The sequence below is a fragment of the Bacillus cereus group sp. Bce019 genome, from assembly GCF_051781745.1.
GTDB lineage: Bacteria > Bacillota > Bacilli > Bacillales > Bacillaceae_G > Bacillus_A > Bacillus_A cereus.
In genome coordinates this window covers 57,672-115,342 of the sequence record NZ_JBPWJX010000014.1, presented here as the reverse complement: position 1 = coordinate 115,342, position 57,671 = coordinate 57,672, and the positions used below count along the sequence as shown (strand labels likewise).

The window sequence follows — 57,671 nt, the reverse complement described above, 5'->3', positions numbered from 1 at the left end:
ACACATTGCAAAAAAACACAATCATAATTTCGATATTATGATTGAAAGTAAACAAAAAGACTTAGCACTATTCCAATTAATAGACGAACTTTCTGCTATAAGAGGAATTAAAAGAATAAGTGGTGCAATGTTACAGTGGTAAATTGTAACTTTGCACCATTTTTTCAAAAAAGTAATTTTTATAGTAAAAAACATCCTATTTTATATGCTATTATTTAAATTAGCATTTTCTCCCCTAGATTCAACTTTATTGAAACGGAGTCATAATATGATTAATCAAAAAAATTATATACAATCTGGAATAATATACATATTTATATTTGCTCTTTGGATATTCCTTATACCAAATGAGTTGAATATAAAAGAAATCGGGATTCTTTTCTTATTCTGTTTCGCTTCACTTTTTTCTTGCTATTGCTTATGTAAAGCGATTAGAAAAATGACGCATGGTGATAAGTTATTTTGGATTTTATTACTATGTACTTGTCTATGCGGGTTAGCTATGGAGATAACTTTATTCCTTCATTCACTTTCCATTCATGAGCAAGTTATATTCTCATATAAAGCATTACCTTTTTTTATCATACAATATGTTTTACTCTTTGTTGGATTTGCTATAAAGTTTATAAAAATTTACTCTATTAAGGGTCTTGCTCAATTTTCATTCGATAGCATCTTTATTGTTATTATGAACATTTATTTCAATTTAACTTTTATATTGGACCTTTCAAGCTTCCGTATGTTAACAAAGGAAACTTGGATTTTAATTGGCTATTTCATTGCACAATCATTAGTAATTTACGCCGTTATTAGCCTTTATAGAAGAGAACAATATTCTTCTAGTAGAATTGCATTAATTATCGGTTTCACTATTATACTCGTATACGGTTACATTCATCTGTTTCAATTGAATTTTGGGATGAAAACTTCTCCTGAATTTAATTATTTAATACACACTGCTTCTATTTTATTAATTGGACTTTCTTCCATACTGTATATTTTAGACAAACCAATGCAGCATGAAACGAAAGCAAAATATTACCGATTCGATTATGTACGTTTTATACTACCTTATTTTAGTATAATTATTACTTTTGCCTTTATTATCATTCAACCTTGGGATGATAAATTCATGTTAATCGGTCTCGTATTATCACTTATTTTGTTATTCTTGCGGCAACTTTACATGTGGAAAGATAATCAAGCACTAATTCATACATATGAACAGTTGACTACACAACTAGAGGACGAAGTTGAAGAAGGTGCATTTGCATTATCAAAAAGTGAACAACGCTATAAGTCTTTATTCGAAGATCACCCCGATGCCGTTTTCTCTTTAAATATGAATGGCATTTTTCAACAATCTAATAAGGCGTGCGAAAGCTTATTTACTGCCTATTATTGCGAAGTGGCAAGCTATTCTCTGGTACACTTCATTGATTCAAAAGACCACGAACTACTAAAGAAGGCTTTACAAATTACAAAGGAAGGTAGGCCACAAACGTTAGAAGTGCGTACAAAAGAACAAGAAGGCTATTATTATTATCTCCATATTACACTTATCCCTACTTTTATAAACAAAGAAGTGGTCGGAATGTTTGGGATAGCGCGTGATATTACCACTTTATATGAAAAACAAAAACAAGTAGAACATTTAGCCTTTCACGATGCACTTACTGGATTACCAAATCGTCGAAAGTTCGAAAAAGATTTAAAAGCCATTTTAAATACAGCTCAAACTAACGCAAATGATGTCGCCGTCATGTTCCTTGATTTAGATCGATTTAAAAAAATTAACGATAGACTTGGTCATGACGTCGGAGATTTATTATTAATTGAAGTAGCAAAAAGATTACGCGGTTGCTTGCGTTCAAAAGATATCGTCGCTCGCCAAGGTGGAGATGAGTTTACAATTCTATTACCAGAAATGTACTCAGAAAAAAGTGCAATTTTTATAGCTGAACAGATTTTAACTATTTTAAACAAACCATTCTTCATTCAAGGCGAAGAACTCTCTATTACACCAAGTATCGGAATTGCGATGTACCCTGATTATGGAACTGATGTAAATGAGTTAATGAAAAATGCTGATATGGCTATGTATCGTGCTAAAGGAAATGGAAAAAACAGATTTGTTTTCTTCTCAAAAGAAATGAGTATCGCTCAAAATGAAATTCAATTCTTAGAAGGTGAACTTTCAAAGGCATTACAACAAAATGAATTTTTCCTTGAATACCAGCCACAAGTAAGCACAAAAACAAAACAAATTATCGGTTTTGAAGCATTAATACGTTGGAAGCATCCAAAACTCGGTATCGTATCTCCTGCCCAATTTATCCCTCTAGCAGAGGAAACTGGTTTTATTATTGAACTTGGCAATTGGATTTTACGTACTGCCTGTTTAGAAGCAAAAAGATGGCATAATCAAGGTTTCTCTCACTTAAAAGTTGGTGTAAATTTATCTGTTGTTCAATTTAACCATACAGATTTAATCCCAACTATTTCAAAGGTGTTGAAAGAAACAGAACTGAAACCAGAAGCACTAGATATTGAAATTACGGAAAGCATCGCAATTAATCAAAATCAATCTGTAGTTGCAAAACTAGAACAACTTCAAAACCTCGGTATTCAAATTTCAATCGACGACTTTGGAACTGGTTATAGTTCTTTAGCTTATTTAACAAAATATCCAATCAACACATTAAAAATCGCTCGAGAGTTTATTTGTGGAATTACAACTAGCCCTTTAGAAGAAGCAATTGTCTCTTCCATTATTACACTATCAAAACAACTAAATTTAAAAGTGATTGCAGAAGGTGTAGAAACGGAAGAAGAATGGGAATTTTTACATAAACAAAATTGTGATCACATTCAAGGATTCTTTATTAGCAAACCTGTTTCTAGTAAAGACGTTTGGATGTTACTCCATAAAAAAACAACCGCCTAAGTAAGACGGTTGTTTTTTAATATTCAAAAGGTAAATCTTTAGCTAATTGTACCTCTTGATCGTTATGAGTAATTATATGGCTTTTCTCTAATGCCGTATCGCCTAATGAAATACCCCATGCCATCGCTAACGTTAATAAACTACCAATAAGTAATTTCTTCATATTCCATCACCCACATTTTTTATTTTAATATATCATGAAAATTTATCTCTATTATATGCAATTATGCATACCCATTTTTTAGGATATTTATCTACTGATTTTATTTACGAGAGCTTCTTTATATGCATGCATTTCTAATATATCAAAAAAGAAACTTGCCTTTTTATATGCATCTTCAACCTCTGCCCCATCGTACTCCAACTTCCCTAGGCATTCACCTTTTTGATAATATAGCTGTCCAATTAATGCCATACTATTAATTCGGCATGATATTTCAATCGCTTTATTTACTTGATAAAGTGACTCTTCATATTGATTATCTAAATATAATGCTTTTGCATGATTATATCTTACCTTCACTTCAAATTCTTCATTATCATGCAACACCTCTAATTGTTTTAATATATCTTCAAATAACTCAATACTCTTCTTAAAATAGCTATTTTCAGCATAAATATTTGCAATCGCATTTTCTATATAAAGATTTTGGTATACGTCTATTCCAGCTAACTGTTGATTTAACAATTTTTTTAATTCTAAAATACAATATTCGTAATCAATTTTCTTTAATATGTAAGCTGCTACATGATATTGCCATTGAAGAAATTGCTGGAATTCAGGATGATATTCTTCCTTTTTCAGCTCATTCCATACTTTATTATAAATTTCTTTATATTTCTTTTGCTTACAAAGCATAATGATTTGATCTTTAAACTGTTTTTTTCTTTCAATATCGGAATAAATGAGTACCTCATAAAAATGAATAATAGGAACTTGTAATTTTGCTGCGATACCTTGCAATATATCCATACTTGGGTATACCGCACCCGATTCAATTCTACTCACTTCCGATTGATGACATATATTATCGGATAACTGTTTCTGTGTTAATCCTCTCATCACCCTAATTTTCTTAATTTCACTTCCTAATTTTTCTGCGTGCATACTTACTCACCATCCCATTAGAACAATCTAATTTTTTGAGTTGTCATACCACTACAATAATGTGAATTCGACAATTTTTGATATGAAATAATGCATAATATATATAAAATTCGGCAAATTTTTCATACAATTCATCTCACATACAATAATAGATTAGGAGTGTTATAGATGAATTATAGAAAACTTGCTAGTGCTTTCGTTACATTCGGTCTTCTTTGCCCTTTATCAACAGAAGCTATTCATGCTCAAGAATTAAACAAAAGTGCAGTCAAAGTTGAAATTGCTCAGCCTGGTTTAACAATCGGGAAATTAACACAACCTCAAAATGATACGAAAGAAAATATTGCTAAAAAGTATTTAAAAGGTGAGGTAAATGGGGCAAAAGCTCAACAAGAACAAGTTACTACTGAAAAAAATGTAGATTTCCAACCTACAAATAAAGAAACCAAAGAAAATCAAACCGAAGTTCGCCTTGCACAAACATATAAAAACTATAAAGTATATGGCCAAGATCTCATTGTAAAAGTAGATAAAAATGGAGTAATCACAACTGTTAGTGGTAAAGTTGTTCAAAATTTAAATCAACAACCTAATCTTACTATAACAAATTTTTTGTCGAAAAATGAAGTAAAATCTAAATTACGCGATATAGTTCAAATTCCAAGCGATGCAGTTGAGACAGAATTCTCTAGCGAAACCGTTGTTTATAAGAAAAAAGATGGCTATTATACATTCGCAACTGTTATTACATTTACTTATGAAAACAATGAACAAATTATAAACGGCAATGCTATCGTTGATTTAAAAACTGGAGAAGTACTTTTCCAAGAAAAGTTCATTAAAAACAAAGAGAATAAGACTATAAATCAAGTAACATCACCTAGATTATCCCCTGCAAGTGAGCAAGGAACTGGGAAAAATGCACTTCAAGAAAACATCTCTTTCAATATTGCCAAAGGAACTGATGGAAAATTTTATTTAGCGGATTTATCACGCGGAAATGGTATTTATATTTATAATGCAAACTACGCCGATTCCCTTGGAGGATATAGTCAAGCTGGTTATCCAGGGACACTAATTTCAAGTAGTACTCCTAATTTTGCAGATAAAGAAGCCGCGGGCGCTATGAAGAACATGAGTGATATTTACGATTACTTTAAGAAAGAACATAATCTAAAAAGTTACGACAATAAAGATTCAAAAGTTGTTGCTAGTGTACACGGTTTTGATTCTACTGAAGTTAGTGATGGTGTAAAAGAAGACTATGTAAATGCATTTTGGCATCCCGCTTGGAACCAAATGGTATTTGGTGATGGTTTAGACGGAAAACTAACATCCGCTCTTGATGTAACAGCTCATGAATTTGGACATGCTGTATTCAGCGGCACGACGAAAAATAAAGTCGTGAGATATCCAAGCGCTGAAACATCTGCACTAAACGAGGGATTAGCGGATTTCTGGGGTACACAAATCGAATATTACGTAAAGAAAGATAAAGGAAACTGGATTATGGGCGATACATTAGGTGGCCTAACAATTCGTGATATCCCAAGGGAAATTGGTGACGGCGGTCATAAACTATATACAAATTTACAAGATTTCTATAACGATGGTAATAATCAAGAATCACACGTGAATTCTGGTATTATCAGTCACGTATTATATCAATTAGCTGAAGGTAAAACATATAACGGTGTCGCTGTTCAAAAACAAGGAAATGAAAAAGTAAGTAAAGTTGTTATGCGTGCATTGCAAAATTATGCAACTTCCGCTGAAGACTTTGAATCACTTCAATCTCATATCGTACAAGCTGCAAAAGATTTATATGACACTTCCGTATCAAATGAATTTGCAAAGGCATTTGAAGCACATGGTTACAAACCATTACAAAAAGTAAATCAAGTAATAGAAGTACAATAATTATAAAAAGAAGGTTACCTCTCATAGGCAGCCTTCTTTTTATATCCAACCCTTTTCTTCCGCAATTGTAATTGCCTCAATTCTATTTTTCGCATCGAGCTTCGTTAATACTTCAGAAATATAATTACGTACTGTACCCGGCGAAAGATAAAGTGCCTTCGCAATTTCGTTTGCCGTCTTTCCTTCTTTCGCAAGCAACAATACTTCCTTTTCGCGATCTGACAACGGATTTTGCTCCTGCCATAGGCCGAACATTAAATCTTGGGAGACCTCTCGTTTTCCCTTCATTACATTACGAATTGCTGCTGCTAAATCTTCACTTGGGCTATCCTTTAATAAATATCCGTGCACACCAGCTTTCATTGCTCGTTCAAAATAACCAGGTCTTGCAAATGTTGTTAAAATCATTACTTTGCATGATGATTTTTCTTTCTTTAAAGTCTCAGCGACATCCAATCCACTTTGAATCGGCATTTCAATATCCATAATACTTACATCTGGCTTTAACGATTCAATTAATTTTAACGCCTCTTCCCCGTTCGCAGCTTGCCCAATTACTTCGATATCATCTTCTAGATCAAGCAGGGCTCCTAATGCACCACGAAGCATCCGCTGGTCTTCTGCAATAATAATTCGAATCATGCCCTCACCTCATCTTTTCCTGTTCTAATAACAACTGGAACTTTTACCGTTAATAACGTCCCTGGATTAATTGTACCTAATTCAACAAATCCATCAATAAGAGCAATTCGTTCTTTCATGCCGCGAATACCATTTCCATCATGATTTTGATCTGTTAAACCGATTCCGTTATCTTCTACTTTCAAAATCAGTTCACCTTGTGATTCTAATACAGAAACTGCGCACCGCGTTGCCTTACTATGTTTTACAACATTTGTAACGGCCTCACGTAAACACATCCCGACAATATTTTGTTCAATTGGTGATAACGAGCTCGATCTTGCTTCTTGCCTCACTTCTAATTCAATATTAGCTGCTTGTAAGATCGCTTTTATTTGCTCTAGCTCTTCTTCTACCGTAATCATACGCATATCAGAAATTAATTCTCTCAGCTGTTTTAAGGCTGTACGAGACGTTTGTGTAATTTCCTTCGCTTCCGCACTTGCACGCTCTGGATTTTTCACAATTAACTTCTCTACAAGCTGGCTTTTCAAAGTAATAAGAGATAACGTATGCCCTAATGTGTCATGAAGATCTCTTGCAATCCGCTGCCGTTCTTCACGTTTTACTAAGTCTTTAATTTGCTCGTTCGCCTGATCCAATTGATTTCTTAACATCTTTTTCTGATTAAAATTGCGCATACCAAATGGCGTAAGAAGCATTAAAATAAACATTGGAACGATATTTACTAAACTTGTAGTTGTTAGTTGATTCATATTTACAAATAAAAATGCTCCAAGCATGATAACTAACGAACATAACAGCACTCGAAATACTTTCTTATTTGGCGCAAATCCCATCGCACTTGCTGTGAAAAAGCCAAAAAATATCATAAAAGGATTATAAAATAAAGCAAATAAAAAGATGAGTACCATTTGAATACACGCCCAAAAAACAAACGTCCTCTGAACAAAATAAAGCTGACGGTATGTGACGATAAAAATTATCAACATACCGCTTCCTATTACAAGCTTCCATCCTGATGCCTGCGCTAAGTGATAAATTGGAAATAATAGATAAACAAACCACATATACGGGAAGAATCCCATATGTTTCGGAAAAATCTCAATCCTCTTCTTCTCTATCATTTATACCGCTTCCTGTCTTTTTCTTATATATATTGATACTACAACAAATATAAGGAAATAACCTCCTAATACCGCGATATTTTCCCATCCAATTGATTTTCCAGCTACAATATCCCACGCACCACTTCCGAAATGGTATGTCGGTGTCCATTCACCAATCGTTCTTAATATTTTTGGGAATACTTCAATCGGCATCCATAACCCGCCAACTATAGCTAAACTCATATTTAAAATATTTGCTAAGCCAGCAGCTGCGTCCGCCTTCTTAATGGAACCTATTACTGTTCCTAACGCTAAAAATGGTGTTACCCCTAACAATAACCATAATCCCGCACCAATCCATTGCCCTACCGTTAACTCAACATGATTAATTAGTATCCCTGCAATAAAGATAACTAATATTGAAAAAGCATTTACTACTGTTTGAGCGATAATTTTTGCTGTTAAATATGCTCCCTCTGGAAGCGGTGTAATTTTTAGAAGATGTGTCCATCCTTGCCCTCTTTCCTGAGAAAGTCTCACACCGAAACTAAAGAGTGCAGTCCCTACAATACTGAAAGTTGCCATCGAAATTAAATAATGTGCTTTCCACGCATCTCCGTTTTGTGGTACTTGAACAACATTTGTGAAAATGTAGTAAAACATAACAGGCATTAATAATGAGAAAAAGATAAATAATTTATTGCGGAATGTACGTAAAATTTCTATTTTGCATTGCATCCATAATGCTCTCATGCGATTTCCTCCTTCTGATTTGCGACAAACTGTTCGAATGCTTCATCAAGACTTCCACGTTCAACTGAAACATCTGTTACAGGTAAACTCTTTTGATAAATGGCTTTTAAAGTTGCATCCGTATCCTCCGTTGTTAAAATGAAGCGTCCTTCGCTTGACTTTACTTCTGTTACATTTGGTAATTCCTTTAGTAATTTTGTAGGAATGCTTTCCTTCGAGTAAAATGTGATTGTTTTTCGCGAAATCGTCGCTTTCATTTCGTCTGGTGTACCATCTGCGATAATCTTTCCGTTCGCAAATAATAAGATACGATTTGCTAAAGCATCTGCTTCTTCTAAATAATGCGTCGTTAAAATAATTGTTTTCCCTTCACTTGCTAACTTTCGAATCGTTTCCCAAAACATTCTTCGAGACGTAATATCCATTCCGACTGTCGGCTCATCTAAAAATAACAAATCTGGATTTCCCGCAAGTGCAAGCGCAAAATTCAACCTTCTTTTTTGCCCACCTGATAACTTCTCACATCTTTGCTTTCGCTCTGATTCTAAATTTGATAACTGCAGTAACGTTTCTTTCGCTATAGGATTCGTATAATAACTACGGAATAACTCGATTGCCTCTTCCACCGTAATACTATCAATGACACTTACTTCTTGCAGCATCGCACCGAGGCTATTACGAACATCTCTATGCTTTGGACTCTTTCCAAATATAAAGACCTTACCTTCTGTCGGGTCCTTTAATCCAAGCATCATCGACATCGTCGTTGTTTTCCCCGCACCATTCGGACCAAGTAACGCTACTATTTCCCCTTTATTTACATGAAATGAAACATTATTTACTGCGTTTTTATGTTTAAATGTTTTAGAAACACCATTTACTTCAATAATCTTTTCCATCTCTCCACCCCCGCTGTTTCTTATATTTACATTGTATTACTTGGAAAACTTAGGAAACAGTATGATGCGTCATGACATCGATATGACAATTGTCATGTATTCTTTATGAGAGGAATCAACCCGCATATCGCAAGCGAGTAGCAGGACGAAAATAAACATGATACAATCGGATAAGATATATATTCGAGGAAGGACAGTGGTTTTCATGATTATTCGTAATGAACAAGATTTAGAAGGCTTACGAAAAATCGGCCGCATCGTTGCGCTTGCACGTGAAGAAATGAAAAAAGAAGCGAAGCCAGGTATGACAACGAAAGAGCTTGATTTGATCGGTAAAAAAGTATTAGATGAGCATGGTGCTATTTCTGCACCTGAAAAAGAATATGATTTCCCAGGTGTAACTTGCATTAGTGTAAATGAGGAAGTTGCTCATGGTATTCCAGGAGATCGCGTATTAAAAGAAGGCGACTTAGTAAACGTCGATGTATCTGCTGCACTTGATGGCTATTATGCAGATACAGGTATCTCATTTGTTCTTGGAGAAGACGAAGCAAAAGAAAAGCTTTGCCAAGCAGCAGTTGATGCATTTTGGGCAGCAATGAAAAAGGTTAGAGCTGGCTCAAAACAAAATCAAATTGGTCGTGCTGTTTCAAACTTCGCACATAAAAGTGGATACAATGTTATTCAAAACTTAACTGGTCACGGCATTGGTCTTAGCTTACATGAAGCACCAAATCACATTTTAAGTTACTATGATCCAATGGATAATGCGCTTCTAAAAGACGGTCTTGTTATCGCTGTAGAACCGTTCATCTCTATGAAAGCTGATCATATTATTGAACGTGGTGACGACGGCTGGACATTCGTTACACCTGATAAAAGTCTTGTTGCACAATGTGAACATACCGTTGTCGTAACGCGCGGCGAACCAATAATTTTAACAGAAATCTAATACCAAAAACGGCTGTTTTGTAGATTTATTCCACATAAAACAGCCGTTTTTATTTTTGGGAAAATATGTGAACTACTGTTGAACTCTTTATCATTTAAGTATATAATCTTTAGCGGAGGTTACTTAAGCTTATCTTTACTAAAAAGATATTGTAACTAAAAACACCTTCTTTCTTATTGTTTAAACAGTCTCAAAAATGACCGTAGTAACGTGTTAGTCGAATATTCTGTAATTCTTATATCCCTCTAACAATGTAAGAAACTATCATCTTTCAACTTCGGTCCACTAATCGCACAACTCTCTTTAGACAAAATAAATGACTATTTTCAAAGTACATATTGTCTTCATTCTGACCAAAACCAACCCTATCTAGCTTTTTATCTCCACATAACTTTAAGGCAAAAATAAGCCTTCACAAAGGGATACACTACATTGGTTAGTATGTATCGTAAAACTTACCTTTATAACCATTCTTTTTTACTAGATATACATGAAAACTATCTCACATATAAAGGTCTGATATCATTCTTTATATCAGTATTTTTTTCGACATTTTTTGTCGAATTGTGTATATTTCCATAGAACTGTGTAAATATACATTTTGTTTTACGTTAAACAATTTTACTTTGAACATAATCCTGTTTGTCTGAGAACGCGTATAGAAACGGAGGGATAGCAAAAATAAATAGCTTATAACAAATACTTTTAATATTCCATTTGTTCATGTGGAATAAGTCCCCAATGGACAAATGAATGTTCAGAGGAGGAAAAATGAAAAAAATTTTCAATGTATGTTTAATTGTATTCGTACTATTTTCGCAACTTGCTAGTTTTCCATACAATCAAGTAAAAGCGGAAACCTTAACAGGAGATTCCTTATTTGACACTGTTGAAATGAAAGATGCAACGAATCATATTATTGACGAAGCAAAAAATCCTAACAATTTAATAAAGATAGGATCAATCATTCAAGTAGAATACGCTTGGTCAATAAAGGATCAACAAGCTGCACACGCAAATGATACAGCAGTAGTTCAAATACCACTTGCATTAAAAGTATCTAAAGATTTGCAAGGAGATTTAGTAACAGATCAAAAAAATATTGGTCAATATTTTATAACAGCTAAAGATAATAAATTAAAATTAATATTTAATAATCAAGTAGAAAATTTGAAAGACGCTAAAGGAAAAATTAAAGTTGATACCGTGTTTAACTCAACTTTAAAAACTGGAGAAAAATCAGTTCAAATCGCTTTTCCTTTAGGAACAATGGTTCAGCCTATATCAGTTCCTGTTCAAGTAGAAAACTCTAAAGAAGATAGCACCAAACAGGATACTAATAAACAAGCGCAAGATCCAGTAGCTAAACCTGTTACTGACAATCCGGAGCAAGATCCAGCAACTAAACCTGTTACTGATAATCCGGAACAAAACCCAACAACTAAAACTGTTACCAATAATCCGGAACAAAACCCAACAACTAAAACTGTTACCAATAATCCGGAACAAAACCCAGCAGCTAAAACTGCCACTGATAATCCGGAACAAAACCCAGCAGCTAAAATTGCCACTGACAATCCAGAACAAAAGCTAGCAAGCGACCCTGCTGAGAATACAAATTCAGGTCCAAAGCAAATAACAACAAACATTTTAACCAGTGTAAAGTTGACGGATAAAGACGGAAAACCATTTACAGAGGATAACCGTCCAAGTACAGATTCCCCTGCCAATATTGAGTTTACATGGGAACTTTTAAAATCAATGAATGTGAAAAATGGAGATTACTATATTTTTGATCTTCCTAAACATTTTAAGATTTACAATACAATTAACAGTCCTTTATATGATAGTGAAAACCATCAAATTGGTAATTTTACTGTTACAAAAGATGGAAAAGTCACGATGACATTCAACGATTATGTTGAAGAGCATCCAGATGTTGCTGGTAACCTACAATTAAAGACAGAATTTAATAAAGCTGAAATTAAAGGTACAACAACACAAGAAATTCCTTTCCCGATTAAAGATAAGGATGTTTCTATTACAGTTGACTTTAAGCCTAATGTACAAACAGCTACGAATAAAAAGGGTTTACCTGATAGACCAATTAATACAAATGAAATTAATTGGAAAGTAGAGATGAACAAAACGAAAGACCCCCTTAAAAACGCTGTTTTTAAAGATAACATTCCACAAGGTACAAGCTTAAATAAAGATTCTATTAAAGTTTATTATTTAGAAGTTGATGTTAATGGGAATGTAACGCGTGGTGCAGAAGCTGAGCCAACAGATTACAATATTATTTCATCAGATGGCTCAAAATTGGAGATTGCTTTCAAAGATTCTATCAATAAAGCATATCAAATCGAATATGCCACAAAAATTACTGATGAAAATATTAAAAGTTTCCGAAATAACGTTACGATAACGAGTGATAATCAAAAGCAACAAAACGCAAGTTCTACTGTAACGGTTTCTCGTGGTACACACTTAAATAAAACAAGTAAATATGATCCAAAGACGCAAACAATTGAGTGGACAATTACTTACAATGGTGATCAAAGAGAGATCAAAAAAGCTGATGCGATTTTAAAAGATATTTTTGACGATACACACGAACTAGATGCAAATTCTATTGTTGTAAAAAACGCTTCATATAATGAAAAAGGAACGCTTGTAACAGGAGACGCTGTTAATAATTACACTGTAAATAACAAGAAGAATGGATTCGATTTACAGTTTAATGATGATATTAATAGTGCTTATGTGATTACCTATAAAACCAAGCCAACTAATAAAGTTATAGAAGATGGAAAAGTAAAAAATAAAGTTACAGCTGATAATGATTCAAGTAAAGAAAATGAAGCTAGCTTCAAGCAGCAAAATATTATTAAATCTAATAATAAAGCTGAAACAAATTATAAAGACAAAACAACAACTTGGACAATTATAGTAAATAATAACAACTATCCATTAAGCAACGCGATTATTACGGACACCTTTGATCATGGTGGATTACAATTAAAAGATAAGAAACTAGAAATTAAAGACGGAAATTATACCCTTCAAGCTGGGACTGACTATGTTTTAGATGTAACAGATAAAGGCTTCAAAATTACTCTTATAGGTACGTATCAGTCTAATATGACAAAGACATTAGTCGTAAAATATACGACAGACTTTGATTATACAAAGCTAGAAAGTGGTAAAACTTCATTTAAAAATACAGGTAACCTTTCTTGGATAGATACGGATTCTAATCCACAATCAAATAAAGTTGAAGCTAATTTCGATCCTGATACTTTCACAAAGGCAAATGGTTATAAATACGGTTCTTATAACGCCCAAACGAAGGAAATTACTTGGATAATAGGCTTTAACTATAATAATGTTGAGATTAAAGATCCTTATGTTATAGACGTAATACAAGATAAACAAAAATTAGTGCCTGGATCCATTGAAGTGCGCGATATGATTCTAAATGGAAATCCTGATAATGCACAACCTGGTAATGCTGTACCAACTGAGAAATATGAACTTGAAGAACCTACAGAGAAAAATAAAAACACCCTAAAGGTTCATTTCAAACAATCAATTAATTCACCTTACTATATTATCTTTAAAACAAGCCTTGATGGTGAACTTATCCAAGGCACCTACAAAAACGAGGCAGATTTAAAAGATGGCTCTAAAATCGTAAACACCCTTACAGGTGACACTCAAGTAAATAAAGGTGGCAGCTTCGTTACTAAAAAAGCTGTGCAAGACGACAACTATATTAATTGGAGTATCGCAATTAACGAAAGCCAATCAACCATTGCAGATGCCGTTGTAACAGATGATCCAACCGAAAATCAGGTAATTGTGGAAGATTCATTCCACTTATATCCTACAACTGTTGATCCATATGGAAATTTAACAAAAGATACAGTAAACGAATTAAAAGAAGGAACAGACTATAAACTCAAAATAACAACAGACAATAATACCGGAAAGCAACATTTCGAAATTGCCTTCTTGAAAAAAATTGATCGAGCTTATATTTTAGAATATCGCTCACTTATTAATGCAGACGATAAAGAAAAAGTAAGTAATAAAGCGAAAATCACAGGCAATAAGTTGACAGTTAAAAACACAGAAACTACTGAAACGATTGAAGTGAGAATGTCTTCTGGTTCAGGCGGAGGATCTGCTACTAAAGGCCGTGGAAACCTTGAAATTATAAAGGTAGATAACGACAATAAGAACGCACTATTAGCTGGGGCAGAATTTACTTTATACGATCGTACAGGTAAAACTGTTATCCGTAAAATTACAACAGACAAAGACGGTATCGCTAAATTTAATAATTTAAAACGCGATAAATATTTATTAAAAGAAACAAAGGCTCCTGAAGGCTATGTAATTAGCTGGGATTTAAAACAAGGGAAAATTGTTGAACTTGGTACACAAGAGACTACAACATATAAACTTGCAAATAAGAAGTTTGTCGGTAAAGTAGTTTTAACAAAGTCTGATGACCTGAATAAAAACGTCACACTGCAAGGTGCCGTTTTCACACTACTTGATAAAGACAAAAAAATAATTTCAGAACACGAAAAATTAACAACAAATAATCAAGGACAAATTACTGTAGATAATTTAAAACCAGGAACTTACTACTTACAAGAAACAACTGCTCCTGAGCATTATAAATTAGACAGTACACCTATACAATTCACAATCAAAGAAGATCAAACAACAGTAATAAACCGAACTGCAACAAACAGTTTGATTCCAGGATCGGCCATTTTAACAAAATTCGATAAAGATGGAAAAACTTTAGCAGGTGCGGAGTTCAGTGTACGCGATCGATATAACAAAGTAATTCGTGGATATGAAAAATTAACGACAAATGATCAAGGACAAATCGAAGCAAAAGATTTACGCCCTGGAGACTATCAATTTGTCGAAGAAAAAGCACCTAAAGATTACGACATAGATAAAAAACCAATTGAGTTTACAATTATAAAAAGTCAAAAGAAAGCACTTACTGTTACAGCGACAAATCACCTCATTAAAGGTGGTGTCACTTTAACGAAAGTCGATGATGTCGATGGCACTGCCCTTGAAGGTGCTGTATTTAAAATTGTCGATGCGAATGACGAGAAACAAGTAATTCGTGAAAATATAAAAACAGGTTCAGATGGAAAAGTTACCGTTAAAGATTTAGAGCCTGGTGCTTATAAATTTATCGAAACAGAAGCTCCTAAGGATTATATGTTAAGTACAAACCCTATCGAGTTTACAATTGATAAAAGCCAACAAGCTCTTGCTACTGTTACGGCAAATAACAGCTTAAAAACGGGCGAGGTTGAATTATTAAAAGTTGATGAGTTTGGTGAGAAAAAACCACTAGAAGGTGCTGTATTCAAACTTGTCGATACAAATAATAATGACGTTTCCCCTCACACTAACTTAACTACTGATAAACACGGTAAAGTTAAAGTTAGTAACCTACGTCCTGGTACGTATAAATTTATTGAAATAGCTGCTCCTGAACATTACGTTTTACGAGCAGAACCTATTGAATTTACAATCGATAGAAGTCAGAAAGAAACTCTACTTGTGAAAGCTGAAAATGCTTTAAAACCAGGAGATGTTGAATTAACAAAAGTTGATGATATCGATGGTACAGCTCTTGAAGGTGCTGTATTTAAAATTGTTGATGCAAATGATGAAAAGAAAGTTATTCGCGAAAATGTAAAAACTGGTGCGGATGGTAAAGCTATCGCTACTGGCTTACGCCCTGGCGATTATAAATTTATCGAAGTAACAGCACCGAAGTATTACGACAAAAATACAAAACCAATTAAATTTACGATTACAGAAAGTCAAACAACTCAGGCTACTGTTACCGCTAAAAACAGCTTAACAAAAGGCGGTATTGAGTTAACAAAAGTGAATGCTGCAGATGAAAAAGAAACACTTGAAGGTGCAGTATTTAAAATCGTTAATAGAGATACTAATGAAGATGTTCGTACGGACCTTGTTACGAATAGTAAAGGAATGCTAGTTGTAGATGACTTACGTCCTGGTAACTATAAGCTTATCGAAACAAAGGCTCCAACTTATTACGATGTAAATGTAGAACCAATTGAATTTACAATCGAAAAAGGACAACAAAAACTCCTTCCACTTACATTTAAAAATAGTTTAACGAAAGGAAAAGTTAAACTTATTAAAGAAGATGATGTGGAAAGTAGTAAAGCTCTTGCCGGCGCTGTATTCACATTGCAAGATGCAACTGGCAAAGAAATTATGAAAGATTTAACAACAGATGATTACGGAGTATTAGTTATTCCTGATTTAGCACCAGGGGATTATCAATTTATCGAAACAAAAGCCCCTGAACATTATAAATTAGACAAAACACCTATTAAGTTCACAATTAAAAAAGGTAGTAAGGAAGATCTTCCTATCCCTGTTACTGTAAAAAATAGTTTACTTACAGGTGGCGTCACTTTAACAAAAGTTGATGATGTTGATGGCACTATTCTTGAAGGTGCAGAATTTATAATCGTTGACGCTCATGATACTAAAAAGGTAATTCGCAAAGGTTTAACGACTGATAAAAACGGTAAAATTTCTGCTTCTAATTTACGTCCTGGAGACTATCAATTTATTGAAGTAAAAGCTCCAAAAGACTATACCTTAAGCAAAGACCCTATTCCGTTCACTATCGAAAAAAGTCAAAAAGAGAATATTACTGTTACTGCTACTAACAGTTTAAAGAAAGGTGCAGTAACATTAACAAAAATTGACGACATCGATCGTACGATGCTCGAAGGTGCAATCTTTAAGATTGTTGATATGAATGGTAAGGAAGTTCATACGAATCTTGTTACAGATAAAAACGGTAAAATTTCTGTTTCTGATTTACGCCCTGGAGACTATCAGTTCATTGAAACAAAAGCTCCTGAGCACTATGTATTAGATGAAACAACGATTCCATTTACAATTGAAAGAAGTCAAACGAAAGAAATCAATGTTACAGGCAAAAATGCTTTGAAAAACGGTAGCGTTGAACTAACAAAGATGGACGATATTGATATAAATACAAAACTTGCTAACGCCGTATTTAATTTATTAGATGCAGACGGAGAGCTAGTTAAAGAAGGCTTAAAAACAAATGATGAAGGTAAAATTGTTGTTGAAAACCTACGTCCTGGTACGTATCAATTCGTTGAAACAATTGCTCCTGAACATTACGATTTAGATAAAAAACCTATCGTATTTACAATTAAAAAGAGCCAAACTGAAACTCTTCATGTCACTGCTACAAATGCTTTAACAAAGGGTGCAGTTAAACTTTCTAAAGTTGATGATGTTGATGGCACTGTTCTTAAAGATGCAGTATTTAAAATTGTTAATATGAATGGTGATGTAGTTCATAAAGACCTTGTTACAAATGAACAAGGAATAATCGAAATTAACGACCTACGTCCTGGTGATTACCAATTTATCGAAACGAAAGCTCCGAAGCATTACGTTTTAGATGAAACACCAATCAAATTCACTATTGAAAAAGGACAGAAGAAAGCTATTTCTTTAACTGCTACAAATAGCTTAAAACAAGGTAGTATCGAATTACTTAAAGTTGATGATTTAAACACTCAAACAAAACTTGCCGATGCGGTATTTAATTTACTAGATCAAGATGGCAAAGTACTTAAAACAGATTTAAAAACAAACAGTGAAGGTAAAATCGTTATCGAAAACTTACGTCCTGGTACGTACCAATTCGTTGAAATAACGGCTCCTGAACACTATGATTTAGACAAAAAACCAATTATATTTACAATTGAAAAAAGCCAAAAAGATATTGCTACCGTTACTATGAAAAATAGTTTAACAAAAGGCGGCGTGGAACTTTCTAAAGTGGATGACGTCGATGGCACTACTCTTGAAGGCGCAGTATTTAAAATTGTGGATATGAATGGTACTGTAATTCGCAAAAATCTTGTTACGAATCAACAAGGTAAAATTAGCGTTTCTGACCTACGTCCTGGTGATTATCAATTCATCGAGACAACGGCTCCGAAACACTACGATTTAAACAAAGAGCCAATTCCATTCACAATTACAAAGAGCCAAGCTGATCCTATCTCCGTTACAGCTACAAATAGCTTAACGAAAGGCGCTGTGGAACTTTCTAAAGTGGATGATGTAGATGGTACTGCTCTTAAAGATGCGGTATTTAAAATTACTGATCTGAATGGTAAAGACATTCGTACTGAGCTTACAACAGATGTACACGGAAAAATTTCTGTTTCTGATTTACGTCCTGGGGACTATCAGTTTGTTGAAACGAAAGCTCCTGAACACTATAAATTAGATAGTACACCTATTAAGTTTACAATTAAGAAAAGCCAAAAAGAAAAGCTCCAAGTTACTGCTACAAATAGCTTAACTGAGGGTGCTGTAGAATTAGTAAAAGTGGATGATATAAATCCAGATACAAAACTTTCTGATGCAGTGTTTAACATCATCGATGCGAAAGGTAAAATTGTTCGCACTAATTTAACTACTGATAAAGATGGGAAGATTACTGCTACGAACTTACGCCCAGGAGACTATCAATTCATTGAAACGAAAGCTCCGAAGCATTACGATTTAAATAAAACACCTATTAGCTTCACTATCGAAAGAAGTCAACTAACTCACGCTTCTGTTACTGCTAAGAATGGCCTAACAAAAGGTGGCGTGGAATTAACGAAAGTTGACTCTATAGATAAGAAAGAAATGCTAGAAGGTGCGGTATTTAAAATTACTGATTTGAACGGTAACGACATTCGTACGAATTTAGTTACCAATAAAGACGGAAAAATCATCGCTAAAGACTTACAACCAGGAGACTATCAATTTATTGAAACAAAAGCTCCTAAACATTACGACTTAAATGAAGAACCAATTAAGTTCACAATCGAAAGAAGTCAAACAAAGCATGTCTTCGTTACAGCTATTAATAGCTTAACGAAAGGTAGTGTTGAGTTAATTAAAGTTGATGATGCCAAGCAAAACACAACACTTGAAGGTGCAGTATTTAAAATTGTTAATAAGGATGGACACGATGTTCGTACCGATTTAACTACTGATAAAAACGGCCGTTTAGTTGTGGATGAATTACCGCCAGGAGACTATGAGTTTATCGAAACAAAAGCTCCTGAACACTATGACTTAAACAAAACACCTATTAAATTCACAGTTAAAAAAGGCCAAGAAAAAATCGCCTCTGTTACTGCTACGAATAGCTTAACTAAAGGCGCAGTTGAATTAACTAAAGTTGATGACATCGATGGTACTACTCTTGAAGGAGCAATCTTTAAAATTGTAGATATGGACGGCAAGGATGTTCGTTCTGATTTAACTACTGATAAAGATGGGAAGATTTCTGTTTCTGATTTACGTCCGGGAGATTATCAGTTCATTGAAACGAAAGCTCCAACTGGCTATGATTTAAACATTAAACCAATTCCTTTCACAATTACGAAAGGACAATCTCAGATTACCTCTGTTACAGCTTTAAATAGTTTAACAACAGGTTCAATTGAGTTAACTAAAGTTGATATTGATCACCATGGAACACTTGAAGGTGCCATTTTCAATATTTTAGACCAAGATGGAAAAATCATCCGAGAAGGTTTAAAAACAGACCAACACGGAAAAGTAATCGTAAATGATTTGAAACCTGGTAATTATCAATTAGTAGAAACACAGGCTCCTAAAGGCTATCAATTAGATGCATCACCAATAAACTTTACAATTGATAAAGCCCAAGCTACACCACTACAAATTACAGTTTCAAATAAAAAGATTGAATCTTCGTCAGGTGGAGATGACAAGCCAGTTACTCCTCCAAATAAAGAAGAGAACAAAGGCAATGAAACATCTGAGAAACACGAAAACGGAACTTCCGAAGAAACATCGAATAAAACAGATAACAAACAGCAAGATGATCGAAATACGGATAAACACCTTCCAAATACAGGTCATAAAGAAGACCCTACACAAACAGTAGGTATCCTTCTTCTACTAGCTGGATTATTAAGTATTTTGGCTACAAAACGCAAAAAAAATTATTAATAATTTTTTCACATCCAATCAATCTCTCAATTGATTGGATGTTTTTTTATACAAAAAGGACGATACATAAAGTATCGTCCTTTTAACGGGGTGAGGCTGCCCAAAAGTACGGAAAACCTTTGAACAGCCTCTTATTTTCATATGGATGCCTTACATATATCACTGATAATAATTATGAAATGCGGAAACATAATTACCATCAACTGATTCAAACACGAGAAATGAAACCCTACAGTGGTTCCATTTCTCTACATAATCTAAAGTTTGGGTACACTAGATTCATGCAATGTAGGAGCTTTCAGAGTAGAAAGCGAACCTTCGTTTAAAATGATAGCATACATATCTTCCTCAAAAATATGCAAATATGCATATATTGTTTTTATTTCTCAATGTCAGAATATTGAAAAACAAAAGACTCGAAGGTAAAATAAAGTCATTATCCGTCTTCTTTTGTCAGTCACAGAGAATAGAAGAATAGGAGAGGAAAAAATGAGAAAATCATTGAAACAAAAAATAGTAAGCTCTTTGCTTGCTGTATCACTCGCTGTTAGCTTAGCTCCAATTGGGCAAGCAAAAGCGGATTCCACGTCAGAGGTTACACAAACTCCATCTATTACAAAACAGATTGATCCAAACCGCGCGATTGAACATGTTCGTTTCTTATCTGAAACAATTGGTCCTCGCCCCGGTGGAACAAAATCCGAAGAATGGGCTTCTCGTTACATTGGTATGCAGCTTAAATCAATGGGCTATGACGTAGAATATCAACCATTTCAGGTGCCCGATCAATACGTTGGATTCATTGAATCACCACTATCAACAAAACGTAATTGGCAAGCTGGTGCTGCTCCTAATGCACTCATTTCTACAGAAGCTGTTACAGCTCCCCTTATCTTTGTTCAAGGTGGGACAAAATTAGAAGATATTCCAAATGAAGTAAACGGTAAAATTGTTTTATTTGAAAGAGGAACGACAGTTACAGACTATAATAAACAAGTTGAAAATGCTGTTAGCAAAGGTGCAAAAGGTGTTCTTTTATACAGTTTAATTGGCGGACGCGGAAATTATGGACAAACCTTCAATCCCCGCCTAACGAAAAAGCAATCTATCCCTGTCTTTGGTCTTGCTTATGCGCAAGGAAATGCATTTAAAGAAGAAATCGCTAAAAAAGGGACAACAATTCTTTCCCTAAAAGCGAGACATGAATCTAAATTAACATCTCTAAATGTTATCGCCAAAAAGAAACCAAAAAAGAGTACAGGTAATGAGAAAGCAGTCGTTGTAAGCTCGCACTATGATAGTGTTGTCGGAGCACCTGGCGCAAATGATAATGCTTCTGGAACTGGATTAGTATTAGAACTAGCTCGTGCTTTTCAAAATGTAGAAACTGATAAAGAAATTCGCTTTATTACCTTTGGTTCTGAAGAAACTGGATTACTTGGTTCGGATTATTACGTGAATAGTCTATCCCAAAAAGAACGCGACCGTATTTTAGGTGTCTTTAACGCCGACATGGTTGCAACAAATTATGATAAAGCAAAGAATTTATACGCTATGACACCTGATGGCTCTACAAACTTTGTAACAGACGCTGCCTTGCAAGCAGGTAAACAACTAAATAATGACCTCGTCCTACAAGGTAAATTCGGTTCTAGTGATCATGTTCCATTTGCTGAAGCTGGTATTCCTGCTGCTCTATTCATTTGGATGGGTGTCGATAGTTGGAATCCATTAATCTATCATATTGAGAAGGTATACCATACACCTCAAGATAACGTATTAGAAAACATTTCACCTGAACGAATGAGAATGGCATTAGACGTTATCGGAACAGGAGTTTATAACTCGCTTCAAAAACCTGTTCCTCAAACTGAACAGAAAGCTGCTTAATCATTTAAAAGACCACTGATTTTATCAGTGGTCTTTTATTGAGAAAAAATATATATGCATAAAAGCATATTTTATCCTACCCATTATCGTATACAATATTAACTGTAACAACACCGATTACAACTAATAAGGAGGCTTTTTCTATTATGAAAAAAATGATTTTAGCAGGTGCATTAACTTTAGCAGGAATTACTGGAGCTACTGCGTTTATTCCTGAAACAAAAGTCGCTGCTGCCGCTCAAGAACAAAGCTTTACAAAATTTTATTCTTTGCAAACTGGAGGTAGTTCTGAACAAGAACCTATTTTCCTTCAAAAAGGACAAGAACTAACAATTCATCCTAACAGCAAAACTCCTAGTTACAGTGTTTATGACTCAAATCATAACCTAATTGGACGTTATTCTGATGGTTACGGCCGAATTTTCACTGCAAAAACAGATGGAAATATGTATGTTCAATTTCATGCACCTTACGTTTACTATAGTCCTGTTAGTTTTTCTGTTACTTATACTATTCAATAAAAAAGAGGTCCTTTATAGGGCCCCTTTTATTTCTCTTGCCAATTCACTTTTACGAATCCATCTTTCACTTTTAATCCGCTTATATTCAATACATACTCTTCATTTGCTTTTAAAGTAACTGTAAAACTACCTTTTTTCGATTCACAGATTTCCTTTAACTCTTTTATACCTTCTCCTCGTCTTTCATACACGCTAAAACATAAGTTCCCTCGTTTTGCATCTGTCTCATAAAAAAATGTCACTTCTGTGTCCTTCTCATACTGAAGTTCAATATCTTTACCGGCAATATCCCATGATGAGAATTTCGCCTCGTAACTTGTCTCCCCTTGCTTCTCATTTTCTAAATATATATCTCCTGCTTTCCACACGTCATCTAACGTTTGTGCAAAAGCAAAACCACTAAATAATACAAACATTGTACTTGCCAATATCGCAACTAATGTTACTTTCTGTTTTTTAACAAAGTTCATCTTATATTCTCCTTCAACTTTCTTTTTACTTCTTCTTACCATATATAACAAAAAACCGATAAAAAATGGAAATATAACCGCTAAGACACTCCAGCCTTTACTCATTTGATGTGCTTTAGCATCTGTATATACCCATGATGCAACACATATTAAAAGTGCTATAAAAGCTAAAAACATCGTCACTCCAGCTACTTCAAATAGTACAAACGGATTAGCGAACTCTTTCATGTAATTTATACTCCTTCTTTAAAAATGACTGTATTACAACATATATCGGAATGTATACATGCATCATAATCACAATGGCTATTAACATAGGAATTTTATAATCCAAATGAGTGACAAATTGTTCTATAACAATTGTTAACAAAACAATCCAAATGGTGTGAATACAAATCATCCATTTCCTCTCTAACTTCTGAGCCTTTCGCACGCCCTGCTTCGTGTTATTTATTAGCTCTTCGCTTGGAGTTATCTCTTCTGCTAAACTGCTCTTTATTTTCTGTTCAAATTTATCTTCCTTCATGAACGAACCCCTCCAAATGTTCTCGCATTTTCTTTTTCCCATAATTAAGCCGATACTTTACCGTACCAATCGGTATATTTAATATTTCGCTCATTTCTTTATAAGAGTATTGTTCATAATAGTAGAGTACGAGCACGGTTTTATATTTTTCATTCAATAGCTGTATAACTTCCAGTATCATTTCCGCTTCCACTTTTTGAATAAATTCTTCTGATATATTCACATCATCTGCGAAATCTATTTCTCCACCATCCTCTTTATGAAACAAATCCAATATTCGATCTTTCCACCTTTTTTTCTTACGATAAAAATCATAAAACGTACGAACACAAATTGTAGTAATCCATTTTTTATAATTCTCCACGTAAGAAAGTTGGTGCCGCGATGAAAAAACTTTTATCCATGTCTCTTGAAAAATATCTTCCGCGTCTTCTTTCGTCTTTGCTAACTTATAGCATAAGGAATATATTTGCTTCTTATATATATCAATTAATTCTTCTACCTTTTCTTCCATTATAAGCCTCCTGTCATTTATATAAGACGACGCAAATTCCCTTTTTGTTTGATAAAATTTTATTTTTTTATTATCTCTACATAAAAAGGCAATCACAACATCGTGTGATTGCCTTTTATTTAAAAACGAAAGTCCGCTTCCGCTTTTCTTTATGTCCAGCTCTGCCTCCTAGTCCCTTCTGTCTAAGAACCTTCCCCACTAGAAGATAAAATGCATCTTCTGTGGGAAAGAACCTTAGCCTTCGGGACTAAACAGTCGGCTCCGCTTTCCTTTATTGTCTAGCTCCAGAGGCTAGAATACTCGGTGGCTTCGCGTCTTCCTCCGAGGCAAAGTACACCTCTCTGTCAGGAGCTCCATCCCCCTCCTATTCTAAACGAGCCGCTTCCGCTTTTCTTAATTACATTTTTTCTGGTGCAGATACTCCTACGATTGCTAATGCATTTTGAAGTGTAGTGCGTACTGCTTTCATTAACTCGTAACGAGCTTTACTTAATTCTAAATTATCTTGGTTTAATACTTTTTCTGCATTGTAGAAGCTGTGTAATGTTGCTGCTAATTCAAATGCATAGTTTGTAATACGGTGTGGTAGACGTTTTTGTGCTGCATCCGCAACTACCGCTGGGAATTCACCAAGTTTTTTCAGTAACTCTACTTCTTTTTCAGAAGTAACAAGTTTGTAGTTCACATCTCCGCCTGTAGCTAATCCTAATTCTTCACCTTGGCGAAGGATGCTGCATACGCGAGCGTGAGCGTATTGTGCATAGTATACTGGGTTTTCATTAGATTTTGATACAGCTAAGTCCATATCGAAGTCTAAATGAGAGTCACCGCTACGCATTGCGAAGAAGTAACGCATTGCGTCCACGCCTACTTCTTCCATAAGCTCACGAAGTGTAACTGCTTTACCCGTACGCTTACTCATCTTCATTTTTTCACCATTTTGGTATAGTTGTACCATTTGGATGATTTCTACTTCAAGCGTGTCTTTATCGTAACCAAGTGCTTGAATAGCAGCTTTCATACGTGGAATATAACCGTGATGGTCAGCACCCCAAATGTTAATTAACTTATCGAAACCACGCTCTAATTTATCACGATGATACGCGATATCTGGCGTTAAGTATGTGTAAGAACCGTCATTTTTAATTAATACACGGTTTTTATCGTCACCGTAAGTCATTGAACGGAACCAAGTTGCACCGTCTTCTTCAAAGATCTCGTCACGCTCTTTTAATACCGCAAGAGCTTGATCGATTTTTCCGTTTTTGTATAATGATGTTTCTGAGAACCATACATCAAATTTAACGCGGAAGCTTTCTAAGTCTTTTTGAAGTTTTGCTAACTCATATTTTAAACCGTACTCACGGTAGAATTCATAGCTTTCTTTTTCATCAGCTTTCGCATAACGATCGCCAAACTCTTCTGCTAAACGTTTACCAATTCCAATGATATCCGCACCATGGTATCCGTCTTCTGGCATTTCTTTCTCTAAGCCTAAAGCTTGCATGTAACGAGCTTCAACAGAAAGAGCTAAGTTATGAATTTGGTTACCAGCGTCATTGATGTAGTACTCACGAGATACATCGTATCCTGCTTTTGCTAATAGGTTACATAAAGTGTCACCTACTGCCGCACCACGTGCATGTCCTAAGTGAAGGTCACCTGTTGGATTCGCAGATACGAACTCAACTTGTACTTTTTCACCTTTACCAGTATTCGTTTCACCGTAAGCTTCACCAGCGTTTACGATTGTTGGAATTAAATCTGTTAAGTAGCTATTATCCATATAGAAGTTAATAAAACCAGGACCAGCGATTTCGATTTTTTCAATAGAAGCTTTTGCTTTATCGAAGTTTGCAACTAGTTCTTCTGCAATCATACGAGGTGCTTTTTTCGCAACGCGTGCAAGTTGCATTGCCATATTTGTAGAGAAGTCACCATTTGTTTTATCTTTTGGAGATTCTAATACAACGTTTGGAATCTGTTCTTCTGTCGCTAATTCTGCCTTTAATACAGCAGCCTGAATTTCTTCTTTAATCAATCCTTTTACCTGTTCTAAGGAATTCATTATTTTGCCTCCTTCAAATTAATTGTAATAGTATATCTGCCAGCTTCTTGTTCACTTAGAAGCAATGCGTACGTTAAGAAGAGTTGTCCTTTTTTCTTTTCATCCGACCATTTAAAAAGAACGTTATCAGTCTTTGTTTGCAATGCAAACGTACCAAGTTCACTCGTATACGTACCAGTTGTCCATTCACCTTTCACATGCGTCTGACGCATAGAAACAGCACCTGAACGCATAATGAGAACTTGTTCATCTTGAATTTTAATAATTGTTTTCACTTCGCCTTGTTCGTTCGGCTCCTGGAATGTTACATATGTACCTTGACCTTTTACATAGTATTGACCATTTGCTTCAAAAGCAACGGTTTCCTTCCTCGCCCCTTCACGGATTTCTGTTACGAAATGAACGTGTACCGGCAAGCCTGCAAGTTGTTTCTCCACGTCTTGCACACCTTTCAAATATTATAGATATTAAATACTACTTATAATAAATCACTTTTCCTATCATATCAAAAAAAGACTCTGTCTGTCTGCTGAAAAATCAGGAAAACTCCATTTCAAAAAATAATTCACTTCTACTTTATTTCATATGATAAAATATTTTTCAAATCTAAATATTCTTTCAATTAAAGAGGTGAATGTAGTGATACCAACAAAGTTAAAAAAGGGTGCTGAAATACGAGTGATTTCACCATCGTGTAGTTTAAGTATTGTTTCAAATGAAAATAGAAAAATTGCTATAAAAAGATTAACTGACATGGGCTTTCAAGTTACATTCTCAAAATATGCTGATGAGATAGATCGATTTGCTTCCTCCTCTATTTCTTCCCGCATTCAAGACCTCCATGAAGCATTTCGAGACTCTAATGTAAAAGCTATTTTGACTACACTTGGCGGATACAACTCAAATGGTTTATTGAAACATCTCGATTATGATTTAATTCGTGAAAACCCGAAATTTTTCTGTGGTTATTCTGATATTACTGCCTTAAATAATGCAATTTACGCAAAAACAGGGCTTGTTACATATTCAGGACCCCATTTCTCTTCGTTTGGAATGGAGAAAGGGCTCGGGTATACAACCGATTACTTTTTAAAGTGCTTAACTTCTAATGAGCCTATTGAAGTCCTTCCATCTGAAACATGGAGTGATGATTCTTGGTATATAGATCAGGAAAATCGAGAATTTATTAAAAATGAAGGATATGTTTCAATTCAAGAAGGAGAAGCTACGGGAGATATTATCGGTGGCAATATGAGCACATTTAACTTACTGCAAGGTACACCATATATGCCAAATTTAAAGGAGAAAATTTTATTTATTGAAGAAGATAGTTTAACTGGAACATCTACTCTTAAAACTTTTGATCGTTATTTACATTCCCTTATGCAGCAGCAAGGTTTTGAATACATAAAGGGAATCGTTATAGGAAAGATGCAAAAAGGTGCAAAATGTACGATAGAAGACATTCAAGAAATGATTGCTTCAAAACCTGAACTTGCACATATCCCTATCATTGCAAACGCAAGTTTCGGGCATACAACCCCGATTTTCACTTTTCCAATTGGTGGACGTGCAAAAATTATTTCTCACAAAGAGAAGACATCTATCACTATTTTAACGTACTAAAAAAGGAGCGAATGAGTCGCTCCTTTTATGGTTTTTCTATTTTTTCCAACGCTTTTTGCGGAATGGATTCTTTCGGGATTTCAGCCCATCCTTTTCCTTGCATACCTTTTGCATAAATTTTTATAAACGCCCCCGTATGCAATTCACGGTTCATCATTCTTTTAATAACCTGTAACTTTCCATCTTCTGTATACCCTTTAAAAGTATACAAGTATTCTCCGTCTTTTTTCTCACCTTTATCTATAACCGCATAATAATCTTGTATTTCTTTATTTGAAAAGAAGTTGTCTACAAAAGCATGTACACCTTCTGTTTTTGTGTTCAAATAATACGCTGTTCCACCTAGAATAATGGCGAATACAGCTAAAACTTTAATTACCAATTTCATACATGAACCTCCTGTTTGCACTTCTTTCTCGCTAGTATTATATCTATACTTGTATTATACGGAAAAGAGCATACTATACTCTATCTAAAAGTCTTACACTTTCCTTACATTATTGTAAGGGATTTTTTCTTACAGCCAGTTCCCAAGAAAAAATTTTTCCGTTTCATACACTTTTATATTATTATTGAATGATACGAATTTTTATTACAAAAATCAAAGGAGACAGTTTTCAAATGGCTATCTTGCAAGGTTTAGCACTATTACTTGTTGTACTTTGTCTATTTACACTTTTCAGTTACCGTGCGCCTTACGGAATGAAGGCGATGGGCGCTTTAGCTAATGCAGCAATTGCAAGTTTTCTTATTGAAGCATTTCACCGTTATATAGGTGGAGAAATGTTTCATAATGACTTTTTACAATCAGTAGGAGAAGCTTCCGGTAGTATGAGCGGCGTCGCAGCAGCGATTTTAGTCGCATTAGCAATCGGTGTTTCCCCCGTATATGCTGTTTTAATTGGTATCGCTACTAGTGGATTCGGTATTTTACCAGGATTTTTCGCTGGATACGTTTGTGCCTTCGTCGTGAAATTTCTCGAAAAGAAATTACCAGCTGGTGTGGAATTTTTAGCAATCCTATTTATCGCTGCACCAATCTCACGCGGAATGGCAATGCTTATGGATCCGCTCGTTAACGCCACACTTGGTAAAATCGGTTCTATGATTTCAGTTGCAACTACAGAAAGTCCTATCATTATGGGGATTATGCTTGGTGGATTAATAACAGTTATTTCTACCTCTCCACTGAGTTCTATGGCACTAACTGCAATGCTTGGATTAACAGGTTTACCAATGGCAATTGGTAGTCTGGCCGTAGCAGCTTCAGCCCCAATGAACTTTATTTTCTTTAAACGATTAAAAATTTGTTCAAAGAAAGATACAATTGCTGTAGCAATCGAGCCTTTAACACAAGCCGATGTTGTTTCAGCAAATCCGATTCCAATTTACGCGACAAACTTCGTTGGCGGTGCACTTGCCGGTATTATTACCTCTCTGTTCCAGCTCGTTAATAATGCACCAGGAACAGCATCACCAATCCCAGGACTTCTTGTCTTATTCGGATTTAATGACGTTGTAAAAGTAACAATTGCTGCTATATTATGTGGGATCGTTACCACTATTGTCGGATACATCGGATCTATTGTGTTCCGTAAATATCCGATCCGCTCTGCTGATGAAATTCGCGGAGTTACTTCGGAAGAGAAGGTTGCATAAGAAAAAGAGCTATTCCCATCGTTTAGGAATAGCTCTTTTTTGTGTCGCGTAACAGTAAATGAAATTATATCGGCGGTTTTTTAATAGATCAGCGCAACTCGAATTATATCAGCGATTTTTTTAATATATCGACTTACCGACACATAACGACAAAATAAAAGCCCTCTAATCATATAGAGGGCTTTTATTTTATCTAGCTGCAGCGGCTAGAATGATCGGTGGCTTCACTTTTATTTCACCCAACCGAGCAGCATTTCCCGCACGAATTTGCTTGCTGCGACTGGTGTTTGATCACTATGGTCGTAGACTGGAGCTACTTCTACTAAGTCTGCTCCAACTACATTTATATTTGAATTTGCAATTGCTACGATGGAATCTAATAATTCTTTAGATGTGATACCGCCAGCTTCTAACGTTCCTGTTCCTGGAGCGTGAGCTGGGTCTAATACATCAATGTCGATTGTGACATAGACTGGGCGGCCAGCAAGTTTCGGTAATACTTCTTTTAACGGTTCTAATACGTCAAATTTGTATAAGTTCATACCTACTTCTTTCGCCCATTCAAATTCTTCCTTCATTCCAGAACGAATTCCGAAAGAATATACGTTTTCCGGACCAATTAAATCACACACTTTACGAATTGGTGTAGAGTGGGATAAAGGCTCCCCTTCATACGATTCACGTAAATCAGTATGAGCATCCATGTGGATGATTGCTAAATCCGGATATTTTTTTGCCATTGCCTTAAAAATTGGCCAAGACACTAGGTGCTCACCGCCGAGACCTAGTGGAAACTTATCGGCATCTAAAAGTTTTGATACATACTCTTCAATCATGTCTAAGCTGCGTTGTGCGTTTCCGAATGGTAATGGGATATCACCCGCATCAAAATATTTTACCTCTTCTAGTTCACGATCTAAATACGGGCTATATTCTTCAAGACCGATTGATACTTCACGAATACGTGCAGGGCCAAAACGAGATCCCGGACGGTAACTTACTGTCCAATCCATAGGCATCCCATAAATAACTACCTTTGACTCTTCAAAACTTGGATGACTTTTAATAAATACTTTACCTGAATAAGCTTCATCAAAACGCATATTCTTTTCCTCCTTATGTGGAACTTAAGGTATCCCAACCTTTCACTATTTCTCAAATTTGGAGCGAATTGCTCCTCTTTCTCGATTTACCGGGTCTTCTTTTTAACAACAAGAAGACGATTTTCTTTACAGAAGTGTAAGTAGCTAGCATGTTCAAGTCTTCTGGACAAACACCTTAAATGAGCTACTTACACTTTATTTGTTTGATACAATTCTCTTACTTAATTAAATCGCCAACAAATTTCGGTAATGCGAATGCTGCATTGTGTAATTCTTTTGTGTAGTATTTCGTTTCGATTTCGTGGAAACGCTCTTCACTTACTTCTAATGGATCATGTTTTTTAGATCCAATTGTGAACGTCCAAAGACCACTTGGGTAAGTTGGAATGTTTGCTGTGTATAAACGAGTGATTGGGAAGATCTCTTTTACGTCTTTAAACACAGTTGTAATTAACTCTGGTGTGAACCAAGGGTTGTCCGTTTGTGCAACGAAAATACCATCTTCTTTTAACGCTTTTGAAATTCCAGCGTAGAAGCCTTTTGTAAATAGGTTTACTGCTGGTCCTACTGGCTCAGTAGAATCTACCATAATTACATCGTATTCATTTTCGCTTTCTGCGATATGTAGGAAACCGTCTCCTACTTTTACTTCTACACGCTCATTATCTAATGCGCCTGCAATTGATGGTAAGTATTGTTTAGAGTACTCAATTACTTTTCCATCGATTTCAACAAGAGTTGCTTTCTTTACACTTGGGTGTTTTAACACTTCACGAATAACACCACCATCACCGCCACCAACAACTAATACGTTTTCAGGGTTTGGATGTGTAAATAAAGGTACGTGCGCTACCATTTCGTGATAAACGAACTCGTCCTTTTCTGTTGTCATAACCATGCCATCTAAAATAAGCATGTTTCCGAACTCTTCCGTTTCAACCATATCAAGTTTTTGGAATTCTGTTTGCTCCGTATGTAATGTGCGGTTAATACGCGCCGTAATCCCAAAATGTTTTGTTTGTTTTTCAGTGAACCATAGTTCCATCGTACAATCACGCCTTTCAATGCAAATTTATAATAGGGACATCATTAATGTCCCCTAACAAAAATAAAACAAAACATCCAAAATGTATAGTTAAAAGTACAAAAATACCGAAAATATATTTTAGTCAGAGGGTTCTAACATATGTGCGGAAAGGGTTTGCACCGTAAAAGGAAAGAAAACCCTTTCTTAAGAAAGGGCTTTTGTCTCTATTTCTGCTGGTTTACGAATCGGAATTAGGATCATAATACAACCAACTAACACAACAATTCCACCTACTAAAAACGGACTTTGTGGTGAAACAGTATGACCGATAATTCCTGATAAAATCGGAGCAATTGCGCCCCCTAACCAACGAACGAAGTTATAAACACCTGACGTAACAGATCTTTCATAAGGTGAAATATCCATTACATAACTTGTGTATAATGCATTGTTTAAACCAGATGCCAATCCTGATAAAACGATAAGAGTAATTTGTAACCACATAATTTTCACAAAGAATAGTGCAATTAAGAAAATCGCAAATACGAGTAAACTACCCTTCAATAATGTTTTTGGTTCATATTTCCCTTCTAGCTTATGTGCTAAAATTGCAGAACCGTAAGCTAACGCGAGTCCCCATCCACAAAATACAAAGCCTAATTGAATAGCTGATAAATGCATAATAAGTGGTGAATATGCTAACACGACAAAAAATCCGTAGTAGTATAGCATCCCTGAAATGGCACCTTGCATAAATGGTTTATACTTCACCAGGTTAATTAATTCTCCTACCCCAGCAGCCTTACGCTTCACTTTTCGCTCTGGTTCTTTTACAAAAAAGAATACTAAAATAAATGCTAAGAAAATTAAAATACTCGTCGCGAAAAACGGATAACGCCAAGAATGACCACCTAATATCCCGCCTAATAACGGTCCGCCAGCCATACCTAAACCGATAGCTGCTTCGTATAATCCTACTGCTTCATGAACTTCTTTACTTAATGCAATCAATAAAGTCATCGCCGTCGCGAAGAACATCGCATTCCCTAATCCCCATCCAGCGCGGAAAAGAGATAATTGAGCAATCGTTTGCGACATACCACATATAAACGCAAATACAGTCACAATCGCAAGACCGATTGTCATCATCCGTTTATCACCAAATCTCGATGCAAATATACCAGCTGGTAACATCATAATTGCCATCGTTAAAATATAAGCGGTAAATAACATTTCAACTTGCCAATGCGATGCACCAATTTTCTCTGCAATAATCGGCAAAATTGGGTCGACTACTCCTATACCCGAAAAGGCAAGGAAGGTAGCCACCACTGTAATCAATCTCCCTAGTTTTTGTTTGCTCTCCATTTTGATTACTCTCCTTTTGTGCTCTCTAAAAATGTTACTGCACGATGTAAACTATCTTCTAGTTCTGCCTTTACACGTTGCATTTGCTCCATTTTTTCGTCTAACGTTTGCACTTGTTTTTCAAGCATATCTTTAATTTCTTGAATCACTTCACGATCACGAGGGTTTTCGCTATTTCTTCTTTGCTCCATTCTTTCTTTTAGTGATAAGAAATGCTGCATTTCTTGAAGTGTGATTCCTAGCACTTCTTTCGCTTCTACAATTCTTTTAATTCTGGCAATATCCTCATCCGTATACAGACGGATATTTCCCTCACTACGTTCTGGGGGATGAATTAAACCAATTTCCTCATAATAACGAAGTGTACGTTTTGTTAAACCGACTTGCTTTGTTACTTCATCAATTTTATACATGTTTATTCCTCCCTTCACTTGATTATTACATTTTACGTTAACGTTAACTTTTCTGCAACTGTTAGACTTTTGTAAATGTTTGTCATATTCAATTGTATTTTCCCTAAAGCAGTTTCATAATAAAAGAAAAGAGATAATAAGGAGAATTTCACATGAGTAAACCACTTATTTTCGCTCACCGCGGAGTAAAAGGAACACATCCCGAAAATACGATGATTGCCTTCCAAGAAGCAGAACGCATTGGTGCTCACGGAATTGAACTCGATGTCCACTTATCAAAAGATGGTGAACTTGTCGTAATTCACGATGAAACCGTCGATCGTACAACAAATGGCGTTGGACTTGTTTCTGAAAAAACGGTAGAGGAACTACAATCATTAGACGCTGGTAGCTATAAAGACCCTTCTTTCCATGAAGCAAAAATCCCAACGTTGCGTGAGATTTTCATTTGGCTTTCCACAACGAACTTACAACTAAATATTGAATTAAAGACAGATGTTATTCATTACCCAAATATTGAGGAAAAAGCTGTTGCACTTGTGCGTGAATATCATCTTTCTAATCAAATTGTATTTTCATCATTTAACCATGACTCTGTTTCATTATTAGCAGAAATTGCTCCTGAAATCCCAAGAGCAATTTTATATGATACACCACTTGCTGATCCAATTTCCGAAGCAAAACATAGAGAAGCAAGTGGATTACATCCAAACTTCCAGTTATTAACGAAAGAATTTGTGCAGTTAGCACAAGAGCAAGGATATGTTTTCCGTCCATATACAATTAATGAATACAAAGATTTACAAACTATGATTGATTATGGTGTAGATGTCATCATTACCGATTGGCCAGCACGTGCCTTTGAGCTCCTTTCTTAATGGAAAGGGCTTTTTTATTTTCGAAATTTCATTGTTTAAAATAAACGAAAACCCTCAATACTAATACAATAACGCTTGTATTAATGAGGGGCTGAAAAAAGATGGATCAAACTATGAATCCAAAACTTAAAAAATATAAACGTCTTTTCTTCACCGCAATGTTTTCGTGCGTCCTTTTCTTCGTTTTTTCTTTTTTTGTTATTATTATAGTTGCAAAAATTATGGGACCTCCTCCTGTTGCGGTCCCGCAAACAAGCGTCTTTTACGCAAACGATGATACTGTTATTGGACAAAGTAACGAAATTCAAAAACGTTACAATGTCTCTCTTAATGAAATTTCACCTTATGTAAAAGAAGCGACCCTTTCTATTGAAGATCAAAGATTTTATAAACATCACGGCTTCGATTTGAAACGGATTGTAGGTGCAATTGTTGCTGATTTAAAAGCGATGGCAAAGGTACAAGGAGCTAGTACAATTACACAACAATACGCGCGTAATCTGTATTTAGATCATGATAAAACGTGGAAACGAAAATTGTTAGAGGCAATGTACACTATCCGCCTTGAAGTAAACTATAATAAAAATCATATTTTAGAAGGATATTTAAATACAATTTATTACGGACATGGCGCTTATGGCATCGAAGCTGCGTCCCGTCTATATTTCGATAAAACGGCAAAAGAGTTAACATTAGCAGAAGCTAGTATGCTGGCAGGTATCCCGAAAGGGCCAAGTGTCTATTCTCCCTTTTTGAAAGAGGATCGTGCTAAAGAACGACAAGCTCTCATATTAGATGAAATGGTAAAGCAAGGATATATTACGAAGCAACAAGCAGCCTCAGCGAAGAAAGAAACACTAACTTTTGCCTCATTAGATACGAAAAAAGTAGCAGAGGTCGCACCATATTTCCAAGATGCTGTACAAGCTTCGCTTCTTCGTGATGTTGGATTAGACGAACAAGCTTTACAACGAGGTGGCTTACGAATTTATACAACGCTAGACCCTAAACTACAAGCTGTAGCAGAACAAGCTGTAAAAGATCATATACCTGACACAACAAACATACAAACTGCTCTCGTCTCTATGAATCCAACGACAGGTGAAGTGGCTGCTCTTGTTGGTGGAACTGATTATAATATGAGTCAATTTAACAGGGCTACACAAGCCGTTCGTCAGCCTGGTTCTACATTTAAGCCATTTCTATATTATGCGGCATTAGAACGAGGATTCACGCCTGCTACGCGCTTAAAAAGCGAATATACTGTATTCACCTTAGGTGACGGCGTTTCAAAGTATAAACCGAAGAACTATAAAGATTATTATGCAGATGATTTCGTAACGATGGCACAAGCTCTCGCAGTCTCTGATAACATTTATGCTGTGAAAACGAATTTGTTTTTAGGAGATGACACGCTAGCAAAAACAGCGAAACAATTTGGAATTAAAAGTGCATTAAAAGATGTGCCTTCTCTAGCTCTCGGTACATCACCAGTAAAACCAATTGAAATGGTTAACGCTTATAGCATGTTCGCAAACGGTGGAAAAGAAGTAAAACCTACTTTCATTCGCCGCATTATGGATCATGAAGGAAATATATTATACGATGCTCATTTAGAGAGTAAACAAGTTCTCGACCAGAGTAAAGCGTTTGTAATGGAAGAAATGATGACTGGTATGTTTAATAAGAAACTAAGCAGCTATGCTGCTGTAACTGGTCAATCGATGTTATCCAAACTATCAAGAACATATGCCGGCAAATCTGGTTCTACTGAAACTGATAGTTGGATGATCGGATTTACTCCGCAAATCGTAACTGGTGTATGGGTCGGATATGATCAACCTAAATCTATTTCAAACGTAGCAGAACAGGGGTATGCGAAGAAAATATGGACTGATACGATGGAGAAGGGCTTAGATGGACAGCCTAAAAAAGAATTTAAACAACCAAGTGACGTCGTAGCGGTTAATATCAATCCAGAGAACGGTAAAATTGCTACAAAAAATTGTCCTATTTCTGTGAAAATGTATTTCGCTAAAGGTACCGAACCGACTGAATATTGTATGGATCACGTCGATGATAAAGAAGAATTTGAAAAAACGACTGAAGAAAAGAAAAAAACAAGTTGGTGGAAAAAATATCTTCCTTGGTAAAAAAAATAGCTGACGGGCATCCGTCAGCTATTTTTTATTCACTTAATAATGCACGGCGCAATTCTTCACTAGATTCGTTCCAAATCGCTTCATTATGTTCTTTCAAGAACGTACCAAGTACCTTTTTAGATGATTCATCCATATGGTCAACCATAATGTGACGCTTCAATGATTTATCCATTTTATTTACGTGTTCTGGAAGTGATTTATATCCACGGCGAATTTCACGGTCAACTGTCATTTCACAAGCTGTTACACCTGCGTAATACGCACCTGTCGCAGTTCTTTCAATTGTTACCCAAACAAGCCAAAATGGTTTTCCGTTTGGAACTTCATCTTTATTTGTTAAAAACTTAATACCTTTTTCTACTGTACTACGCGCATGCATCGCACCGATATCAACGAATGCAGTCTTCTCTAGTACATCAACAAATACAGGTGAAATGTTTTCTAAGCTTAATGCCCCAACACCAAATCCACCATGTCCATCTGTTGAATCATTTTTCACGATATTAAAACCGATTTTTTTCTTTTTCTCTGTCATATGTAAAATCCTCCTCACTTAAAAATTATAAAAGGCCAAAAATAGGCGCAATGATGCTATCTAAAAATACAAATACATGCGGAATAACTACCTGAAAAATAGGTTGAATTGTATAATTACTAAGCGGTGTAATAACAAGAATTAATAACGCAATTGCCCCGTATTTTTCATACTGTGTCATTTTCGCGCGAATATTTGCTGGCGCTAAATCTTCCACAACTCGATATCCATCAAGTGGCGGGATTGGTAATAAGTTAAATACAAGTAAAACGATATTCAGCATAATAAAAATCTGGAAAAATTGAGCTAACGTATCTGCCACTGCAGATGGAATTGAGTATAATACACCAAATTTTAATAAGCTATACCAAATAATTAAACCAATTGCACTTAAAATCAAGTTACTAATCGGCCCTGCAATTGAAACTAATATACCTGCCAGACGCGGTCTTTTAAAGTTATATGGGTTAACAGGAACTGGTCTTGCCCAACCGAATCCAAGAATTAATACTGCAATCAAACCGATAGGGTCTAAATGGGCCATCGGTGATAACGTTAAACGCCCTTGTCTCTTTGCTGTATCGTCCCCAAATTTATATGCAACATATGCATGTGCAAATTCGTGAACGGATAGTGCAATAATAATTGCCATTGCTACTAACGGAATTTCGTGCAATGGATATCTAAATAACTGATCCATACTTCATCTCCTCTTCCATATGTCAAAAAAAGAAATTATTTGTTTTTTCGATTGTTCTTCCCCATAATCCGCTATAATAAGAGTGTAACTTACATAAAAGGAGCGATTGTACATGCCATACGTAACAGTGAAAATGCTAGAAGGACGCACAGAAGAACAAAAGAAAGCTCTTGCTGAGAAAGTAACAGCAGCAGTAAGCGAAACAACTGGTGCTCCTGAAGAAAACATCGTTGTTTTCATCGAAGAAATGTCTAAGAATCATTATGCAGTTGGCGGAAAACGCTTAAGCGACAAATAATTTCAAGTTTTTCATAAGAAGCAGCCACTAGCTGCTTCTTATTTCTTTCCTTCTAACAACTCAATAATTCTCTCTTTATATTTTCCTTTTCTTCCATCTTCATAGATTAAATCATGTGGATAGAATAGCTTTTGGTCCGTTCTTTTCTTACCTGTAATCGCCTCAACAATATCCGATTCACGTGAAAGCTCTCTAAGCTCTCCGTTTGGCATAAGAAGTAGGATTGGCAAACGCTCTTCTTCTTCTCCTGCACGATAAAAGTCATACGGTAAGTCTGATGTTGAATCAACTACTAAATAATACTCCGGATCAAGTCCAATCTTTTTAAATAAACTACTTAATTCCATCCAATTATCTAAACCGTGTTTATCTGTAAATTCTACATATTTAAATAGATTTCGATTCATAAAACGACGGCATAAATCGCTTAAAATTGGATCTTCTTCTTCCTGCCATACTTGGAAGTAGTAATACATAACGTTCTCGTCTAACTTTAAATAATCCTCTACTGTTACTTCTTCTTCAAATAAAGAATAGAAATGAACAGGATGATTTTTGAATGTATAATACTTCTCGTGCAGTGATTTAGCACGGTGTAAAATCTTCGTTAAAATAACTTCTGCACTTCGCGTTACCGGGTGGAAATATACTTGCCAATACATTTGATAACGACTCATAATGTAATGCTCAACAGCATGCATACCACTATTTTTAATGACTACTTGATTCCCATACGGACGCATTACACGCAGTATACGTTCCATATCGAAGTTTCCGTACTTTACGCCTGTGAAATAAGCATCTCTTAATAAATAATCCATACGATCCGCATCAATTTGGCTCGAAATCATACTAATCGCTAATTTATTAGTAGACGTTTTTGCAATTACATCTGCTACCTTTTGTGGAAACTCCTTATCAACACGACTTAATACATCATTAATCTCCGTATTGCCAACGATAATCTTTTGCGTAAATTTCTCATGATCTAATGAAAATACTTTTTCAAACGAGTGAGAAAATGGGCCGTGGCCGACATCATGAAGTAATGCCGCACATAAACATAACAATCTATCTTCAGCATTCCAATTTGGTCTGCCATCAAACACATCATCAATCATACGACGAATAATTTCGTATACACCTAACGAATGAGTAAAGCGACTATGCTCTGCACCGTGAAATGTAAAAAATGTCGTTCCAAGCTGCTTAATACGGCGCAAGCGTTGAAATTCTTTCGTTCCGATTAAATCCCAAATAACACGATCACGCACGTGCACATATTTATGTACTGGGTCTTTAAACACTTTTGTTTCGCTGAGTTTGTCGTTTAAATATACCACTTTCCGACATCCCCCTTTCTTTACTACATTCTTACTTTATATTATAAACGAAATGAGAAACAGAAAGAAATGAAAGACTGTATTAATTACCTTTATAAAAAGAAAAAATCACCTTTACCGAAGTAAAAGTGATTTCCTTTATACATTATTTACCTAAAACGAATTCAGCAACTTCGTCTAAGATCATATCTTTCCCAAGTGGGAAGTAACCTTTGTTTAAGTCTTCATTTTTAATTGTGAATACGTGGTTGTTTTTAACAGCGTTCATGTTTTTCCAAATTGATTCTTCTTGGAATTCTTTTAAGCGCTGAGAACCGTCACCAGTTGTAAATACGAATAAGTAATCTGGGTTGTAATCAATTAAAGCTTCTTTTTGTACTTGTACTAACGGTTTATCAGTTGGTGTACCTTTAACTGCTGGTAGTTTTAAATCATTAAAGATTACACTACCGTAACCGTAGTCACCGTATACGCGGAAAGCATTTGGATATGCAGCCATTTTCATAAATGTTGCTTCACTAGTTTTAGCGACGATTTTGTCATGTAATTTGCTTGCTTTTTCATCATACTTTTTGAACCATTCTTTTGTTTCTTTTTCTTTACCGAAGATTTGACCTACTTCTTCAAATTTTGGACGCCATTGATCTAATGGAGTGTTTAACATAACTGTTGGTGCAATTTTAGATAATTGATCATAAATCTTTTCTTGACGATTATTTACAAGAATTAAATCTGGTTTTGCAGCAGCTACTGCTTCGATGTTAATTTTATCGCCCCAAGCAGAACCAACTGGTTTAACGTCTTTTAGTTTCTTTTCAATATGTGCATCAATTTTTTCTTGAGATGTATTAGCAGTAATAACCGGTTTCATACCGAAAATTAATAATTCTTCTGTTGAACCACTAAGGTCAGCAATTTTCTTTGGGTTTGCAGGAATTTTAATTTCCCCTTTTGCATGTTTTACAGTGCGCTCTTCAGTCTTTGCATCTGCTTTCTTTTCTTCTTCTTTGTTAGAACAAGCTGCAAATAGTACAGAAGTCACAACTAGTACCATTGCTAATAGTGCCATTTTAAAATTCTTCATGTTCCCACTCCTTCTAGCTGTATTTATCTTATAAGTTACAACGAACTATAAGAAACAAAGATAACAATTAATTAATATATATTTATTAATTGTTGTTAATAACCCATTCTAACGGGCGTTCAACTTCCCATTCTTATATAAGAAGCTCAACGTCCATTAGAAGTCCCCCTCTTCACGAGGGGGTTCTACTTATGCTTTTTTACGCAATTGATTACTAATCATCGCTAAATCATATGTTAAACAAATTGGCTTACAGTTTACTGGACATGGAACGATTTGAGCTTCAATCTCAAATACGTTACGAAGTGTTTCACTTGTCATAACTTCATTTGGCGTTCCTTGTTTCATTAACTTACCTGCTTTTAATGCAATCATATGATCTGAGAAACGAGAAGCGTGATTTAAGTCATGGATAACCATAACAATCGTTCTACCTTCTTCTTCATTTAACTTTTTCAATAAGTTTAATACTTCTAATTGATGAGCCATATCTAAGTACGTCGTTGGTTCATCCAATACAAGTAATTCTGTTCCTTGTGCAAGAGCCATTGCAATCCAAACACGTTGACGTTGACCGCCTGATAGCGCTTCTGCTGGACGATTCGCAAATTCTTTCATTCCTGTCACTTCCAGTGCCCAGTTAATGTAGCGATAATCCTCTTCTTTCAACGTGCCAAACCCTTTTTGATGAGGGAATCTTCCATATGACACAAGCTCAAATACAGTAAGACCCGTTGGCACTTCTGCAGTTTGTGGTAAAATCGCCATTTTCTTTGCAATTTCTTTCGTTGGCTGTTTCTCAATTGCTTTTCCGTCAAGATAAACAGTACCTTGCTTTGCCTTCAAAATACGAGACGCCGTTTTTAATAATGTGGACTTCCCACAACCATTTGGTCCAATAATTGTTGTAATTTTCCCTTCCGGAATTTCAACTGTTAACCCATCAATAATTAAACCTTCATTATAGCCAACAGATACCGCATCCACCGCTAAAGTTGCCATACGAAAAGCCTCCCTTTATTTTGTCCTCATAAGTAAATAAATGAAATACGGTGCACCAATTACAGAAATAACAAGACCGACTGGTATTTCTGAAGTTGTTAGTACACTTCTTGAAATTACGTCTGCGAATAAAAGTAAAAACGTTCCTATTAGCGCAGCTGTGGGCAACATAATTTGATGTTTACCACCAACAAGGCGCCTTGCTAAATGCGGGGCCATTAAACCGATAAAGCCAATTCCGCCGGCAACAGCAACAGATGCACCTGCTAAACAAACTGCAATAAATAATAATTTACGTCTTTCTTTTTCTACGTTTACACCAAGGCCAACTGCTGTAGAATCGCCTAGGTTCATTACATTTAATATGTGTGCTTTACTTATAGCAAGCGGTAAGAAAATAACCATCCATGGAAGTACACTTAATACGAATTTCCAATCTGTCCCCCATAGACTTCCCGCCAGCCAAATCGTAGCAAAACGAAAATCGTTAGATGTCATCTTCATAGAGAAAATTAAACTAACAGCTCCAAATCCAGCTGCAACGGCAATACCGACTAGTATTAATCGAGTCGATGAAACGCCGTCTTTCCATGCTAGTAAATAAATAATTACCGCTGCTAATATCGCTCCAACTAGTGCGAAGAATGGAAGAATGAATACAGATAAAAATGTACCAGTCCCTACTTTTCCGAAGAAGAAGTAGACGAATATAACAACTGTTAATCCCGCCCCAGCATTAATACCTATAATACCTGGATCAGCAAGCGGATTTCGTGATAAACCTTGCAAAATCGCGCCTGACATAGCTAAAGCAGATCCGACTAGTATAGCAATTACCATACGCGGCATACGGAATTCAAATAAAATAACAGACTGATCTTCAGCCCCTAGTCCAACCAATGACTTTAATACGTCCATTGGCGGGATTTTAAAAGTTCCTGTATTTAAACTAATAAGAAATATAGAAACGATTAGTCCTACTAAAATCGTTAATATAGAAATGTTCTTTTTTGTTAAGACACTCGTCCTCACATCTTTCCTCTCCCTTCATTACGTGCTAAGTAGAGGAAGAATGGAACCCCAATTAGCGCTGTAATTGCTCCAATTGGCGTTTCAAATGGCGGGTTAATAACGCGAGATAACATATCTGCACATTCAATTAACAGCCCACCTAAGACCGCAGAACATGGAATAACCCATCTATAGTCCGAGCCTACGAGGAAACGAGTCATATGCGGAATTACAAGACCAACAAATCCAACTGATCCTGCCATGGAAACTGCGGAACCCGTTAAAACAAGAACAAGTACTGTTCCGATAAATTTAATCAATGTCGTATTTTGACCAAGTCCAATTGCAATTTCTTCACCGAAGCTCAAAATTGTAATATATCTCGACATCATAATTGCGATAAAAAGACAAACAAGGCCAATTGGCACTAACATATTAATACTTTGCCATTTCACTCCAGCGACTCCGCCTGCATTCCACATGCTCACCTCTTGGGCAAGATTGAAATACAATGCGATTCCAGATGAAATTGCCCCTAATAAAGCACTAATAGCTGCACCTGCTAAAGCTAATTTCACAGGTGTTAATCCACCTGGTGAAGAAGATCCAATTCCATATACAATGCTTGCACCAAACGCAGCTCCAATAAAAGATGCGATAACAAACATTAAATAAGGTGAATTAGGGAAAAATGCATACATAATTGCAATTCCAAATACAGCTCCATCTGTAATCCCCATTAACGATGGTGAAGCAAGTGGATTTCGCGTCATACCTTGCATAATTGCTCCTGATACCGCTAAAAAGGCACCTGCAACTACGCCCCCTATTGCTCTAGGCATGCGAAGCTCTTGAATTACGTTATGATGTGTAATAGATCCATCAAACTGAAATACAGCTTGCCATACAGTCTTTAAACTAATATCTGCAGCCCCAAAAGAAATAGAAACTGCCATGCTTAAAGCTAACAAAATTGTACCCGCTACTAAAATAATAGAAGCGATGAGCGGTCTGCTCTTAATCTCTTTAACATTCTCTTCTTGCTGTTCTATACTGCTTGCGCTCGCTTCCATCCCTCAACCATCCTAACCAACAACATATATTTATTGAAATGAAATTTATTCTCAAATAGTAATAAAAAAATTAGGTGAATTGTTATTTCCCTGATAATGATTCTCAGAATCAGACACTTCTATTCTACCTATCGCTTTAAAAGACTGTCAACCATTATTTTGAAATATAAATTTATACAAATTGGTATTTTAATACAAAAGTTATGTTCATCCTTTAGAAAATGTTCGTCCACACAAGAGTACTTTCGCAGAATAAATCATTCCTCTTATGGGCATAAAAAAAGAAGAGTAATCTTTTCACTCTTCTTTTTCTTACTTATTTAACTTTGCTTCAATTTTCACGATTAACTCATCTTCTGTTGGAGCCGCAACTGGACGGTTATTTACAAATGCGAATGATTTTTTACGACCAGGACCACAGTAAGACTGACATCCAACTTCAATCGTTGCACATGAATCTACTTTTTTTAACTTCGGAACTAACGTTTTAATGTTCGTTGCCTGACAGTCATCGCACACGCGAAACTCGTTTCCCATTACATAACACTTCCTCTATTTTAAACTTTTCTCAAGTACATTTAAAAATAAACACTAAATGGTATTTTACCGCTCTTTGAAGCTCGTTGCAAGTTTCCCTACAAAGCCTATTCTCTACATAATGATACATATTTATATGCTCTCCTACAGAAGCGCTCACCATTCATGGGAAAATTTTTACCTTTCATCGAAATCTACCATATTTTTAAAAGCTTTGTATAAAAGTTTATTTTTTTGCCCATTATAAAAATAGGAAGTTCATAAAAAGAAAGGGAGTTGAATCTATGAAAGTAAGACAAGATGCTTGGACAGATGAGGATGATTTATTACTTGCTGAAACGGTACTTCGTCATGTTAGAGAAGGAAGTACGCAATTAAATGCATTTGAGGAAGTAGGGGATCAGTTAAATCGTACATCTGCTGCTTGTGGTTTCCGCTGGAATGCTGTCGTTCGCTATAGCTATGAACAAGCTCTTCAACTAGCAAAAAAACATCGTAAAGATAAAATGCGTGCTGCAAGCGGTGAACAAGCGAAAAAACGTTTACTTTATACACCACCAGCTTCAGACTCGATAACTGATTATGAAGAATTAGTACAAGAAGAATCAATCGTACAATATAAAGAAGCTATTCCATATCAAGAATCTACTGCTCCTACTGCAAGAAGCTCTATGACAATGCAAGATGTTATTTATTTTTTACAAACAGTCGGATCTTCAAATATAAAAGTGACAGCTCTTGAAAACGAGAATACGAGATTGAAACAAGAAATTAAAGCACAAATTCTTAGGAATGAGGAACTAGAAAAGAAACTAGAAAAATTAGAAAAGCAATCTCATACTGTACAAGAAGATTACGAAACACTTATGAACATTATGAACCGAGCTCGTAAATTGGCAGTCATGGATGATGAAGAACGTTCTCAAACATCTTTCCGAATGGACCGAAACGGTAATTTAGAAAAAATTGCAGAATAAAAAGGATGCATGTAATGCATCCTTTTTATTATTTCACCTCTAAGCTCCCCCTTTATATGTGAGAAAACTCCATTCTTCATTTTTTGCTATAATAGAGATTGTCATTTTAAAGATAAGGGGTTAGTTATATGAGCAATTCCCGTTCCATTTTATCTCAGCCAGAGTGGCGCATTGTAGATCAATCTAGTTTGGGACCAACATTCCATGCACTTCAGTCATTCGCAATGGATGACACATTATGCACAAGCATTGGAAATGGCAAGTCAGCCGCAACAATGCGTTCTTGGGTTCATCACAATACAATTGTCCTTGGTATTCAAGATTCACGCCTTCCGCATTTAAAAGAAGGTATTTCTTTTTTAAAACAAAACAACTTCAATGTTATTGTTCGTAATTCTGGCGGGCTTGCAGTCGTGCTTGATGAAGGTGTTTTAAACGTATCACTTTTATTCCAAGAAACAGAAAAAGGTATCGATATTGATCTTGGATACGATACGATGTGGCATTTGATTAAGGAGATGTTAAAGGATTACGACGTTACTATCGAGGCAAAAGAAATTGTCGGCTCTTACTGTCCTGGTAGTTATGACTTAAGTATTCGCGATCAAAAATTCGCTGGTATTTCACAACGTCGTATTCGCGGCGGTGTCGCTGTCCAAATTTATCTCTGCGCTACCGGAAGTGGCTCTGAGCGTGCCGCACTCGTTCGTGATTTCTACAACCTAGCAATTCAAGGGGAAGAAACACGCTTTACATACCCTGAAATTGTACCAAGTACGATGGCCTCACTCTCAGAATTACTTGGTGAAACCATTACAGTACAAGATTTAATGATGCGTCTTTTAAAAACATTGCAGCAGTTCGCTCCAAAGTTAACAACATCTCAATTAACAATAGACGAGATTCCTTTATATGAGACGAATTTACAACGTATTATTGATCGTAATAATAAAGCACTTGGCTTAGAAAAATAAAGACCGTCGCTATAATAGCGACGGTCTTTATTTCAATTCATTATAGAATTAAAGTGCTTGAGCTGCTGTAATTAAAGCTAACTTGTACACTTCTTCTTCGTTACATCCACGAGACAGATCATTTACAGGCATGTTTAAGCCTTGTAAGATTGGTCCTACTGCTTCGAAGTTACCTAAACGTTGAGCGATTTTGTAGCCGATATTACCAGCTTCTAAGCTTGGGAATACGAATACGTTAGCATCACCTTTAATTGTAGAACCTGGAGCTTTTTTCTCAGCTACAGATGGTACGAATGCAGCATCGAATTGGAATTCTCCATCTAAAGTTAACTCAGGAGCCATTTCTTTTGCAATGCGAGTTGCTTCTACAACTTTTTCTGTTTCTGGAGATTTCGCAGAACCTTTTGTAGAGAAGCTTAACATAGCAACACGTGGATCAATGCCGAATAACTCAGCAGTTTTCGCACTTTCGATACCGATTTCAGCTAAATCTTGGCTGTTTGGTGCAATGTTAATTGCGCAATCAGCGAATACATATTTCTCTTCTTCACGTACCATGATGAATACGCCAGAAGTTTTTGTAACGCCTGGTTTTGTTTTAATAATTTGAAGTGCTGGACGAACTGTATCAGCTGTAGAGTGAGCTGCACCACTTACTAAACCGTGTGCTTTGCCCATGTATACAAGCATTGTACCGAAGTAGTTTTCGTCTTTAAGGATTTTGCGAGCGTCTTCTTCAGTTGCTTTACCTTTACGGCGTTCAACGAAAGATGCTACCATTGCATCCATTTCTTCGTATGTAGCTGGGTCGTAAATATCAACGCCTGCTAATGTTAAATTCATGCTAGCAGCTTTTGCGCTAATTTCTTCCTTATTACCAACTAAGATTGGTTTTACTAACTCTTCTTTTGCTAAACGCTCTGCAGCGCCTAAAATTCTTTCATCAGTTCCTTCAGGAAGTACGATAGAAATGCCTTTTCCTTGAACTTTTTCTTTTACTGTTGTAAATAAGTTGCTCACGAATAAACCCTCCTACATATGTTAAAAAAACTCTATCTTTAAGAATACTGCTTTTCTTCTATATTTTAAACTTATAGCTCCCAAAAAATAGATAAAATAAAAATGATTATATTTTCATAAAATTCAGCCGTTAAATTCACCTTGCTTAAACACTTAAATGTGACAATTTTATGCGCCAAGGTTTTATATAGATGATTTTAAAACTATATATGCTATAGTTAACGTGTAAAACTATCATTAACTGAGGTGAATAGAATGAGTGAAGCAACAACAACGTTAGATGGCTGGTATTGTTTACATGATTTACGTTCTATTGATTGGGCTGCATGGAAAACATTATCTAGCGACGAACGCGGACAAGCAGTGTCTGAATTTTTAAATGTCGTTGAAAAATGGAACGAAGTAGCTACTGCGAAAAAAGGTAGTCACGCAATGTATACAGTTGTTGGCCAAAAAGCTGATATTATGCTTATGATTTTACGTCCAACAATGGAAGAGTTAAATGAAATTGAGACAGAATTGAATAAAACAACTTTAGCTGAATATATGGTTCCTGCATATTCTTACGTATCTGTTGTTGAATTAAGCAACTACCTTCCAGCTGATGAGGATCCATACCAAAACCCGCAAATTTTAGCTCGTTTATATCCTGAATTACCGAAAGCAAATCATATTTGCTTCTATCCAATGGATAAGCGTCGCCAAGGTGATGACAACTGGTACATGCTTCCTATGGAAGAACGTAAAAAAATGATGTACAGCCATAGTAAAATTGGTCGTCAATACGCAGGTAAAGTACGCCAAGTGATTTCAGGATCTGTTGGATTCGACGATTTCGAATGGGGCGTAACATTATTCGCTGACGATGTTCTTCAATTTAAGAAACTTATATACGAAATGCGCTTCGATGAAGTAAGTGCTCGTTATGGTGAATTTGGAACATTCTTCGTTGGAAACATTTTACCAGACGAAAAAGTAGAGAAATTTTTACACATATAAATGGTGAAAAGGAACGAAATTCGTTCCTTTTTTTATTCTTCTCTATATTTATCCTCAAAAATCTCCTTTTTTCTGCACTTTTGAAGAAAAACCAACATTTTTTCAAATTTCTTGTAAAATTGTAACCTTTTTATATGTAAAGATATGCTAAAATGATACGAGCTATATGCTAAATAACGATGCGAAGGTGATAATCTATATGAAAAAAATCTTGTCTATTTTACTATTGCTTGTATTGTCAATTTCTTCCTTAAGAGTAACAACATCCCATGCGGAAGAAAAAATACATATTGAGGCGGCTGCTGCACTTTTATTTGATGCAGATACAGGAAAAATACTTCACGAGCAAAATCCAGATGAATTGCTAGCTATTGCTAGTATGTCAAAATTAATTGTTGTTTACGCTGTTTTAGAAGCAATTAAAGAAGGAAAAATCACATGGGATACGAAAGTAAATATTTCTGATTACGCTTATGAAGTCTCTCGTAATAATGAATTCTCTAATGTACCGTTCGAAAAAGGACGTCAATATACTGTAAAAGAATTATATCATTCTATTGTTATATTCTCTGCAAATGGATCTAGTATTGCTTTAGCAGAACTTCTTGCAGGAAGTGAGAAAAACTTCTTAAATCTTGCAAATGAACATGCTAAAAAGCTAGGATTAAAGAAATATAAATTTGTAAACGCTACTGGCTTAAATAACGCTGACTTAAAAGGAAAACATCCTGAGGGTACTGATCCAAATGCAGAAAACTCTATGTCAGCTCGTGATATGGGTATGCTTTCAAAAGCAATCATTACAAAGTATCCAGAAATGCTAGAGGATACAAAACAAAGATTTAGAAACTTCCCAGACAATCACCCAAAACCAATTCGTATGGAAAACTGGAATTGGATGTTACCAGGAGCTGCTTTCGCTTATGAAGGTACTGATGGTTTAAAAACCGGAAGTTCTGATACAGCTGGATACGGATTTACCATTACTGCTAAACGTGGTGATGTACGTCTTATCTCGGTTATTATTAAAACAAAATCAATGGATGAACGTTTCACGGAATCTCGTGAATTAATCGAATATGGATTTAATAACTTTGAAAAACAAAAACTAAAAGTTAATAAAAACAATACAATCTCTGTAGTAAAAGGGAAAGAAGACCAAGTAACTGTTGCACCCGAAAAAGAAATAACAGTAATTGCGAAAAAAGGTAGCAAAGAGCCTTATAAAATTGGAACTGAATTAGATAAATCTCTTTCTGAAGATGGACATTTAGTTGCCCCTATTAAGAAAGATACCAAAGTAGGCTCAATTACTTTAGAATCAACTGATAAATATGCTTTCTTAGACGGTAGTAAAAGTATGAAAGTTACTGCAAAAACGACAGAAGAAGTTGAAAAAGCAAATTGGTTTGTGTTAACAATGCGCTCTATTGGTGATTTCTTCTCAAACTTATGGTCTAAAGTTTTTTAATAAAAAAGCTGGCTCACGCTAGCTTTTTTTATTTTCCACTCTCAATGTAAAACTTCCTTTGGTTGTCATATCTGAGTCCTTTTTCTCATACGTATGAACTAGTAATTGTTACACACTTCATCTAGAGATAAAGTAAAACTTTAATCAGTGGGGGAATCCCCCGCTGATTATTAGTTGAACCAATCGGGCGTTTACGGGCAGTTTGATCTCCCATCTAATTTCTTTACTTCAACCAAATTTTAGGGCAGGAGTCTTACTGCCCGTTAATGCGGGATAAACCTCTTTCCACAAGGTATTCCAAAAAGAGAGGTGACACATAATGGGCGTTATCGCGTATAACGAAGCAGATGTAAAGCTATTAGCTAGACTGATGCGTGCTGAAGCCGAAGGAGAAGGGCAACAAGGTATGTTAATGGTCGGAAATGTTGGGGTAAATCGTGTCCGGGGAAATTGTTTAGATTTTAAAAAAATACGTAATTTACGTCAAATGGTTTATCAAAATCCTGGTGGTTTTGAGGCAACGCAAAAAGGATATTTTTATCAACGTGCAAGAGAACAGGATATCGCTTTAGCAAGGCGAACGATTCAAGGACAACGTTTTTGGCCTGCAAATTTTGCCTTATGGTTTTTTAGACCTGAAGGCCCTTGTCCACCAACTTGGTATAATCAACAAAACTCTGGTCGCTTCAAAAAGCACTGCTTCTTCCAGCCATCTGGCGAGGATTGTCCTAGCGTATATTAAGGATTGATAATGAGGAGGGATTTTTGAATGGCACAGCAACAAAACCCGTATTATGGAACAGGATTTTATCAACCATCTGGAACTTATGTACAACCGCAACAAATGACTGCTGGACAGCAACAACAACAGCAAGCGATGCAACAACAAGCAGCTCAAGCTGCGCAAGCCCAATATGCAATTTCTCAAGGCATGTTACCTCTAGAACAATCCTATATTGAAAACATCCTTCGCTTAAACAAGGGCAAGCAAGCTACAGTTGTAATGACTTATGAGCGCGGTAGCTCGCTCGGTACACAATCGTATACAGGTATTATCGAAGCTGCTGGTCGTGATCATATTGTAATTAGTGAACCACAATCAGGGAAACGTTATTTACTATTAATGATTTACTTAGATTATGTAGAATTCCCAGAAGAAATTACGTATTTACCTAGTCAACAAGCAACTTATGCTCCAAGACCATAAAAAAAAGCTGGCATATGCCAGCTTTTGTTCTTTATAACCCTTTTACAACTGCAGTTCCAACTAAGATCCACGCCACGATAAACGCTACACCACCAAGAGGTGTAATTGGACCAAAAAACTTAATCCCTGTTGTGCTTAACGCATACAGACTACCTGAGAACATAATAATCCCAGCTACCATAAGCCAACCAGCAGTAGTTAAAAGTGATGATTGAATCTTATCCATCAATAATGCAACTACGAATAGCCCAACTGCATGGAACATTTGATATGTAACACCTGTTTTCCAAACTTCTAACATTTTTGCAGAAATTTTATTTTCTAAACCGTGTGCTCCAAACGCTCCTAACGCAACAGATAGCCCCGCTGCAATACAACCTAGTAAAAAGAAAATTTTCATCTTAATTCCCCTTTTTTACCTTTATCATAAGCAATTTTTACATATAAGCCAAACGATTTATCTCCTAAAAATCAAATAAAGAATTACCGTTTGCATCACTTTCTTTTATATATACTGGCTCATCAGAAATCGGTGCGATTGGTTGCATCGTTATTGGTTGTGATCCGATGATTTGTGATTGAATTTGTGGCTCTCTATACGTAGAAGATTCCACCTGTTCATCTAGTAGTAAATCACATAAAGCACGCACAACTAACAAATGCTCTTTTGATTTTTGCCCTTCACTGCTTTTTGCCTTTGCAATTTCATTCGCCATTTTATTTAAAATTTTACCACTTGATATTTGCATTCCTTGTCACCTCTTACTTTGTAGTTCTTTCTCAAATTGCCCCAGTTTCTCTACTGAACCAAATACTATTATCATATCATGTTCTTGCAGTTTTTCCTGCCCTGCTGGATTATGTATAATATCCCCATTTCTTGAAATCGCTAATATTGTTACATCAAACTGATTCCTTACATTACTCTCTAGTAACGATTTACCAACTAATATTGAATCTTTTCCAACTAGAATTTCTTCAATGACAAATGACTGTTCTATTCCATACAACACTGTATCAATATAATGAACGGTTAATGGATTTGCAATACCTTTTGCGATATGAATACCTGCCATACTAGATGGATTAATAACCTTATTTGCACCGGCACGCCTTAATTTCTCTTCAGTTTCTGGCTTTTCAGATCTCGCCACAATTTTAATCGTATCGTTTAACCCTCTTGCTGTTAATGTAATAAATACATTTTCGGCATCATTTGCAACAATAGCAACTAAACCAGCTGCTTTTAAAATTCCGGCATTATGTAATACTTGATCTTCCGTTGCATCTCCATGTACAAATAAAAGCTTTTCCTGCCCCAATATACTTTCATCTTTATCAACAACGACAAATGGAATATTCTTTTCTTGCAATTCATGTACAACTTGAAGCCCCACTCTACCGCAACCACATACTATAATATGATTTTTCAACTGCGCTATTTGTTTATCCATCTTCTTCCTCCGTACTGCATGAAATAAATTCCCTTCAATAATCATAGCTGCCACTACCCCAATTGCATACGTAACAATACCTACGCCAACAGGAATAATAAGGAGCGCAAATACTTTCCCCGCTTGCGTTACAGGAACGGCATCTCCGTATCCAACAGTCAATACAGTAATCATTGTCATCCAAAATGCTTGAAACAAACTAATCTCTTCAATCGTCATAAATCCTATCGTTCCTAGAATTACAACAAAAGTCATACATATAACTGCTATCCATAATTGCTTACGTGCATTCATACCTTGTTTCAACTCTTTTCTCTATCTACAATCTTTGCCAGTGGAAATAAAATACGTATATACTAGATACGGAATCTATGAAAGAGGTTGATATAATGAAGACATTTCTTTCCGCCTTACAATGGGCACTATTTATTTTAGCTGGAAGCCTTATTGTACCAATTAGTGTCGCAACTAGTTATGGTCTTGATGGTGCTGAAGCTATCGCATTCGTACAAAGAACGTTATTTGTTCTAGGCTTTGCTGGTCTCTTGCAAGCTATATTTGGGCATAAACTTCCTATTCAAGAAGGTCCTGCTGGCCTTTGGTGGGGAATTTTCTCCCTTTATGCGAGTTTAGGCGTCGTATTATTTGGATCAAGCAATGAGACACTTAAAGTTCTTCAATATGCTTTCTTATTAAGCGGTATTATTTGTATTATTCTTAGCGTTTTTGGACTTATTGATAAACTCGTTCGCTATTTTACACCGACAGTCATTGGAACGTATTTATTTCTTCTTGTCGCGCAGCTTAGTGGCTCCTTCTTAAGGGGAATGTTTGGCCTTAATGGAAAACATACAGAAGTACAACCTAACGTATTTATTCTTTCACTCATTGTTATTTTACTATCCTTTTTCATCATGAAGCTACCTATTATTGGACAATATTCCGTTCTTTTCAGTATCGTATGCGGCTGGATATTATTCGCATGTTTCGGATTATCTAATCCAATAACACCAGTGACAGACATAATCCGTTTTCCATCCTTATTTGTTTTCGGAATGCCTCGTGTTGAATGGAACATGGTAATTACGGTCATTTTCGTTACACTCTTACTTCTAACAAATATGTTAGCAAGTATTCGCGTTGTACAAAAGGTTGTCTCTAAATATGAAGAAAACGCTGCATCAGATCGTTTTAAACAAGCTGGCATTATAACAGGAATCAACCAATTGCTAGGCGGCCTATTTTCAGCTATTGGGCCTGTCGCTATTTCTGGATCAGCAGGTTTTATTGCAACGACTAATATTTATAAACGTCTCCCGTTTATATTAGGGTCAAGCTTTATTATTGTCGTTAGTATATTTCCAAAGATTACTTCATTCTTTGCAGCAATCCCTGTTGCAGTTGGTTATGCCGCTATTTATCCTGTATTCGCAAGCATGATTGGTCTCGCCTTTCGAGAATACGAAACTGTCCAGGATAAAGAACGATTATTTAAAGTAGCCGGTCTTTCAATCTTTACAGGAGTCGGAGTTATGTTTGTTCCAGCAGGAGCATATTCCACACTTCCACCATTTCTAGCATCGTTTTTAAGTAATGGTCTCGTTCTTGGATCTGTAATGGCAATCTTGCTAGAAATACTATTTTCTCGTTCCGCTGCAAAACAAATATCTTAAATTGGAAAACTTCCATTATTGCACTCTACCTTTAGAGTTGTTACGATAAAATCAAACTTTAATCATTGGGGTTTTATTCTTCCCCAATGATTATTAACCAATATTATGAGCAACAACTCATAATAATTTATCTACTTCTTTTCAAAGAGGTTTGATGTCTTACTATTATTCCTCAACATCTTCATGAACATGTATTTTGATTTCAATTAAAGAAAGGAATTTTCTATATGACTTATAAAATGATTGTTTTAGATTTAGATGATACTTTATTACGTGATGACCATACTATTTCACCTCGCACGAAAGAAGCTCTAATGACTGCGCAAGAGCAAGGAGTAAAAGTGGTACTTGCTTCCGGACGTCCAACATTCGGTATGCGCAATGTAGCCAAAGAACTTCGTTTAGAAGAATACGGCAGTTTCATTCTATCTTTTAATGGTGCAAAAATTATTAACTGTAAAACAAACGAAGAAATCTTTAGTAGTACGCTATCTCCTGAAATCGTTCACAACCTATTTGAAATTAGTCAAACTGAAGATGTATGGATTCATACTTATATGGGCGATGATATCGTAACGGAAGAAAATAATCCTTATACTGAAATTGAGGGCGATATTACCGGTATGCCAATTGTTGTAGTAGATGACTTTAAAGACGCAGTTAAAGAGCCTGTAGTAAAAGTATTAATGAATAAAGAGGCTGAGCGCCTTGTTGAAGTTGAAAAGAAACTACAAAAACAACTAGAAGGCCAATTAAGCGTGATGCGTTCGAAACCATTCTTCTTAGAGTTTACAGAAGCCGGTGTTACAAAGGGAACGAGCTTAAACAAACTGATCCAAAAGCTTGGCATTAAGCGTGAAGAAGTTATCGCAATGGGCGATAGCTATAACGACCAAGCAATGATTGAATTTGCTGGTCTTGGCGTTGCAATGGGCAATGCACCTGATGATATTAAAGAAATTGCAAACTACGTAACAGATACAAATATGAATGATGGTGTTGCAAAAGTTGTAGAGAAATTCGTTTTAAAAACGGATGTACTTGTTTAATATTTTCACTCACAAAACCTATTTGAAGTCAAATACTTCAAATAGGTTTTTATTTAAATTCTCATGCTTTTGTGACTATATTTTGAACTTTGCACTATTCTCGTAGTGTAAACTTTCTTTTTGTATATAATGAAACAAAATAGACTATTTTATTTTGAAAAAGAATACAAATTTACTATATACAAGCATACGTTAAAGGAGGCTACTTTATGTTATCTACACCAATCGGACGATTAAGAGCAATTGGACTAGTTGAGGGTATTTCTTTTCTATTACTATTATTTGTAGCAATGCCATTAAAATATTTCGCAGGATTTGCAACAGCTGTTAAAATTACAGGCATGGCTCATGGTGTTCTATTTATTCTATTCATCTTTGCAGTAATTCAAGTAACAATCGTACACCGTAAATCAATTTTATGGGCACTTGGAGCATTTGTTTCATCAGTTATCCCATTTGGTACTTTTGTACTAGATGCAAAATTAAAGAACGAGCAACAATGATAATAAAAAGGTAGTTAACCACTGTTAACTACCTTTTCTATTTATAAATTTGGAATTTCCCAATCAATTTCTCTTTCACCCATATTAGCTAAAATCGTATTTACTTTAGAATATGGCTTACTACCAAAGAAACCACGTCTTGCCGATAATGGGCTTGGATGTACAGATTCGATAATATGATGATTCGGATTCGTAATTAACTTCTTCTTCGCCTGCGCATGGCGCCCCCACAATATGAAAATAACTGGCTTTTCACGTTCGTTCAACAGTTCAATTACACGATCTGTGAAGTGCTCCCATCCTTTTCCCTTATGAGAATTTGCTTCGCCTTGACGAACTGTTAATACGGTATTTAGTAATAATACTCCTTGTTCCGCCCATTTTACTAAATAACCATTATTCGGGATTTCATAACCATATTCATCTCGAAGTTCTTTATACATATTTAACAATGACGGTGGTGTTTTAACACCAGGTTGCACAGAAAAGCTTAAACCATGCGCTTGATTCGGTCCATGATATGGATCTTGTCCTAAAATAACAACCTTTGTATTTTCATAACTTGTATACTGAAGAGCGTTAAAAATATCTTCTACCTTCGGATAAACAACATGCGTGCTGTATTCTTCTGTCAAAAAACTGGATAGAGTAAGATAATACTCTTTCTCGAATTCTGGTGCCAATAATGGCTCCCAATCATTCTTTAAAACATTTTCCATACTGTCACTTCCTGTCTAATTAATTCACCATATCCTGTCTTGTAAATACTACGAACGAAATAACAAGAGAAACAACTGCCCAAACAGTTAAATTCATCAAAGAAAATCCCATCGATAAACCTTGTAATGCAGGTAATTTTCCTGATAAATAATCCGTTAATGATAAATTCACACTAAAAATATATTTGGCGCCTTCCCAAGATGTTGCGAACGAGCTTAAAATACCGCCTGCAATTAATGCAGCTAGCATAACGCCCATACCAGCTGGTGTATTACGAATTAAAACAGAGACCATAAATGATATAGTTCCGACAACGATAGCAACAAACCAGGCTAGTCCATACGCCATTAAGATGTATTGCCACTGCGGAATAAGATGTACAAAGTTCGTATTTAACGTTTCCTTATCAATGACAAATCCTGTTAAAACAGGTAAATTCCATCCCGAGTACCCAAATACAAGCCCTGATAATATGTAAGCAAACAAACCTACAAGAAACAGTATGAGCGAAATGAAAAATAACATCGTCACGTATTTACTAAGGAGTATTTTCCAGCGCCGAATCGGCCGCGTAAGTAACATCTTCATCGTCCCATCACTTCGTTCTCCTGAAACGATATCAATGGCGACAATCATTACGAGAAGCGGAATAAATAATGTAATTCCTTGTTCAATAAATGCCCTGACAAAAGTCGGTGCACCCGGTGCCATCGGATTAATATCATGATCTAAATAATATTGTTGTTGCTCAACTCTTACCTTTAACCAATCACGCCATTCTTCTGGCAACCTAGAATTGTTCAACCGGTTCTGAGAATCAACAATTTGCTGTTGCAATGAAACCTTCCAATCAGTTGTACCGAGTCTTTTTTGTGTCGTTTCTATTTCACGATACTGCGCATACACAAAAAGCGGGATCAAGATTGCTAAAATAAGCATGACAACAAAAATACGTTTCTTACGGTAAATCTTTTCTGATTCATTTAAAACTAGATTCGCAAATTCACGCATGCTGCTCACCCCTTGTGAGTTCAATAAATAAATCTTCTAGCGTAAATACAAGCTCCTTAACGCTATGTACATCTATTTCATTTGCGACAAAGTATTTATTCCAACTACTTATAGATGCAATATCCATGCGGCATAGTAATCGATCGCCTTCTACACTCACTTCCCTTACTTCTTCGGCCGCTTCTAGCATATCTTTCGCCTTAGAAATCGGTGTAACAATCCATTCTACACGATCACTTGCTGTTTTAATTAATTCTTCAACCTTGGCAACTGTTATCATCTTTCCTTTATGAATAATAGCAACGCGATCGCATATCATTTGCACTTCACTTAGCAAGTGGCTTGAAATA

General features: G+C 35.7%; 52 protein-coding genes (2 of these 52 cut by a window edge). 21 read left to right on the top strand and 31 right to left on the bottom strand.

Annotation, left to right across the window (positions count from 1 at the left end; genetic code table 11):
* Positions 1-142, top strand: the 3' end of a protein-coding gene (gene uvsE, locus ACS2QP_RS18780) for a UV DNA damage repair endonuclease UvsE (protein ID WP_153582679.1). The gene continues 812 nt to the left of window position 1, outside the view; the window shows 142 of its 954 coding nt (coding positions 813-954); its start codon lies beyond the left edge, outside the window; it ends in the stop codon at positions 140-142.
* A gap of 126 nt (positions 143-268) precedes the next feature.
* Entirely contained in the window at positions 269-2,947 is a 2,679-nt protein-coding gene (locus ACS2QP_RS18775) for a DUF4084 domain-containing protein (protein ID WP_000609950.1), read from the top strand.
* A gap of 16 nt (positions 2,948-2,963) precedes the next feature.
* Here ACS2QP_RS18775 and ACS2QP_RS18770 read toward each other — a convergent pair whose 3' ends face one another.
* Positions 2,964-3,110 carry a quorum-sensing peptide PapR gene (locus ACS2QP_RS18770; protein WP_000734731.1) on the bottom strand — a complete coding sequence of 49 codons (147 nt, stop codon included), beginning with the start codon at positions 3,108-3,110 and terminating at the stop codon, positions 2,964-2,966.
* Positions 3,111-3,197: 87 nt separating this feature from the next.
* Positions 3,198-4,055: a transcriptional regulator PlcR gene (gene plcR / locus ACS2QP_RS18765; RefSeq protein WP_000542909.1), complete on the bottom strand. Its 858-nt coding sequence runs from the start codon at positions 4,053-4,055 to the stop codon at positions 3,198-3,200.
* Positions 4,056-4,223: 168 nt separating this feature from the next.
* On the opposite strand from plcR, the gene ACS2QP_RS18760 reads away from it, so the two are divergent.
* Positions 4,224-5,975, top strand: coding sequence for a M4 family metallopeptidase (locus ACS2QP_RS18760; protein ID WP_242259355.1), 1,752 nt, complete (start codon positions 4,224-4,226; stop codon positions 5,973-5,975).
* Positions 5,976-6,014: 39 nt separating this feature from the next.
* Here the strand turns inward: ACS2QP_RS18760 and ACS2QP_RS18755 are convergent, their stop codons facing one another.
* The 4 genes from ACS2QP_RS18755 to ACS2QP_RS18740 are packed head-to-tail and all read right to left on the bottom strand — an operon-like array spanning position 6,015 to position 9,378.
* Positions 6,015-6,617, bottom strand: a complete 603-nt coding sequence (locus tag ACS2QP_RS18755; RefSeq protein WP_000619260.1) for a response regulator transcription factor — start codon at positions 6,615-6,617, stop codon at positions 6,015-6,017.
* Positions 6,614-7,744 carry a sensor histidine kinase gene (locus tag ACS2QP_RS18750; RefSeq protein WP_000570607.1) on the bottom strand — a complete coding sequence of 377 codons (1,131 nt, stop codon included), beginning with the start codon at positions 7,742-7,744 and terminating at the stop codon, positions 6,614-6,616. Before ACS2QP_RS18750 ends, ACS2QP_RS18755 begins: the two co-directional genes overlap by 4 nt.
* Positions 7,745-8,479: an ABC transporter permease gene (locus ACS2QP_RS18745; RefSeq protein WP_001202431.1), complete on the bottom strand. Its 735-nt coding sequence runs from the start codon at positions 8,477-8,479 to the stop codon at positions 7,745-7,747.
* Positions 8,476-9,378 (bottom strand): ABC transporter ATP-binding protein, encoded by a 903-nt coding sequence (locus ACS2QP_RS18740; RefSeq protein ID WP_000411127.1) that lies wholly within the window; start codon positions 9,376-9,378, stop codon positions 8,476-8,478. The genes ACS2QP_RS18745 and ACS2QP_RS18740 overlap by 4 nt, the downstream gene beginning before the upstream one ends.
* 157 nt (positions 9,379-9,535) lie before the next feature.
* Between ACS2QP_RS18740 and map the strand changes: the two genes are divergently transcribed.
* The 4 genes from map (at position 9,536) to ACS2QP_RS18720 (ending at position 22,866) form a co-directional block, all read left to right on the top strand.
* On the top strand, positions 9,536-10,330 hold the full coding sequence (gene map / locus ACS2QP_RS18735) for a type I methionyl aminopeptidase (RefSeq protein ID WP_047792083.1): 795 nt from the start codon (positions 9,536-9,538) through the stop codon (positions 10,328-10,330).
* Positions 10,331-11,101: 771 nt separating this feature from the next.
* A complete protein-coding gene (locus tag ACS2QP_RS18730; protein ID WP_438882730.1) occupies positions 11,102-20,455 on the top strand; it encodes a SpaA isopeptide-forming pilin-related protein in 9,354 nt (3,117 codons plus the stop codon).
* Positions 20,456-20,944: 489 nt separating this feature from the next.
* Entirely contained in the window at positions 20,945-22,345 is a 1,401-nt protein-coding gene (locus tag ACS2QP_RS18725) for a M28 family metallopeptidase (protein WP_001232218.1), read from the top strand.
* A 146-nt stretch (positions 22,346-22,491) separates the two neighbouring features.
* Positions 22,492-22,866 carry a hypothetical protein gene (locus ACS2QP_RS18720; protein ID WP_000738221.1) on the top strand — a complete coding sequence of 125 codons (375 nt, stop codon included), beginning with the start codon at positions 22,492-22,494 and terminating at the stop codon, positions 22,864-22,866.
* A 26-nt stretch (positions 22,867-22,892) separates the two neighbouring features.
* Here ACS2QP_RS18720 and ACS2QP_RS18715 read toward each other — a convergent pair whose 3' ends face one another.
* The 5 genes from ACS2QP_RS18715 to ACS2QP_RS18695 all read right to left on the bottom strand — a co-directional run bounded on the left by ACS2QP_RS18715 (position 22,893) and on the right by ACS2QP_RS18695 (position 26,881).
* Positions 22,893-23,564 (bottom strand): anti-sigma factor, encoded by a 672-nt coding sequence (locus ACS2QP_RS18715; RefSeq protein ID WP_438882729.1) that lies wholly within the window; start codon positions 23,562-23,564, stop codon positions 22,893-22,895.
* Positions 23,548-23,862 (bottom strand): hypothetical protein, encoded by a 315-nt coding sequence (locus ACS2QP_RS18710; protein WP_000656685.1) that lies wholly within the window; start codon positions 23,860-23,862, stop codon positions 23,548-23,550. Before ACS2QP_RS18710 ends, ACS2QP_RS18715 begins: the two co-directional genes overlap by 17 nt.
* Positions 23,849-24,376 (bottom strand): RNA polymerase sigma factor, encoded by a 528-nt coding sequence (locus tag ACS2QP_RS18705; RefSeq protein WP_153581994.1) that lies wholly within the window; start codon positions 24,374-24,376, stop codon positions 23,849-23,851. The genes ACS2QP_RS18710 and ACS2QP_RS18705 overlap by 14 nt, the downstream gene beginning before the upstream one ends.
* A gap of 397 nt (positions 24,377-24,773) precedes the next feature.
* Entirely contained in the window at positions 24,774-26,444 is a 1,671-nt protein-coding gene (gene argS, locus ACS2QP_RS18700) for an arginine--tRNA ligase (RefSeq protein ID WP_001086454.1), read from the bottom strand.
* Positions 26,444-26,881 carry a DUF1934 domain-containing protein gene (locus tag ACS2QP_RS18695; protein WP_000414867.1) on the bottom strand — a complete coding sequence of 146 codons (438 nt, stop codon included), beginning with the start codon at positions 26,879-26,881 and terminating at the stop codon, positions 26,444-26,446. The genes argS and ACS2QP_RS18695 overlap by 1 nt, the downstream gene beginning before the upstream one ends.
* A gap of 202 nt (positions 26,882-27,083) precedes the next feature.
* Here ACS2QP_RS18695 and ACS2QP_RS18690 point away from each other — a divergent pair, with 202 nt between their 5' ends.
* Positions 27,084-28,070 carry a S66 family peptidase gene (locus ACS2QP_RS18690; protein ID WP_438882728.1) on the top strand — a complete coding sequence of 329 codons (987 nt, stop codon included), beginning with the start codon at positions 27,084-27,086 and terminating at the stop codon, positions 28,068-28,070.
* Between the two features lie 25 nt (positions 28,071-28,095).
* On the opposite strand, the gene ACS2QP_RS18685 is transcribed toward ACS2QP_RS18690, so the two are convergent.
* Positions 28,096-28,458, bottom strand: coding sequence for a YxeA family protein (locus tag ACS2QP_RS18685; RefSeq protein ID WP_000779921.1), 363 nt, complete (start codon positions 28,456-28,458; stop codon positions 28,096-28,098).
* Positions 28,459-28,691: 233 nt separating this feature from the next.
* On the opposite strand from ACS2QP_RS18685, the gene ACS2QP_RS18680 reads away from it, so the two are divergent.
* Positions 28,692-29,729, top strand: a complete 1,038-nt coding sequence (locus tag ACS2QP_RS18680) for a PTS sugar transporter subunit IIC (protein ID WP_000996319.1) — start codon at positions 28,692-28,694, stop codon at positions 29,727-29,729.
* A gap of 230 nt (positions 29,730-29,959) precedes the next feature.
* Here the strand turns inward: ACS2QP_RS18680 and speB are convergent, their stop codons facing one another.
* The 4 genes from speB to ACS2QP_RS18660 all read right to left on the bottom strand — a co-directional run bounded on the left by speB (position 29,960) and on the right by ACS2QP_RS18660 (position 33,640).
* Positions 29,960-30,832, bottom strand: a complete 873-nt coding sequence (gene speB, locus ACS2QP_RS18675; RefSeq protein WP_001209831.1) for an agmatinase — start codon at positions 30,830-30,832, stop codon at positions 29,960-29,962.
* Between the two features lie 217 nt (positions 30,833-31,049).
* Positions 31,050-31,877: a polyamine aminopropyltransferase gene (gene speE / locus ACS2QP_RS18670; protein ID WP_000424696.1), complete on the bottom strand. Its 828-nt coding sequence runs from the start codon at positions 31,875-31,877 to the stop codon at positions 31,050-31,052.
* 186 nt (positions 31,878-32,063) lie between these two features.
* The gene (locus tag ACS2QP_RS18665; protein WP_438882727.1) at positions 32,064-33,227 is read right to left on the bottom strand and encodes an MFS transporter; all 1,164 of its coding nucleotides are present in this window, start codon (positions 33,225-33,227) and stop codon (positions 32,064-32,066) included.
* Positions 33,228-33,232: 5 nt separating this feature from the next.
* Entirely contained in the window at positions 33,233-33,640 is a 408-nt protein-coding gene (locus ACS2QP_RS18660; RefSeq protein ID WP_000276560.1) for a MerR family transcriptional regulator, read from the bottom strand.
* A gap of 152 nt (positions 33,641-33,792) precedes the next feature.
* Between ACS2QP_RS18660 and ACS2QP_RS18655 the strand changes: the two genes are divergently transcribed.
* Both ACS2QP_RS18655 and ACS2QP_RS18650 read left to right on the top strand, forming a co-directional pair.
* Complete coding sequence (locus ACS2QP_RS18655) at positions 33,793-34,518, top strand: glycerophosphodiester phosphodiesterase (protein WP_377886481.1); 726 nt, start codon at positions 33,793-33,795, stop codon at positions 34,516-34,518.
* A gap of 101 nt (positions 34,519-34,619) precedes the next feature.
* Positions 34,620-36,671 carry a transglycosylase domain-containing protein gene (locus ACS2QP_RS18650; RefSeq protein ID WP_438882726.1) on the top strand — a complete coding sequence of 684 codons (2,052 nt, stop codon included), beginning with the start codon at positions 34,620-34,622 and terminating at the stop codon, positions 36,669-36,671.
* Between the two features lie 34 nt (positions 36,672-36,705).
* Here ACS2QP_RS18650 and ACS2QP_RS18645 read toward each other — a convergent pair whose 3' ends face one another.
* Positions 36,706-37,215 (bottom strand): YwhD family protein, encoded by a 510-nt coding sequence (locus tag ACS2QP_RS18645; RefSeq protein WP_000136678.1) that lies wholly within the window; start codon positions 37,213-37,215, stop codon positions 36,706-36,708.
* Positions 37,216-37,240: 25 nt separating this feature from the next.
* Positions 37,241-37,915: a site-2 protease family protein gene (locus ACS2QP_RS18640; protein WP_000372445.1), complete on the bottom strand. Its 675-nt coding sequence runs from the start codon at positions 37,913-37,915 to the stop codon at positions 37,241-37,243.
* A gap of 112 nt (positions 37,916-38,027) precedes the next feature.
* Between ACS2QP_RS18640 and ACS2QP_RS18635 the strand changes: the two genes are divergently transcribed.
* Positions 38,028-38,213, top strand: a complete 186-nt coding sequence (locus tag ACS2QP_RS18635; protein WP_001147171.1) for a 2-hydroxymuconate tautomerase — start codon at positions 38,028-38,030, stop codon at positions 38,211-38,213.
* A gap of 38 nt (positions 38,214-38,251) precedes the next feature.
* On the opposite strand, the gene ACS2QP_RS18630 is transcribed toward ACS2QP_RS18635, so the two are convergent.
* The 6 genes from ACS2QP_RS18630 to ACS2QP_RS18605 all read right to left on the bottom strand — a co-directional run bounded on the left by ACS2QP_RS18630 (position 38,252) and on the right by ACS2QP_RS18605 (position 44,263).
* Entirely contained in the window at positions 38,252-39,556 is a 1,305-nt protein-coding gene (locus ACS2QP_RS18630; protein WP_000262742.1) for an HD domain-containing protein, read from the bottom strand.
* A 145-nt stretch (positions 39,557-39,701) separates the two neighbouring features.
* Positions 39,702-40,640 carry an ABC transporter substrate-binding protein gene (locus tag ACS2QP_RS18625; RefSeq protein WP_438882725.1) on the bottom strand — a complete coding sequence of 313 codons (939 nt, stop codon included), beginning with the start codon at positions 40,638-40,640 and terminating at the stop codon, positions 39,702-39,704.
* A gap of 189 nt (positions 40,641-40,829) precedes the next feature.
* The gene (locus tag ACS2QP_RS18620) at positions 40,830-41,642 is read right to left on the bottom strand and encodes an ABC transporter ATP-binding protein (protein ID WP_438882724.1); all 813 of its coding nucleotides are present in this window, start codon (positions 41,640-41,642) and stop codon (positions 40,830-40,832) included.
* A gap of 15 nt (positions 41,643-41,657) precedes the next feature.
* Positions 41,658-42,674, bottom strand: a complete 1,017-nt coding sequence (locus ACS2QP_RS18615; RefSeq protein WP_001260757.1) for a FecCD family ABC transporter permease — start codon at positions 42,672-42,674, stop codon at positions 41,658-41,660.
* The gene (locus ACS2QP_RS18610) at positions 42,671-43,726 is read right to left on the bottom strand and encodes a FecCD family ABC transporter permease (protein ID WP_000388294.1); all 1,056 of its coding nucleotides are present in this window, start codon (positions 43,724-43,726) and stop codon (positions 42,671-42,673) included. The genes ACS2QP_RS18615 and ACS2QP_RS18610 overlap by 4 nt, the downstream gene beginning before the upstream one ends.
* A gap of 312 nt (positions 43,727-44,038) precedes the next feature.
* Positions 44,039-44,263 (bottom strand): DUF1450 domain-containing protein, encoded by a 225-nt coding sequence (locus tag ACS2QP_RS18605; protein ID WP_000526071.1) that lies wholly within the window; start codon positions 44,261-44,263, stop codon positions 44,039-44,041.
* Between the two features lie 284 nt (positions 44,264-44,547).
* On the opposite strand from ACS2QP_RS18605, the gene ACS2QP_RS18600 reads away from it, so the two are divergent.
* Together ACS2QP_RS18600 and ACS2QP_RS18595 are read left to right on the top strand one after the other, a co-directional pair.
* Positions 44,548-45,240 carry an RsfA family transcriptional regulator gene (locus ACS2QP_RS18600; RefSeq protein WP_049106879.1) on the top strand — a complete coding sequence of 231 codons (693 nt, stop codon included), beginning with the start codon at positions 44,548-44,550 and terminating at the stop codon, positions 45,238-45,240.
* Between the two features lie 128 nt (positions 45,241-45,368).
* Entirely contained in the window at positions 45,369-46,214 is an 846-nt protein-coding gene (locus ACS2QP_RS18595; protein WP_332284129.1) for a lipoate--protein ligase family protein, read from the top strand.
* 48 nt (positions 46,215-46,262) lie between these two features.
* Here the strand turns inward: ACS2QP_RS18595 and pta are convergent, their stop codons facing one another.
* The gene (gene pta / locus ACS2QP_RS18590; protein WP_000067215.1) at positions 46,263-47,234 is read right to left on the bottom strand and encodes a phosphate acetyltransferase; all 972 of its coding nucleotides are present in this window, start codon (positions 47,232-47,234) and stop codon (positions 46,263-46,265) included.
* Positions 47,235-47,489: 255 nt separating this feature from the next.
* Here pta and hemQ point away from each other — a divergent pair, with 255 nt between their 5' ends.
* From hemQ to gerQ, 4 genes are all read left to right on the top strand, one after another.
* The gene (hemQ, locus tag ACS2QP_RS18585) at positions 47,490-48,233 is read left to right on the top strand and encodes a hydrogen peroxide-dependent heme synthase (protein WP_001287595.1); all 744 of its coding nucleotides are present in this window, start codon (positions 47,490-47,492) and stop codon (positions 48,231-48,233) included.
* 199 nt (positions 48,234-48,432) lie between these two features.
* Positions 48,433-49,704 (top strand): serine hydrolase, encoded by a 1,272-nt coding sequence (locus ACS2QP_RS18580; RefSeq protein WP_332284130.1) that lies wholly within the window; start codon positions 48,433-48,435, stop codon positions 49,702-49,704.
* Positions 49,705-50,023: 319 nt separating this feature from the next.
* A complete protein-coding gene (gene cwlJ, locus ACS2QP_RS18575; protein ID WP_000538153.1) occupies positions 50,024-50,446 on the top strand; it encodes a cell wall hydrolase CwlJ in 423 nt (140 codons plus the stop codon).
* Positions 50,447-50,473: 27 nt separating this feature from the next.
* Complete coding sequence (gene gerQ / locus ACS2QP_RS18570) at positions 50,474-50,911, top strand: spore coat protein GerQ (RefSeq protein ID WP_000068638.1); 438 nt, start codon at positions 50,474-50,476, stop codon at positions 50,909-50,911.
* Between the two features lie 31 nt (positions 50,912-50,942).
* Here the strand turns inward: gerQ and ACS2QP_RS18565 are convergent, their stop codons facing one another.
* The 3 genes from ACS2QP_RS18565 to ACS2QP_RS18555 all read right to left on the bottom strand — a co-directional run bounded on the left by ACS2QP_RS18565 (position 50,943) and on the right by ACS2QP_RS18555 (position 52,659).
* The gene (locus tag ACS2QP_RS18565) at positions 50,943-51,311 is read right to left on the bottom strand and encodes a DUF423 domain-containing protein (protein WP_000688320.1); all 369 of its coding nucleotides are present in this window, start codon (positions 51,309-51,311) and stop codon (positions 50,943-50,945) included.
* A 64-nt stretch (positions 51,312-51,375) separates the two neighbouring features.
* Positions 51,376-51,660 carry a YwdI family protein gene (locus ACS2QP_RS18560; protein ID WP_048527997.1) on the bottom strand — a complete coding sequence of 95 codons (285 nt, stop codon included), beginning with the start codon at positions 51,658-51,660 and terminating at the stop codon, positions 51,376-51,378.
* Positions 51,661-51,666: 6 nt separating this feature from the next.
* On the bottom strand, positions 51,667-52,659 hold the full coding sequence (locus ACS2QP_RS18555) for a potassium channel family protein (RefSeq protein ID WP_332284159.1): 993 nt from the start codon (positions 52,657-52,659) through the stop codon (positions 51,667-51,669).
* Positions 52,660-52,754: 95 nt separating this feature from the next.
* Here ACS2QP_RS18555 and ACS2QP_RS18550 point away from each other — a divergent pair, with 95 nt between their 5' ends.
* The 3 genes from ACS2QP_RS18550 to ACS2QP_RS18540 all read left to right on the top strand — a co-directional run bounded on the left by ACS2QP_RS18550 (position 52,755) and on the right by ACS2QP_RS18540 (position 55,590).
* Positions 52,755-54,038: a purine/pyrimidine permease gene (locus ACS2QP_RS18550; RefSeq protein WP_332284131.1), complete on the top strand. Its 1,284-nt coding sequence runs from the start codon at positions 52,755-52,757 to the stop codon at positions 54,036-54,038.
* Positions 54,039-54,265: 227 nt separating this feature from the next.
* Complete coding sequence (locus ACS2QP_RS18545; protein ID WP_063538218.1) at positions 54,266-55,087, top strand: Cof-type HAD-IIB family hydrolase; 822 nt, start codon at positions 54,266-54,268, stop codon at positions 55,085-55,087.
* Positions 55,088-55,296: 209 nt separating this feature from the next.
* Positions 55,297-55,590 carry a DUF3817 domain-containing protein gene (locus ACS2QP_RS18540; RefSeq protein WP_000953396.1) on the top strand — a complete coding sequence of 98 codons (294 nt, stop codon included), beginning with the start codon at positions 55,297-55,299 and terminating at the stop codon, positions 55,588-55,590.
* A 41-nt stretch (positions 55,591-55,631) separates the two neighbouring features.
* Here ACS2QP_RS18540 and ACS2QP_RS18535 read toward each other — a convergent pair whose 3' ends face one another.
* The 3 genes in view from ACS2QP_RS18535 to ACS2QP_RS18525 are tightly spaced (at most 19 nt apart) and all read right to left on the bottom strand, a layout consistent with a single transcriptional unit that may run on beyond the window.
* Complete coding sequence (locus ACS2QP_RS18535) at positions 55,632-56,309, bottom strand: uracil-DNA glycosylase (RefSeq protein ID WP_000432520.1); 678 nt, start codon at positions 56,307-56,309, stop codon at positions 55,632-55,634.
* A 19-nt stretch (positions 56,310-56,328) separates the two neighbouring features.
* On the bottom strand, positions 56,329-57,321 hold the full coding sequence (locus ACS2QP_RS18530; RefSeq protein WP_001206477.1) for an ABC transporter permease subunit: 993 nt from the start codon (positions 57,319-57,321) through the stop codon (positions 56,329-56,331).
* On the bottom strand, positions 57,314-57,671 hold the 3' portion of the coding sequence (locus tag ACS2QP_RS18525) for an ABC transporter ATP-binding protein (protein WP_332284132.1). Its footprint extends 560 nt past the window's final position; only the last 358 of its 918 coding nucleotides appear in the window; its start codon lies beyond the right edge, outside the window; the stop codon is at positions 57,314-57,316. The genes ACS2QP_RS18530 and ACS2QP_RS18525 overlap by 8 nt, the downstream gene beginning before the upstream one ends.

Coding starts and splice junctions, on each gene's coding strand:
- ACS2QP_RS18740 (WP_000411127.1), bottom strand. CDS start 9,378: ATGGAAAAGATTATTGAAGTAAATGGTGTTTCTAAAACATTTAAACAT.
- ACS2QP_RS18775 (WP_000609950.1), top strand. CDS start 269: ATGATTAATCAAAAAAATTATATACAATCTGGAATAATATACATATTT.
- ACS2QP_RS18645 (WP_000136678.1), bottom strand. CDS start 37,215: ATGACAGAGAAAAAGAAAAAAATCGGTTTTAATATCGTGAAAAATGAT.
- gerQ (WP_000068638.1), top strand. CDS start 50,474: ATGGCACAGCAACAAAACCCGTATTATGGAACAGGATTTTATCAACCA.
- ACS2QP_RS18725 (WP_001232218.1), top strand. CDS start 20,945: ATGAGAAAATCATTGAAACAAAAAATAGTAAGCTCTTTGCTTGCTGTA.
- plcR (WP_000542909.1), bottom strand. CDS start 4,055: ATGCACGCAGAAAAATTAGGAAGTGAAATTAAGAAAATTAGGGTGATG.
- ACS2QP_RS18625 (WP_438882725.1), bottom strand. CDS start 40,640: ATGAAGAATTTTAAAATGGCACTATTAGCAATGGTACTAGTTGTGACT.
- ACS2QP_RS18530 (WP_001206477.1), bottom strand. CDS start 57,321: ATGCGTGAATTTGCGAATCTAGTTTTAAATGAATCAGAAAAGATTTAC.
- ACS2QP_RS18555 (WP_332284159.1), bottom strand. CDS start 52,659: ATGAATGCACGTAAGCAATTATGGATAGCAGTTATATGTATGACTTTT.
- ACS2QP_RS18715 (WP_438882729.1), bottom strand. CDS start 23,564: ATGAAAGAGTTCGCTAATCCGTTTGTACTATTTGAAGTAGCTGGAGTG.
- ACS2QP_RS18760 (WP_242259355.1), top strand. CDS start 4,224: ATGAATTATAGAAAACTTGCTAGTGCTTTCGTTACATTCGGTCTTCTT.
- ACS2QP_RS18730 (WP_438882730.1), top strand. CDS start 11,102: ATGAAAAAAATTTTCAATGTATGTTTAATTGTATTCGTACTATTTTCG.
- hemQ (WP_001287595.1), top strand. CDS start 47,490: ATGAGTGAAGCAACAACAACGTTAGATGGCTGGTATTGTTTACATGAT.
- ACS2QP_RS18685 (WP_000779921.1), bottom strand. CDS start 28,458: ATGAAATTGGTAATTAAAGTTTTAGCTGTATTCGCCATTATTCTAGGT.
- ACS2QP_RS18665 (WP_438882727.1), bottom strand. CDS start 33,227: ATGGAGAGCAAACAAAAACTAGGGAGATTGATTACAGTGGTGGCTACC.
- ACS2QP_RS18540 (WP_000953396.1), top strand. CDS start 55,297: ATGTTATCTACACCAATCGGACGATTAAGAGCAATTGGACTAGTTGAG.
- ACS2QP_RS18550 (WP_332284131.1), top strand. CDS start 52,755: ATGAAGACATTTCTTTCCGCCTTACAATGGGCACTATTTATTTTAGCT.
- ACS2QP_RS18545 (WP_063538218.1), top strand. CDS start 54,266: ATGACTTATAAAATGATTGTTTTAGATTTAGATGATACTTTATTACGT.
- cwlJ (WP_000538153.1), top strand. CDS start 50,024: ATGGGCGTTATCGCGTATAACGAAGCAGATGTAAAGCTATTAGCTAGA.
- ACS2QP_RS18600 (WP_049106879.1), top strand. CDS start 44,548: ATGAAAGTAAGACAAGATGCTTGGACAGATGAGGATGATTTATTACTT.
- ACS2QP_RS18770 (WP_000734731.1), bottom strand. CDS start 3,110: ATGAAGAAATTACTTATTGGTAGTTTATTAACGTTAGCGATGGCATGG.
- ACS2QP_RS18620 (WP_438882724.1), bottom strand. CDS start 41,642: ATGGCAACTTTAGCGGTGGATGCGGTATCTGTTGGCTATAATGAAGGT.
- ACS2QP_RS18655 (WP_377886481.1), top strand. CDS start 33,793: ATGAGTAAACCACTTATTTTCGCTCACCGCGGAGTAAAAGGAACACAT.
- ACS2QP_RS18750 (WP_000570607.1), bottom strand. CDS start 7,744: ATGATAGAGAAGAAGAGGATTGAGATTTTTCCGAAACATATGGGATTC.
- argS (WP_001086454.1), bottom strand. CDS start 26,444: ATGAATTCCTTAGAACAGGTAAAAGGATTGATTAAAGAAGAAATTCAG.
- ACS2QP_RS18605 (WP_000526071.1), bottom strand. CDS start 44,263: ATGGGAAACGAGTTTCGCGTGTGCGATGACTGTCAGGCAACGAACATT.
- ACS2QP_RS18710 (WP_000656685.1), bottom strand. CDS start 23,862: ATGAAGGAAGATAAATTTGAACAGAAAATAAAGAGCAGTTTAGCAGAA.
- ACS2QP_RS18680 (WP_000996319.1), top strand. CDS start 28,692: ATGGCTATCTTGCAAGGTTTAGCACTATTACTTGTTGTACTTTGTCTA.
- ACS2QP_RS18535 (WP_000432520.1), bottom strand. CDS start 56,309: ATGGAAAATGTTTTAAAGAATGATTGGGAGCCATTATTGGCACCAGAA.
- ACS2QP_RS18650 (WP_438882726.1), top strand. CDS start 34,620: ATGGATCAAACTATGAATCCAAAACTTAAAAAATATAAACGTCTTTTC.
- ACS2QP_RS18705 (WP_153581994.1), bottom strand. CDS start 24,376: ATGGAAGAAAAGGTAGAAGAATTAATTGATATATATAAGAAGCAAATA.
- ACS2QP_RS18720 (WP_000738221.1), top strand. CDS start 22,492: ATGAAAAAAATGATTTTAGCAGGTGCATTAACTTTAGCAGGAATTACT.
- ACS2QP_RS18745 (WP_001202431.1), bottom strand. CDS start 8,479: ATGAGAGCATTATGGATGCAATGCAAAATAGAAATTTTACGTACATTC.
- speE (WP_000424696.1), bottom strand. CDS start 31,877: ATGGAACTATGGTTCACTGAAAAACAAACAAAACATTTTGGGATTACG.
- ACS2QP_RS18595 (WP_332284129.1), top strand. CDS start 45,369: ATGAGCAATTCCCGTTCCATTTTATCTCAGCCAGAGTGGCGCATTGTA.
- ACS2QP_RS18755 (WP_000619260.1), bottom strand. CDS start 6,617: ATGATTCGAATTATTATTGCAGAAGACCAGCGGATGCTTCGTGGTGCA.
- ACS2QP_RS18635 (WP_001147171.1), top strand. CDS start 38,028: ATGCCATACGTAACAGTGAAAATGCTAGAAGGACGCACAGAAGAACAA.
- ACS2QP_RS18660 (WP_000276560.1), bottom strand. CDS start 33,640: ATGTATAAAATTGATGAAGTAACAAAGCAAGTCGGTTTAACAAAACGT.
- ACS2QP_RS18565 (WP_000688320.1), bottom strand. CDS start 51,311: ATGAAAATTTTCTTTTTACTAGGTTGTATTGCAGCGGGGCTATCTGTT.
- speB (WP_001209831.1), bottom strand. CDS start 30,832: ATGCGTTTTGATGAAGCTTATTCAGGTAAAGTATTTATTAAAAGTCAT.
- ACS2QP_RS18580 (WP_332284130.1), top strand. CDS start 48,433: ATGAAAAAAATCTTGTCTATTTTACTATTGCTTGTATTGTCAATTTCT.
- ACS2QP_RS18560 (WP_048527997.1), bottom strand. CDS start 51,660: ATGCAAATATCAAGTGGTAAAATTTTAAATAAAATGGCGAATGAAATT.
- map (WP_047792083.1), top strand. CDS start 9,536: ATGATACAATCGGATAAGATATATATTCGAGGAAGGACAGTGGTTTTC.
- ACS2QP_RS18610 (WP_000388294.1), bottom strand. CDS start 43,726: ATGGAAGCGAGCGCAAGCAGTATAGAACAGCAAGAAGAGAATGTTAAA.
- ACS2QP_RS18640 (WP_000372445.1), bottom strand. CDS start 37,915: ATGGATCAGTTATTTAGATATCCATTGCACGAAATTCCGTTAGTAGCA.